The sequence below is a fragment of the Agromyces capsici genome, assembly GCF_058349965.1.
This window is the reverse complement of the sequence record NZ_JBYRET010000001.1, coordinates 775237-830824: the sequence shown is the minus strand read 5'-3', so window position 1 is coordinate 830824 and position 55588 is coordinate 775237. Positions and strand designations below refer to the sequence as shown.

The 55588-nt window shown below is 72.2% G+C and carries 56 protein-coding genes (1 of these 56 cut by a window edge); 31 read left to right on the top strand and 25 right to left on the bottom strand.

What is annotated here, in order from left to right:
- Positions 1-827, top strand: the 3' end of a protein-coding gene (locus AC3RKB_RS04110) for an elongation factor G (RefSeq protein WP_491434706.1). It extends 1243 nt beyond the left edge of the window; 827 of the gene's 2070 nt are visible here — the last part of the coding sequence; its start codon lies off the left edge, out of view; the stop codon is at positions 825-827.
- Positions 828-872: 45 nt separating this feature from the next.
- Here AC3RKB_RS04110 and AC3RKB_RS04105 read toward each other — a convergent pair whose 3' ends face one another.
- The 3 genes from AC3RKB_RS04105 to AC3RKB_RS04095 form a co-directional block, all read right to left on the bottom strand.
- Entirely contained in the window at positions 873-1451 is a 579-nt protein-coding gene (locus AC3RKB_RS04105) for a dihydrofolate reductase family protein (protein ID WP_491434705.1), read from the bottom strand.
- A 139-nt stretch (positions 1452-1590) separates the two neighbouring features.
- Positions 1591-2982, bottom strand: a complete 1392-nt coding sequence (locus tag AC3RKB_RS04100) for an HNH endonuclease signature motif containing protein (protein WP_491434704.1) — start codon at positions 2980-2982, stop codon at positions 1591-1593.
- A gap of 121 nt (positions 2983-3103) precedes the next feature.
- Positions 3104-4501 (bottom strand): aminotransferase class I/II-fold pyridoxal phosphate-dependent enzyme, encoded by a 1398-nt coding sequence (locus AC3RKB_RS04095; protein ID WP_491434703.1) that lies wholly within the window; start codon positions 4499-4501, stop codon positions 3104-3106.
- 270 nt (positions 4502-4771) lie between these two features.
- On the opposite strand from AC3RKB_RS04095, the gene AC3RKB_RS04090 reads away from it, so the two are divergent.
- From AC3RKB_RS04090 to AC3RKB_RS04050, 9 genes are all read left to right on the top strand, one after another.
- Positions 4772-5620, top strand: coding sequence for a nitrilase-related carbon-nitrogen hydrolase (locus AC3RKB_RS04090; RefSeq protein WP_491434702.1), 849 nt, complete (start codon positions 4772-4774; stop codon positions 5618-5620).
- Between the two features lie 100 nt (positions 5621-5720).
- A complete protein-coding gene (hydA, locus tag AC3RKB_RS04085; protein WP_491434701.1) occupies positions 5721-7157 on the top strand; it encodes a dihydropyrimidinase in 1437 nt (478 codons plus the stop codon).
- Between the two features lie 121 nt (positions 7158-7278).
- On the top strand, positions 7279-8295 hold the full coding sequence (locus AC3RKB_RS04080; RefSeq protein ID WP_491434700.1) for a TIGR03842 family LLM class F420-dependent oxidoreductase: 1017 nt from the start codon (positions 7279-7281) through the stop codon (positions 8293-8295).
- A complete protein-coding gene (locus tag AC3RKB_RS04075) occupies positions 8292-9263 on the top strand; it encodes an ABC transporter permease (RefSeq protein WP_491434699.1) in 972 nt (323 codons plus the stop codon). Before AC3RKB_RS04080 ends, AC3RKB_RS04075 begins: the two co-directional genes overlap by 4 nt.
- Positions 9260-10123, top strand: a complete 864-nt coding sequence (locus AC3RKB_RS04070) for an ABC transporter ATP-binding protein (protein ID WP_491434698.1) — start codon at positions 9260-9262, stop codon at positions 10121-10123. Before AC3RKB_RS04075 ends, AC3RKB_RS04070 begins: the two co-directional genes overlap by 4 nt.
- Positions 10120-10992 carry an ABC transporter permease gene (locus AC3RKB_RS04065; protein WP_491434697.1) on the top strand — a complete coding sequence of 291 codons (873 nt, stop codon included), beginning with the start codon at positions 10120-10122 and terminating at the stop codon, positions 10990-10992. The genes AC3RKB_RS04070 and AC3RKB_RS04065 overlap by 4 nt, the downstream gene beginning before the upstream one ends.
- A gap of 44 nt (positions 10993-11036) precedes the next feature.
- A complete protein-coding gene (locus AC3RKB_RS04060) occupies positions 11037-12182 on the top strand; it encodes an ABC transporter substrate-binding protein (RefSeq protein WP_491434696.1) in 1146 nt (381 codons plus the stop codon).
- Between the two features lie 83 nt (positions 12183-12265).
- Positions 12266-13585, top strand: coding sequence for an aspartate aminotransferase family protein (locus AC3RKB_RS04055; protein WP_491434695.1), 1320 nt, complete (start codon positions 12266-12268; stop codon positions 13583-13585).
- Between the two features lie 73 nt (positions 13586-13658).
- Positions 13659-15197: a CoA-acylating methylmalonate-semialdehyde dehydrogenase gene (locus tag AC3RKB_RS04050; protein ID WP_491434694.1), complete on the top strand. Its 1539-nt coding sequence runs from the start codon at positions 13659-13661 to the stop codon at positions 15195-15197.
- A 28-nt stretch (positions 15198-15225) separates the two neighbouring features.
- On the opposite strand, the gene AC3RKB_RS04045 is transcribed toward AC3RKB_RS04050, so the two are convergent.
- Complete coding sequence (locus tag AC3RKB_RS04045) at positions 15226-15993, bottom strand: IclR family transcriptional regulator (RefSeq protein WP_491434693.1); 768 nt, start codon at positions 15991-15993, stop codon at positions 15226-15228.
- 180 nt (positions 15994-16173) lie between these two features.
- On the opposite strand from AC3RKB_RS04045, the gene AC3RKB_RS04040 reads away from it, so the two are divergent.
- The 4 genes from AC3RKB_RS04040 to AC3RKB_RS04025 are packed head-to-tail and all read left to right on the top strand — an operon-like array spanning position 16174 to position 19315.
- On the top strand, positions 16174-16929 hold the full coding sequence (locus AC3RKB_RS04040) for an MIP/aquaporin family protein (RefSeq protein ID WP_491434692.1): 756 nt from the start codon (positions 16174-16176) through the stop codon (positions 16927-16929).
- A complete protein-coding gene (gene dhaK / locus AC3RKB_RS04035; RefSeq protein WP_491434691.1) occupies positions 16926-17918 on the top strand; it encodes a dihydroxyacetone kinase subunit DhaK in 993 nt (330 codons plus the stop codon). Before AC3RKB_RS04040 ends, dhaK begins: the two co-directional genes overlap by 4 nt.
- A 3-nt stretch (positions 17919-17921) precedes the next feature.
- Positions 17922-18581 (top strand): dihydroxyacetone kinase subunit DhaL, encoded by a 660-nt coding sequence (dhaL, locus tag AC3RKB_RS04030; RefSeq protein ID WP_491434690.1) that lies wholly within the window; start codon positions 17922-17924, stop codon positions 18579-18581.
- Positions 18578-19315 (top strand): HPr family phosphocarrier protein, encoded by a 738-nt coding sequence (locus AC3RKB_RS04025; RefSeq protein ID WP_491434689.1) that lies wholly within the window; start codon positions 18578-18580, stop codon positions 19313-19315. The genes dhaL and AC3RKB_RS04025 overlap by 4 nt, the downstream gene beginning before the upstream one ends.
- 16 nt (positions 19316-19331) lie before the next feature.
- On the opposite strand, the gene AC3RKB_RS04020 is transcribed toward AC3RKB_RS04025, so the two are convergent.
- The 3 genes from AC3RKB_RS04020 to AC3RKB_RS04010 form a co-directional block, all read right to left on the bottom strand.
- Complete coding sequence (locus AC3RKB_RS04020) at positions 19332-19799, bottom strand: CinA family protein (protein ID WP_491434688.1); 468 nt, start codon at positions 19797-19799, stop codon at positions 19332-19334.
- Positions 19800-19884: 85 nt separating this feature from the next.
- Positions 19885-20682: an enoyl-CoA hydratase/isomerase family protein gene (locus AC3RKB_RS04015; RefSeq protein WP_491434687.1), complete on the bottom strand. Its 798-nt coding sequence runs from the start codon at positions 20680-20682 to the stop codon at positions 19885-19887.
- Between the two features lie 9 nt (positions 20683-20691).
- On the bottom strand, positions 20692-21675 hold the full coding sequence (locus tag AC3RKB_RS04010; protein WP_491434686.1) for a LysR family transcriptional regulator: 984 nt from the start codon (positions 21673-21675) through the stop codon (positions 20692-20694).
- 439 nt (positions 21676-22114) lie between these two features.
- Between AC3RKB_RS04010 and AC3RKB_RS04005 the strand changes: the two genes are divergently transcribed.
- The 8 genes from AC3RKB_RS04005 to AC3RKB_RS03970 all read left to right on the top strand — a co-directional run bounded on the left by AC3RKB_RS04005 (position 22115) and on the right by AC3RKB_RS03970 (position 30529).
- Positions 22115-22861, top strand: coding sequence for a Type 1 glutamine amidotransferase-like domain-containing protein (locus AC3RKB_RS04005; RefSeq protein WP_491434685.1), 747 nt, complete (start codon positions 22115-22117; stop codon positions 22859-22861).
- 32 nt (positions 22862-22893) lie between these two features.
- The gene (locus AC3RKB_RS04000; RefSeq protein ID WP_491434684.1) at positions 22894-24282 is read left to right on the top strand and encodes a threonine/serine exporter family protein; all 1389 of its coding nucleotides are present in this window, start codon (positions 22894-22896) and stop codon (positions 24280-24282) included.
- A gap of 66 nt (positions 24283-24348) precedes the next feature.
- Complete coding sequence (gene pyrE / locus AC3RKB_RS03995; protein ID WP_491434683.1) at positions 24349-24918, top strand: orotate phosphoribosyltransferase; 570 nt, start codon at positions 24349-24351, stop codon at positions 24916-24918.
- Positions 24915-27653: a septum formation family protein gene (locus tag AC3RKB_RS03990; protein WP_491434682.1), complete on the top strand. Its 2739-nt coding sequence runs from the start codon at positions 24915-24917 to the stop codon at positions 27651-27653. Before pyrE ends, AC3RKB_RS03990 begins: the two co-directional genes overlap by 4 nt.
- Before the next feature lie 4 nt (positions 27654-27657).
- On the top strand, positions 27658-28605 hold the full coding sequence (locus AC3RKB_RS03985) for a ribokinase (protein WP_491434681.1): 948 nt from the start codon (positions 27658-27660) through the stop codon (positions 28603-28605).
- Positions 28602-29558, top strand: a complete 957-nt coding sequence (locus AC3RKB_RS03980; protein ID WP_491434680.1) for a nucleoside hydrolase — start codon at positions 28602-28604, stop codon at positions 29556-29558. Before AC3RKB_RS03985 ends, AC3RKB_RS03980 begins: the two co-directional genes overlap by 4 nt.
- Before the next feature lie 15 nt (positions 29559-29573).
- A complete protein-coding gene (locus AC3RKB_RS03975) occupies positions 29574-29783 on the top strand; it encodes a hypothetical protein (RefSeq protein WP_491434679.1) in 210 nt (69 codons plus the stop codon).
- 35 nt (positions 29784-29818) lie between these two features.
- On the top strand, positions 29819-30529 hold the full coding sequence (locus AC3RKB_RS03970; RefSeq protein WP_491434678.1) for an NUDIX hydrolase: 711 nt from the start codon (positions 29819-29821) through the stop codon (positions 30527-30529).
- 57 nt (positions 30530-30586) lie between these two features.
- Here the strand turns inward: AC3RKB_RS03970 and AC3RKB_RS03965 are convergent, their stop codons facing one another.
- From AC3RKB_RS03965 to AC3RKB_RS03945, 5 genes are all read right to left on the bottom strand, one after another.
- On the bottom strand, positions 30587-31189 hold the full coding sequence (locus AC3RKB_RS03965; protein ID WP_491434677.1) for a gamma carbonic anhydrase family protein: 603 nt from the start codon (positions 31187-31189) through the stop codon (positions 30587-30589).
- A gap of 38 nt (positions 31190-31227) precedes the next feature.
- Positions 31228-32025, bottom strand: a complete 798-nt coding sequence (locus AC3RKB_RS03960; protein ID WP_491434676.1) for an HAD-IIA family hydrolase — start codon at positions 32023-32025, stop codon at positions 31228-31230.
- Positions 32026-32086: 61 nt separating this feature from the next.
- Positions 32087-32434 (bottom strand): UBP-type zinc finger domain-containing protein, encoded by a 348-nt coding sequence (locus tag AC3RKB_RS03955; protein WP_491434675.1) that lies wholly within the window; start codon positions 32432-32434, stop codon positions 32087-32089.
- Complete coding sequence (locus AC3RKB_RS03950) at positions 32431-34077, bottom strand: FAD-dependent oxidoreductase (protein WP_491434674.1); 1647 nt, start codon at positions 34075-34077, stop codon at positions 32431-32433. The genes AC3RKB_RS03955 and AC3RKB_RS03950 overlap by 4 nt, the downstream gene beginning before the upstream one ends.
- Positions 34078-34141: 64 nt before the next feature.
- Positions 34142-34801, bottom strand: a complete 660-nt coding sequence (locus AC3RKB_RS03945; protein ID WP_491434673.1) for a metal-dependent transcriptional regulator — start codon at positions 34799-34801, stop codon at positions 34142-34144.
- 125 nt (positions 34802-34926) lie between these two features.
- On the opposite strand from AC3RKB_RS03945, the gene AC3RKB_RS03940 reads away from it, so the two are divergent.
- Positions 34927-37473, top strand: coding sequence for a rhamnogalacturonan lyase (locus AC3RKB_RS03940; protein WP_491434672.1), 2547 nt, complete (start codon positions 34927-34929; stop codon positions 37471-37473).
- A 111-nt stretch (positions 37474-37584) separates the two neighbouring features.
- On the opposite strand, the gene AC3RKB_RS03935 is transcribed toward AC3RKB_RS03940, so the two are convergent.
- From AC3RKB_RS03935 to AC3RKB_RS03925, 3 genes are read right to left on the bottom strand one after another with little or no spacing between them, the layout of a single operon-like run.
- Complete coding sequence (locus AC3RKB_RS03935) at positions 37585-38475, bottom strand: metal ABC transporter permease (protein ID WP_491434671.1); 891 nt, start codon at positions 38473-38475, stop codon at positions 37585-37587.
- A 1-nt stretch (position 38476) separates the two neighbouring features.
- Positions 38477-39271 (bottom strand): metal ABC transporter ATP-binding protein, encoded by a 795-nt coding sequence (locus AC3RKB_RS03930; RefSeq protein ID WP_491434670.1) that lies wholly within the window; start codon positions 39269-39271, stop codon positions 38477-38479.
- Positions 39268-40185 carry a metal ABC transporter substrate-binding protein gene (locus AC3RKB_RS03925; protein WP_491434669.1) on the bottom strand — a complete coding sequence of 306 codons (918 nt, stop codon included), beginning with the start codon at positions 40183-40185 and terminating at the stop codon, positions 39268-39270. Before AC3RKB_RS03925 ends, AC3RKB_RS03930 begins: the two co-directional genes overlap by 4 nt.
- Before the next feature lie 158 nt (positions 40186-40343).
- Between AC3RKB_RS03925 and AC3RKB_RS03920 the strand changes: the two genes are divergently transcribed.
- The 4 genes from AC3RKB_RS03920 (at position 40344) to AC3RKB_RS03905 (ending at position 43086) form a co-directional block, all read left to right on the top strand.
- A complete protein-coding gene (locus tag AC3RKB_RS03920; protein WP_491436747.1) occupies positions 40344-40940 on the top strand; it encodes a TrmH family RNA methyltransferase in 597 nt (198 codons plus the stop codon).
- A gap of 38 nt (positions 40941-40978) precedes the next feature.
- Complete coding sequence (locus AC3RKB_RS03915; protein ID WP_491434668.1) at positions 40979-41611, top strand: TetR/AcrR family transcriptional regulator; 633 nt, start codon at positions 40979-40981, stop codon at positions 41609-41611.
- A 22-nt stretch (positions 41612-41633) separates the two neighbouring features.
- Complete coding sequence (locus AC3RKB_RS03910; RefSeq protein WP_491434667.1) at positions 41634-42650, top strand: magnesium and cobalt transport protein CorA; 1017 nt, start codon at positions 41634-41636, stop codon at positions 42648-42650.
- Positions 42651-42717: 67 nt separating this feature from the next.
- The gene (locus AC3RKB_RS03905; RefSeq protein WP_491434666.1) at positions 42718-43086 is read left to right on the top strand and encodes a DUF4440 domain-containing protein; all 369 of its coding nucleotides are present in this window, start codon (positions 42718-42720) and stop codon (positions 43084-43086) included.
- A 43-nt stretch (positions 43087-43129) separates the two neighbouring features.
- On the opposite strand, the gene cls is transcribed toward AC3RKB_RS03905, so the two are convergent.
- From cls to AC3RKB_RS03885, 4 genes are all read right to left on the bottom strand, one after another.
- Positions 43130-44605 (bottom strand): cardiolipin synthase, encoded by a 1476-nt coding sequence (gene cls / locus AC3RKB_RS03900; protein ID WP_491434665.1) that lies wholly within the window; start codon positions 44603-44605, stop codon positions 43130-43132.
- Positions 44606-44757: 152 nt separating this feature from the next.
- Complete coding sequence (gene argG / locus AC3RKB_RS03895; protein ID WP_491434664.1) at positions 44758-46185, bottom strand: argininosuccinate synthase; 1428 nt, start codon at positions 46183-46185, stop codon at positions 44758-44760.
- A gap of 10 nt (positions 46186-46195) precedes the next feature.
- Positions 46196-46441 carry a helix-turn-helix domain-containing protein gene (locus AC3RKB_RS03890; protein ID WP_491434663.1) on the bottom strand — a complete coding sequence of 82 codons (246 nt, stop codon included), beginning with the start codon at positions 46439-46441 and terminating at the stop codon, positions 46196-46198.
- Complete coding sequence (locus tag AC3RKB_RS03885; RefSeq protein WP_491434662.1) at positions 46441-46938, bottom strand: DUF2975 domain-containing protein; 498 nt, start codon at positions 46936-46938, stop codon at positions 46441-46443. Before AC3RKB_RS03885 ends, AC3RKB_RS03890 begins: the two co-directional genes overlap by 1 nt.
- 97 nt (positions 46939-47035) lie before the next feature.
- Between AC3RKB_RS03885 and AC3RKB_RS03880 the strand changes: the two genes are divergently transcribed.
- Genes AC3RKB_RS03880 through AC3RKB_RS03870 form a run of 3 tightly spaced genes read left to right on the top strand, consistent with a single transcriptional unit; the run spans position 47036 to position 49652 of the window.
- Positions 47036-47782, top strand: a complete 747-nt coding sequence (locus AC3RKB_RS03880; protein WP_491434661.1) for an NAD(P)H-hydrate epimerase — start codon at positions 47036-47038, stop codon at positions 47780-47782.
- Positions 47783-47824: 42 nt separating this feature from the next.
- Positions 47825-48364, top strand: a complete 540-nt coding sequence (locus AC3RKB_RS03875) for a DUF3151 family protein (protein ID WP_491434660.1) — start codon at positions 47825-47827, stop codon at positions 48362-48364.
- 1 nt (position 48365) lies between these two features.
- On the top strand, positions 48366-49652 hold the full coding sequence (locus tag AC3RKB_RS03870; RefSeq protein ID WP_491434659.1) for an adenylosuccinate synthase: 1287 nt from the start codon (positions 48366-48368) through the stop codon (positions 49650-49652).
- Between the two features lie 103 nt (positions 49653-49755).
- On the opposite strand, the gene AC3RKB_RS03865 is transcribed toward AC3RKB_RS03870, so the two are convergent.
- A complete protein-coding gene (locus AC3RKB_RS03865; RefSeq protein ID WP_491434658.1) occupies positions 49756-50346 on the bottom strand; it encodes a dihydrofolate reductase family protein in 591 nt (196 codons plus the stop codon).
- Between the two features lie 134 nt (positions 50347-50480).
- On the bottom strand, positions 50481-50702 hold the full coding sequence (locus AC3RKB_RS03860) for a hypothetical protein (protein WP_491434657.1): 222 nt from the start codon (positions 50700-50702) through the stop codon (positions 50481-50483).
- Between the two features lie 121 nt (positions 50703-50823).
- Here AC3RKB_RS03860 and AC3RKB_RS03855 point away from each other — a divergent pair, with 121 nt between their 5' ends.
- A complete protein-coding gene (locus tag AC3RKB_RS03855) occupies positions 50824-51477 on the top strand; it encodes a GNAT family N-acetyltransferase (protein WP_491434656.1) in 654 nt (217 codons plus the stop codon).
- A gap of 17 nt (positions 51478-51494) precedes the next feature.
- Here AC3RKB_RS03855 and AC3RKB_RS03850 read toward each other — a convergent pair whose 3' ends face one another.
- From AC3RKB_RS03850 to AC3RKB_RS03835, 4 genes are all read right to left on the bottom strand, one after another.
- Positions 51495-52961, bottom strand: a complete 1467-nt coding sequence (locus AC3RKB_RS03850) for a sodium/solute symporter (protein ID WP_491434655.1) — start codon at positions 52959-52961, stop codon at positions 51495-51497.
- Positions 52958-53329, bottom strand: coding sequence for a hypothetical protein (locus AC3RKB_RS03845; protein WP_491434654.1), 372 nt, complete (start codon positions 53327-53329; stop codon positions 52958-52960). The genes AC3RKB_RS03850 and AC3RKB_RS03845 overlap by 4 nt, the downstream gene beginning before the upstream one ends.
- A gap of 119 nt (positions 53330-53448) precedes the next feature.
- Positions 53449-54192, bottom strand: a complete 744-nt coding sequence (locus AC3RKB_RS03840) for a LytR/AlgR family response regulator transcription factor (protein ID WP_491434653.1) — start codon at positions 54190-54192, stop codon at positions 53449-53451.
- Complete coding sequence (locus AC3RKB_RS03835; RefSeq protein ID WP_491434652.1) at positions 54189-55400, bottom strand: sensor histidine kinase; 1212 nt, start codon at positions 55398-55400, stop codon at positions 54189-54191. The genes AC3RKB_RS03840 and AC3RKB_RS03835 overlap by 4 nt, the downstream gene beginning before the upstream one ends.
- Between the last annotated feature and the right edge of the window lie 188 nt (positions 55401-55588).

Below are 55588 nucleotides of genomic sequence, written 5' to 3'. Positions count from 1 at the left end.
CGGTGACGCTCGAGCCGGCCTCGCAGTCCGACGACGAGAAGCTCTCGCTCTCGCTCGCCCGCCTCGTCGCCGAGGATCCGACGCTCGTCGTCGACCGCGCAGGCGACAAGACGATCCTGCGGGGGCTCGGCGACACCCACGTCGCGGTGGCGGTCGAACGACTGGCGCGCGTGTTCGGCGTGCACGTCACGACGGGCCCCGCACCGGTCGCGTACCGCGAGACGATCGCGGGGTCGGCGCAGGTCGAGGGCAAGCTCAAGAAGCAGTCGGGCGGCCACGGCCAGTTCGCGGTCGTGCAGCTGCGGCTCTCGCCGCTGGCGTCGGGCGAGGGGTTCGAGTTCGTCGACTCGGTGACGGGCGGTGCGGTGCCGAGGCAGTACATCGCCGCCGTCGAGCGCGGAGCGCGGGATGCGCTCACGGCCGGGGGGCCGCAGGGGCATCCGGTCGTCGACGTGCGCGTCGAGCTCCTCGACGGCAAGGCGCACTCGGTCGACTCGTCGGAGATGGCGTTCCGCACGGCCGCGTCGATCGGCGTGAAGGCGGCGCTCGCCGAGGCGGGCACCGTCGTGCTCGAGCCGATCTCGTCGGTGACGGTGACCGTGCCGAACGACCTGCAGGGTGCGGTGCTGACCGACCTCTCGGGTCGTCGCGGTCGCGTGCACGCGACGGAGTCGGCCGAGGACGGTCGGGCCCGCGTGGTCGCCCACGTCCCGGAGGCCGAGCTCACCCGGTACGTGCTGGACCTGCGCTCGATCACCGCCGGGCAGGCCGAGCTCACCGTCACGCCAGACCACTACGCGAAGGCGCCCAACGGCGCGAAGGGGTGAGGGTCGCCGACTCTCCGGCCGGATCGCCGGCGCGGCCCGCGCGCGTCACCCCTGCGGCGCGTGCCCGGGTGGGGCGTCGAGCACCGTCGGCACGTACTCGAGCAGTTGCAGGCCTCCCTGGAACGTCCGGCTCCCGGCCATCTCGAGCCGGACGTCGGGATAGCCGTCGAAGATGCGGTCCGTTCCACTCTCGCCGGTGATGACGGGGAACACGACCACGCGGTAGAGGTCGACGAGCCCCGCCCGCAGCAGCGAGCGGCACAGCGACACGCTCCCGAGCGTCCGCAGCGGACGGTCGGAGTCCTGCTTCATCGCACGCACGGCGGTCACAGCATCCGTCGTGACGAGCGTGCTGTTCGCCCACGCGAGCGGCTCGGTCAGGGTGGAGGAGAACACGACCTTCGGCACCCCGTCCAGCATGTCGGTGCCTGGCTCGCCCGACTCGGCGAGGGTCGACATCAGGCGGTAGGTCGTCGAGCCCATCAGGATCGGGTTGTCCTTCTCGGGTGACTGCTCGAGCCACTCCAGGTACTCCGGGCTCTCCATGCCCCACCAGCCCGGCCAACCCTTGGCTGCACCGTAGCCGTCCAGCGAGATGATGAAGTCCACGGTCAGTCGCTGCATCGCTCGTCCCTTCGCTGCTGGCGCGCGGATCGCACGGATCGCACGGGTGGCGCGGATCGCACCGTCGCCGCGGGCGCCGGTCGGTCCCGAGGGTAGACCGACGGGCGCGCGGCGGCCACCCCGCAATCCGTGCCGCGCGTCACGCCGCCACCTCCGACGTCGCGATCTCGAAGCGTGCTCGGCCGCCGAGCCTGGGTGTCTGGTCGGGGTCGATGTGCGGGGGTGGGATGAACCAGATCGAGTTGGCGGTCGCGCGGATGATCCAGCCGTCGCGGTGGATCATGCGGTGGCAGTAGCTGCACAGGTGCACCCCGTTGGCGAGGTCGGTGGGGCCGGTGTCGCGTTCCCACCAGTCGATGTGGTGGGCTTCGACGTAGCCGATGTTCTGTCCGCAGCAGGCGCAGCCGCCGTCCCGTTCGCCGAGCGCGAGCCGCTGCGCCTTCGTGAACAGGCGGGCGGCGCGGCCGAGGTCGAGGGGGAGGCTCTCGCCGCCGAGCACGGCGGGGATGAGTTCGGCGTCGGCGGCCATGCGGCGGGCGGTGCCGGCGGAGATGGGCTGGTCGAGGCCGTCGATGCTCGCGTGCCCGAGCCCGGTGACGAGGGTGTCGAGGTCGAGGCGGACGATGACGGTGGTCTTGGCCAGCGGGGTGGGCGCGTCGGTGCAGCCGAGGGCGTGCCGGGCGAGGTCGGCGAGCGCGTCGGCCTGGATCTGCGGGATGCTGCGCCGGTCGTCGAGGACCGGACCGGGGCCACCCGCGACGGGTTCGCGCCTGCGCAACACGTCGGCCACGAGCGCTTCGATCGCCGCCTTCACCGGCGCGGCGCTCTCGGGATCGAGGCGAGCGTGCAGGTGCACCATGCCGGTGCGATCTTCACGGATGGTCAGCGAGCGCTCCATGCGGAGCGCGTCTTCACGGGGTTCGACTCCGTCGGCGTCGAGCCGGGCCTCGGCCTCGCGCACCCCGCGCTGCAGGATCTCGAGCGGTACTTGGCCGGCCAGGCGCACCAGCGCGGCCTCGGCGGTGTCGGCCAGGGCCGGGTCGGCGCGCATCGCGACCCGGTCGAGCATGCCCGTGATCGCAGCGGCCGCGTCGAGGCTGATCGCAGCCGAGCCCAGCGCGGCGGCGACGTGCGGGTGCCGGGCCGGCGCCCGACCGCCGGTGAACGTGGCACGTCCGGCGGTCGCGGCGCCCACCGCGACCAGCCGGGCCGCGTCAGCGCGCGATCCGCCGGTGGCCGCGGCGATCAGTCGCACCGGGTTGTGGAACCCGTGGGCCTTCGCTAGCCCGGTGTCGCCGAACTCGGGCCCGGACCGGCGGGCGATCTCGGCCGCGACCCGGACCAGCACCCCGTCGACCTCACGCCGCAGCCGCGCCAGCGAGTCGGTCACCCGCACCAGCCCGGCATCGCTCATCTGCTCGACCTCGGTCTGCGCGTCGCCGGGCATTGCGCCGAACGCGGGCATCGCGTCGACCCACGCCGCGCGCAGCGCCGCGACCTCTCGCTCGAGCGACGCCACCGGTGATCCCATGCCTCGATCCTGCACCCACCCACCGACATTCGTGCAGCGCAGAATTCCACCCCAGATCAGGCATTTCACTGTCGAGAACGCACGCCGATCAGGGCTCTGCGGAGGGCGAGTCGAACACGGCTCAGTACCCGCCCGCGGCCACGTGGCGCGCCGCGCTCGCGAGCGCGTCGGCGACGGATGCCGCGTCGTCGCGCACCACGCCCACGGTGACCCGCACGAACTCACCCTCCGGCCCGCGCCGAGCTCCCGCCACGGGCGACCCGTTCGCCGCGGCCAGGAACGGGGTCCCGCCCGCGACGCGGATCCCCGCCGCGGCGAGTTGCACGAGCGTCGAGCGCTCCGAGAGCACCGGCATCCACAGGTTGATCCCGTCGGCGTGCGCGACGGGCACGCCGCGCGCACGCAGCGCATCGCCGAGCGCGCGCTGGCGCGTGTAGTACGCGCGCCGGGCCTCGGCGACGGCGTCGATGGCCGCGCCATCCGTCAGCAAGTCGAGCAGGATCGACTGCAGGAGGCGCGACGTCCACCCCGGGCCGAGCATGCGGCGGGCCATGATGCGGTCGATGAGCTCGCGCGGCCCGCCCATCGCGGCGATGCGCAGGTCGGGCCCGTGCGACTTCGCGAAGCTGCGCACGTGCACCACGCGCTCGGGCAGGTGCGCGCCGAGCGTGACGTCGCCCTCGGTCGAGATGAGCCCCGAGTGGTCGTCTTCGATGACGACGACGTCGAGCGCGTGGTCGTCCACGGCCGAGCGGATGACGCGGGCGAGCGCCTGCACTCGCGCGGCCGTCATCGACGCGCCCGTCGGGTTCTGCGCGCGCGGCTGGAGCAGCACGGCCGACGGTCGACGCCGCAGTGCCGTGGCGAGCCCCTCGGGCGACATCCCGTGCTCGTCGACCGCGACGGGGATCGCCTCGGCGCCGAGCAGGTCGAGCAGGTCGAGGAACGGCGGGAAGCCCGGGTGCTCGACGACGACATGGTCGCCGAAGCGCACGACCTGGTCGAGCGTGCGCGAGATCGCATCGAGCGCGCCGTCGACGACCGCGATCGACTCGGCATCGCTCGGCCACGAGTCGCGCAGCACCGCGGCGAGGCCGGGCAGGACGGGCTCGTCCTGGTAGCTGCCGACGTCGGCGCGTGCGGAGATTCGCGAGATCGCCGGGCCGAGCGGGGGCAGCAGCAGTGGGTCGGGCGTTCCGCGCGAGAGGTCGAGTCGTACGGGGTCGTTCGGTGCGGCCATGCCGCGCATGCGCATCGCGGGGCCGTCGGCCGCATCGCGTCGCACGTAGCTGCCCGCGCGCCCGCGCGACTCGATGAGCCCGGCGCGGGCGAGCGCCTGCCACGCCTGGCTGATCGTGGCGGGGCTGACGCCCAGCGTCGAGGCCAGGTCGCGCACGGTCGGGAGCCGCACGCCCGCGGCCAGTTCCCCGCTGTTCACGAGGCGCGCGAGGTCGCCCGCGATGCCGCGCGGGGTCGTGTCGTCGAAGGAAGCGAGCGTCGTGAGCTCCGAAACATCCACCCGACCACCTGAATGCACCATTGCCTCCTCACGCAGCAAGGGACAGGATGTTTAACCACCACGTCACAGAGTGAAACAAAAGGGAAATGTTCACGCCGAAGAATAACAGAACGGGTCGCAAGCCCCGCTCCTCCGTCGCCGGTCCCCAGCCGACGCCGGTCCTCGGCACCATCTCTCGGCGTCCCGGCACGCACGGAAGGCACTAGCGCAGCACGCGCTCCACGCCTGTCCGGGCGGGCGGCAACGACGCCGACCGACTCAGGAGGCACCATGACGATCGTTCGAGCAGCCATCACCCAGACGACCTGGACGGGCGACAAGGAGTCGATGCTCGACAAGCACGAGCAGTTCGCCCGGCAGGCCAAGGAGCAGGGCGCGCAGGTGATCTGCTTCCAGGAGCTGTTCTACGGTCCGTACTTCGGCATCACCGAAGACGTGAAGTACTACGACTACGCCGAGCCCGCCGACGGCCCGATCGTGCAGCGCTTCGCGGCGCTCGCCAAGGAGCTCGGCATGGTCATGATCCTTCCCATCTACGAGGAGGACCAGCCCGGCGTCTACTACAACACCGCGGTCGTCGTCGACTCCGACGGCACCATCCTCGGCAAGTACCGCAAGCACCACATCCCGCACCTCGACCGGTTCTGGGAGAAGTTCTACTTCCGCCCCGGCAACCTCGGGTACCCCGTCTTCCAGACCGCAGTCGGTCCGATCGGCGTCTACATCTGCTACGACCGGCACTTTCCCGAGGGATGGCGCGAGCTGGGCCTGAACGGCGCGCAGATCGTCTTCAACCCCAACGCGACCAAGCCCGGCCTTTCGGCGCGCCTCTGGGAGATCGAGCAGCCCGCCGCGGCCGCCGCCAACGGCTACTTCATCGGCGCGCCGAACCGAGTGGGCCTCGAGGACAACGAGTACGGCGAGCTCGCCGTGAACTTCTACGGCTCGAGCCAGTTCGTCGACCCGCAGGGCAACATCGTCGGCGAATACGGCTCGGATTCGCACGAGGAGGTCGTGGTCCGCGACCTCGACATGGACATGATCCGCCAGGTGCGCAACGCCTGGCAGTTCTACCGCGACCGCCGGCCCGACTCCTACACGTCCATCCCGAAGCCGTAACGAAGTGGTGGTCGAGTAGCGCGGAGCGCGTATCGAGACCCGGCGACGTGATCTCGATACGGGCCTTCGGTCCTACTCGATCCGCAGAACAGGAGAAGCAATGACGACCACCCTCATCTCCGGCGGCACCGTGGTGAGCGCGACCGGGCGCGTCGAGGCCGACGTGCTCGTCGACGGCGAGCGCATCGTCGCCGTGCTGCAGCCCGGCAGCGAGCTCATGGGCACGGATGTCGCGGCATCCGTCGATCGCGTCATCGACGCCGCCGGCAAGTACGTGATCCCCGGCGGCATCGACGCGCACACCCACATGCAGCTGCCCTTCGGCGGCACCGAGGCGAGCGACACGTTCGAGTCGGGCACGCGTGCCGCGGCGCACGGCGGCACGACCTCGATCATCGACTTCGCGGTGCAGACGTACGGCCAGCGGCTCGAAGACGGGTTGGCGGCCTGGCACGAGAAGGCCGGCGGCAACTGCGCGATCGATTACGGGTTCCACCAGATCGTCGGCGACGTCAACGAGGCATCCCTCGAGGCGATGAAGAAGCTCCCCGACGAGGGCGTCACGAGCTTCAAGATGTTCATGGCCTACCCCGGCGTCTTCTACTCGGATGACGCGCAGATCCTGAAGGCCATGCAGGTGTCGCGCGACACCGGCATGCTCACGATGATGCACGCCGAGAACGGGCCGGCGATCGACGTGCTCGCGCAGCAGCTCGTCGACCAGGGCAAGACCGACCCGTACTACCACGGCATCGCCCGCGCCTGGGAGATGGAGGAGGAGGCGACGCACCGCGCGATCATGCTCGCGAAGCTCACGGGCGCGCCGCTCTACGTGGTGCACGTGTCGGCCAAGCAGGCCGTCGAGCAGCTCGCGTGGGCGCGCGACAAGGGCCAGAACGTCTACGGCGAGACCTGCCCGCAGTACCTCTACCTCTCGCTCGAGGACCAGCTCGGCGCGAAGTCCGACGAGTGGGGCGCGTTCGAGGGCGCGAAGTGGGTGTGCTCCACGCCGCTCCGCAGCCGCGCCGAGGGGCATCAGGACTCGATGTGGCAGGCCCTCCGCACGAACGACCTGCAGATGGTCTCGACCGACCACTGCCCGTTCTGCATGAAGGACCAGAAGGAGCTCGGCCTCGGCGACTTCCGGAAGATCCCGAACGGCATCGGCTCGATTGAGCACCGCATGGACCTCATGTACCAGGGCGTCGTCACGGGCGAGATCACGCTCGAGCGCTGGGTCGAGCTCACGAGCACCACGCCGGCCCGGATGTTCGGACTCTACGGGCGCAAGGGGGTCATCCAGCCCGGGGCCGACGCCGACATCGTCGTCTACGACCCGAAGGGCCACACGTCGATCGGCCTCGAGAAGACCCACCACATGAACATGGACTACTCCGCGTGGGAGGGCTACGAGATCGACGGCAAGGTCGACACCGTCATGAGCCGCGGCCGGGTGGTCGTGGAGAACGACGCGTTCACGGGTGCGGCCGGCCACGGGCAGTACCTCAAGCGCGGCCTCAGCCAGTACCTCATCTGAACATCGTCTGCGGGTTGAGGAGGCGCGCCAGCGCCGTCTCGAAACCGCAGGGCCCGAGCAAACCGGGTCTCGAGACGGCCGCGAGCGGCCTCCTCGACCCGCACAACGAAAGGAGCATCGGATGGAATTCGGAGCGGTCCTCCAGACCAACCCCCCGGCATCGCGGACCATCCAGCTCGCGAAGCTCGCCGAGGTGCACGGCTTCAGCCACGTGTGGACGTTCGACTCGCACATCCTGTGGCAGGAGCCCTACGTCATCTACAGCCAGATCCTCGCGCAGACGCAGCGCATCAAGGTGGGCCCGTTCGTGACGAATCCGGCGACGCGCGACTGGACGGTCACGGCGTCCGTCTTCGCGACCCTCAACGAGATGTTCGGCAACCGCACCGTGTGCGGCATCGGCCGCGGCGACTCGGCGGTGCGCGTCACGAACGGCAAGCCGACGACGATGACCGAGCTGCGCGAGTCGATCCACGTGATCCGTGAGCTCGGCAACTCGCGGGCCGTCGACTACCACGGCTCGAACATCCGGTTCCCCTGGAGCAAGGGGTCCGAGCTCGAGGTGTGGGTCGCCGCGTACGGCCCCATGGCGCTGCGCGTCGCGGGCGAGGTCGGCGACGGGTTCATCCTGCAGCTCGCCGACCTCGACATCGCCGAGTGGATGATCAAGACGGTCCGGGATGCCGCGGAGAAGGTCGGCCGCGACCCGATGTCGGTCAAGTTCTGCGTGGCGGCGCCCATGTACATCGGCGAGGACTGGTCGCACATGCGCGACCAGTGCCGCTGGTTCGGCGGGATGGTCGGCAACCACGTCGCCGACATCGTCGCGAAGTACGGCATGCACGGCACCGTGCCCGACGCGCTCACCGACTACATCCGCGGTCGCGAGGGCTACGACTACAACACGCACGGCAAGGCCGACAACGACCATGTCGACTTCGTGCCCGACGAGATCGTCGAGCGGTTCTGCGTGCTCGGCTCCGCCGACCAGCACATCCAGAAGCTGAAGGCCCTCGCCGAGCTCGGCGTCGACCAGTTCGCCGGGTACCTCCAGCACGACAACAAGGAGGAGACGCTGCGGGTGTACGGCGAGACCGTGATCCCGGCGCTCTCCGAGCACGTCGTGGCGAAGGCATGACGGATGTGACGGCGGGTCTCGAGACGCGTCCGGCTCCGCCGGGCGCTCCTCGACCGGCACGCGCGGGCGCGCGCACGCGCCGCTGGCGCGCGGTGCTGTGGGGTGCCCTCGGGGTCGTCGCGCTCGCCGCGCTGTGGGAGCTGTACAAGCTCGTCGGTCCCGCCGACGGATGGCTGATCGGCGCGCAGGAGGGCGTGACGGGCAGCGGCATCCGGCTCCTGCCGCGCACGAGCGACCAGGCGATGCCGCACACGTGGGAGATGTTCGCCCGCATCGTCGAGCCCGTGACCCGCGCGCCGGGCGCCCTGCCGCTCGGCGTCGTCGTGCTGCTTGCGGCGCTCACGAGCCTGGGAGTCGCGGCCCTCGGGTGGCTCGTGGGCGTCGTCGTCGGGTTCGCGCTCGCGCTGCTCATGCTCGGGTTCCGCATCGCCGAGCGCGCCGTGCTCCCGTTCGTCATCCTGAGCCAGACCGTGCCGCTCATCGCGCTCGCGCCGCTCATCCGCAACTGGGGCTCGCGCCTGGAGTTCGGCGCGTTCTCGTGGGAGAGCTGGATGTCGGTCGTGATCATCGCCAGCTACCTGGCCTTCTTCCCGGTCGCCGTCGGCGCCCTGCGCGGCCTGCAGTCACCGGATGCCGCGCACCTCGACCTCATGCGCAGCTACGCGGCCGGCTGGTGGACCACGCTGTTCCGCCTGCGCCTTCCCGCGAGCGTGCCGTTCCTGATCCCCGCACTGCGGCTCGCCGCTGCGAACGCGGTCGTCGGCACGGTGGTGGCCGAGATCTCGGTGGGCTTCACGGGCGGCATCGGCCGGCTCATTCTCGAGACCGCGGTCGCCGCGTCGAGCGACCCGGCCAAGCCCTGGGCGCCCATCCTCGGGGCGGTCCTGCTCGGCCTCGTTGCGGCCGGCTTCGTCGCCCTCCTCGCCGCCTTCCTCAGCCCGTTCCGCCGACAGGAGACCGTCGCATGAGCTCGACCGCCCCCGCCCCTGCCGCGACCCCCGCCGCCGACGCCTCCGAGGCCGTCGTGGTCCGAGGCGTCGAGCGCGTGTTCACCGGCGCGAAGGGCGCCACGGTCACCGCCCTCACCGGCATCGACCTCACGGTGCACGCCGGCGAGTTCGTCTCGCTGATCGGCCCGTCTGGCTGCGGCAAGTCCACGCTGCTGCGCCTCATCGCCGACCTCGACGAACCCACGGCGGGCGACATCCGGGTGTTCGGCAAGACCGCGAAGCAGGCCCGCATCGACCAGTCGTACGGCATCGCGTTCCAGCAGGCAGGCCTGCTGCCGTGGCGCTCGGTCGCGGCGAACATCGAGCTGCCCCTGCAGCTGCACGGCGTCGCCGCCGCCGAGCGCCGCTCGCGCGTGGCCGAGCTGCTCGACCTCGTCGGACTCGCCGACTTCGCGAAGCACTACCCCGACCAGCTCTCGGGCGGCATGCAGCAGCGCGTCGCGATCGCCCGCTCGCTCGCCGAGCAGCCGCGGCTGCTGCTCATGGACGAGCCGTTCGGCGCGCTCGACGAGATGACCCGCGAACGCATGCAGACCGAGCTGCTGCGCATCCGCACCGAGACCGGCGCCGCCGTCGTGTTCGTGACCCACTCGATCCCCGAGGCCGTCTACCTCTCCGACCGGGTCGTCGTCATGTCGCCGCGCCCCGGGCGCATCACCGACGAGATCGACGTGCGCCTCGGCGACGCGGCCGAGCGCGGCGAGGACCTGCGCGAGGACGCCGCGTTCTTCGCCGGCGTCACGGCCGTCCGCGAGGCGCTGCACGGACCCCAGGCCGCGCCCGCAGCCGGCAGCGCGCGGGGGGTGGACGTGCGATGACGAATGCACCGCCTGTGCGGGTCGAGGAGGCGCCCCCGGCGCCGTCTCGAGACCCCGAGGTCGCCGTCACGGGCCTCGAGACGCGCGCTTCGCGTGCTCCTCGACCCACAGGATGGCTCCGCCGCTTCGTCGCCCTCGTCGTGCCGCCGATCCTGCTGTTCGTCGTGCTGGTGCTGCTCGTCGAGCTCGTAGTGGTCGCGGCCGGCATCCCGCCGTTCGTGCTCGCGAGCCCGTCGGCCATCTGGGCGCAGCTCGTGCAGTACGCGCCGCAGGTGCTCGCCGCGACGCTCGCGACCGGCCTGAACGCGCTCATCGGCCTCGTGATCGGGGCGGTGCTCGGCGTGGTACTCGCGATCGCGGCGTCGACCATCCGCGCGATCGACGGCATGCTCGCCCCGATCGTCGCCGCCGTGGCGGTCGTGCCGATCGTCGCGCTCGCGCCGGTGCTCTACACGATGTTCGGCTCGACCTCCGAGGTCGCGCGCATCCTGATCGCCTCGCTCGCCGCGTTCGTGCCCGTGTTCCTCAACACGCTCCGGGGCCTTCGCCAGGTGCGTCCCGTGCACCGCGACCTCATGCGCTCGTACGCCGCGACCGGATGGCAGCAGACGCGCGCCGTCACCATCCCCTCGGCCCTGCCGCACTTCTTCACGGGCCTGCGCATCGCCTCATCGCTCGCCGTGATCTCCGCGCTCGTGGCCGAGTACTTCGGCGGCCCGCGTGAGGGGCTCGGTTCCGCGATCACGACGGCCGCGGCATCCAGCGCCTACGCCCGCGCATGGGCGTTCGTGATCGGTGCGATCCTCCTCGGCCTCGTCTTCTTCGCCCTCACCAGCCTGATCGAGAGGGTCGCCTCCCGCCACCGCTGACCAGACCCGAACACCAGCGCACCACCACCAAGAGAGGAACGCACATGAAGCGCAACAGGATCCTCGCGGGCGCCGCAGCAGCAGCGGCGACCGCCCTCGTGCTCGCCGGCTGCTCCAGCGGCGGCGGCGACACGGGCGACGGCGACGGCGACAGCGCCGACGGCGAGCTCACGCCCGTCACCCTGCAGTTGCAGTGGCTCACGCAGGCGCAGTTCGGCGGCTACTACCTCGCCGAGGCGAACGGGTACTGGGAGGACCTCGGCCTCGACGTCGAGATCGTCCCGGGCGCGGTCGACATCGTCCCCCAGGACGTGCTCGCCGCGGGCGACGTCGACTTCGCGATCGCGTGGGTGCCCAAGGCGCTGGCGTCGATCGAGGCCGGCGCCGGCATCACGAACATCGCGCAGATCTTCGAGCGGTCGGCGACCCTGCAGGTCGCCTGGGCCGACAGCGGCATCGCGGGACCGGAAGACCTGTCGGGCAAGCAGATCGGCAGCTGGGGCTTCGGCAACGAGTGGGAGCTCTTCGCGGGCCTCACCGAAGCCGGCGCGTCCGACTACACGATCGTGCAGCAGAACTTCGACATGAACGCGCTGCTGAACAAGGAGATCGACGCCGCCCAGGCCATGACCTACAACGAGTACGCGCAGCTGCTCGAGGCCGTGAACCCCGAGACGGGCGAGCTCTACCAGCCCGAGGACTTCTCGGTGATCGACTGGAACGAGGTCGGCACGGCCATGCTCCAGGACGCGATCTGGGCGAACACCGAGCGGCTCGAGTCCGACGAGGAGTACCGCGAGACCGCGGTCAAGCTCATCCAGGGCGCCATCCTCGGCTGGATCGACCAGCGCGACGACCCGCAGGCCGCCGCCGATGCGGTGACCGCCGCCGGGTCGACCCTCGGCACGAGCCACCAGCTCTGGATGGCCAACGAGATCAACAAGCTGATCTGGCCGTCGACGAGCGGCATCGGCCACATCAACGAGGACCAGTGGGACGCCACGGTCGAGATGGCCCTCGCCACGAACAACCAGGACGGCGCGCAGGTCATCACGACCGACCCGCCCGACACCGCGTACACCAACGAGTACGTCGACGAGGCCATCGCGAACCTCGAGGCCGACGGCGTCGACCTGCTCGGCGAATCGTACGAACCCATCGAGGTCACCCTCAACGAGGGCGGCAACTAGGTACGCCTGCGGGTCGGGGAACGACCGGGTGCCGCTCCCCGACCCGCACAGGCGCATCATTGAACTGAAAGGCGACGACGCTGATGACCGAGAACCTGACCGCCGACCTCGACGCGCTCGCGCGTGAGCTCGATGCGAAGCACGTCTTCCACTCGTGGTCGGCGCAAGGCAGCCCGCCGCAGCTCGTGATCGCGAGCGGCCGCGGCGCCCGAGTGTGGGATCACGCCGGCAACGAGTACCTCGACTTCTCGAGCCAGCTCGTGAACGTGAACATCGGGCACCAGCACCCGGCGGTCGTCTCAGCGATCACCGAGCAGGCGAAGCTGCTCGCCACGATCGGGCCGGCGACCGTGAACCTCGCGCGCGGCGAGGCCGCCAAGCGCATCGTGGCGCGCGCCCCCGAGGGGCATGACAAGGTGTTCTTCACGAACGGCGGCGCCGACGCCAACGAGAACGCGATCCGGATGGCGCGCCTGCACACCGGCCGCGACACCGTGCTCTCGACCTACCGCTCGTACCACGGCAACACGGGCGCCGCGATCGTCGCGACCGGCGACTGGCGGCGCATCCCGAACCGGTATGCGCGCGGACACGTGCACTTCTTCGGTCCGTTCCCGTACCGCAGCGAGTTCTGGTCGGAGACGCCCGAGCAGGAGACCGAGCGCGCGTTGCAGCACCTGCGGCGGGTCATCGAGGCCGAGGGGCCGACGACGATCGCGGCGATCCTGCTCGAGACCGTGCCGGGCACCGCCGGCGTCATCATTCCGCCGCCCGGCTACCTCGCGGGCGTGCGCGAGCTGTGCGACCGGCACGGCATCGTGCTGATCCTCGACGAGGTCATGGCCGGCTTCGGCCGCACCGGACGCTGGTTCGCGTTCGACGGCTACGACGTGACGCCCGACCTCATCACGTTCGCGAAGGGCGTGAACTCCGGCTACGTGCCTGTCGGCGGCGTGATCATCAGCGACGAGATCGCGGCCGACTTCGACGAGCGCGTCTTCCCCGGCGGGCTCACCTACTCGGGTCATCCGCTCGCCATGGCGTCGATCGTCGCGGCGATCGACGCGATGGAGTCGGAGGGCATCGTCGACCACGCGCGCGACGTCGGCGCCGAGGCCATCGCCCCCGCGCTCACCGAGCTCGCCGAGAAGCACCGCGTCATCGGCGAGGTGCGCGGCGAGGGCGTGTTCTGGGCGCTCGACCTGGTCACCGACCCGGAGACGCGCGAGCCGCTTCCGGCCGCCGAGATGGGCCGCCTCAAGGGCGCCCTCCTCGAGCGGGGCCTGCTGCCGTTCGTGGCCGACAACCGGATCCACGTGGTGCCGCCCTGCGTGGTCACCGCCGACGAGGTCGCCCAGGCGGCCGAGATCTACGACGAGGTGCTCGGCACCGTCGCCGTGTGAGACGGATGCCGCGGCATCCGTCGACCTCCCCACCCTACGAAGACCCGGACACTCGACCGAGAGGAACGAGACCATGACCGACACGACCACCGACCGGGCGACGCGCAGCGACGCGCCCGCCGCCGAGGTGCTCGACCACTGGATCGACGGCGCCCCCGCCGCCGGCGCATCCGAGCGGACCGGACCCGTCTACGACCCGGCGCGGGGCGTCGTGCAGCGCGAGGTGCGCTACGCGAGCGCCGACGACGTGGATGCCGCGGTGCAGGCCGCCGCGCGCGCATTCCCCGCGTGGCGCGACACGTCCATCGCCAAGCGCCAGCAGGTGATGTTCAAGTTCCGCGAGCTGCTGGCGGGGCGCGCGACCGAGCTCGCCGCGATCCTCACGAGCGAGCACGGCAAGGTGACCTCCGACGCGCTCGGCGAGATCGCGCGCGGCCTCGAGGTCGTCGAGCTCGCGTGCGCGATGCCCGAGTACACCAAGGGCGAGTACTCCGAGAACGCCTCGTCGGGCATCGACGTGTACACGGTGCGCCAGCCGCTCGGCGTCGTGGGCATCATCAGCCCGTTCAACTTCCCGGCGATGGTGCCGCTGTGGTTCTTCCCGCTCGCGATCGCGACCGGCAACACGGTCGTGCTGAAGCCGTCGGAGAAGGACCCGTCGGCGTCCGTGTGGCTGGCCCGCCTGCTGCAGGAGGCCGGACTGCCCGACGGCGTGCTCAACGTCGTGCACGGCGACAAGGTCGCGGTCGACGCGCTGCTCGAGCACCCGACCGTGCGGGCGATCTCGTTCGTCGGCTCGACGCCGATCGCCAAGTACATCTACCAGCACGGCACGGCCGCCGGCAAGCGCGTGCAGGCGCTCGGCGGCGCGAAGAACCACATGCTCGTGCTGCCCGACGCCGACCTCGACCTCGCGGCAGATGCCGCCGTGAACGCGGGCTTCGGCTCGTCGGGCGAGCGCTGCATGGCGATCTCGGTCGTGCTCGCGGTCGACACGGTCGCCGACGCCTTCGTCGACAAGGTGCGCGAGCGGATGGCGCGCCTCACGGTCGGCGACGGCACGCGCGGCACCGACATGGGTCCGCTCATCACGCGCGAGCATCGCGACAAGGTCGCCGGGTACGTCGACACGGCGAGGTCCGACGGGGCCGACGTGGTCGTCGACGGGCGCGAGCACGCGATCGACGGCGCCGACGAGGGCTTCTGGATGGGGCCGACGCTGTTCGACAAGGTGCCCGTGTCGTCGGCGGTGTACCGCGACGAGATCTTCGGGCCCGTGCTCTCGGTGGTCCGCGTCGAGGGCTACGAGGACGGCGTGCGGATCATCAACGACAGCCGCTACGGCAACGGCACGGCGATCTTCACCAACGACGGCGGCGCCGCCCGGCGCTTCCAGCGCGAGGTGACGGTCGGCATGGTCGGCATCAACGTGCCGATCCCGGTGCCGGTGGGCTACCACTCGTTCGGCGGGTGGAAGGACTCGCTGTTCGGCCACGCGAAGGCGTACGGACCGCGCGGCTTCGACTTCTACACGCAGGAGAAGGCGATCACGTCGCGCTGGCTCGACCCGAGCCACGGCGGGATCAACCTGGGCTTCCCGCAGCACGACTGAAACGCGCGCGCCTCCGCCCGCCCCGATCTCAGTCCGTCGGGGCGGGCGAGCGCGGCGGCCATGTCGGTGCCCCGAGTTCCCGGGAGACGTTGCGGGCGGCCTCCCTCAGTTCCTTCAGGACCCGTTCGGAAGGGGGCCACTCGCTCGTCGGCATGACCACGGCCATCGCGGCGATCACCTCGCCCTCGTCGGAGCAGACCGGCGCGGCGACGGAGGACTCGCCGATCACGGCCTCCTCGTTCTCGAACCCGAGCCCCTCGCGACGGATCTGAGCGAACCCCGCGCGGACGAGGTCGGGGTCGGTGATGGTCTCGGCGGTCAGTGCGACGAGCGGGCGCGAGAGCGCGTCGGCCGCGTGCGCCGGATCGTAGGCGAGCAGGACCTTGCCGAGCGCCGAGGCGTGGCTCGGGATCGTCACGCCCGTCTCGGGCATCTGCTCGCTGCCGTCGGGGCGGCGGTCGTGGTGGATCACGATCACCTCGCCGAAGAGTTCGACGCCCAGGCGGGTCGCGAGGCCGGTCCGGCTGGACAGCTCGTGCATCCAGCGCATCGATCGGGCGCGCACGTCGAGCGTGTCGAGGTAGACGCTCGACAGCTTGAGGAGGGCCGGACCGAGCACGTAGCGGTTGCCGCTCGGCTGCTGCGCGACGAGCCCGTGCGCCTGCAGCGACTTGACGATGCCGTGCACGGTCGAGGGCGGCAGCTCGAGTGCGGCCGCGAGTTCGGTGATGCCCATGCGCCGCGAGCCCTGCAACAGGGCGAGGATCTTCGCTGCGCGGTCGATCGACTGGATCACAGCGTTCCCCCTCCCGGTCCGTCGCGGCGCCATTGCGCATCCCATTCTGTCTGGTTCTTGACATCGGGATGCCCGAGGTCCAGTATTCGGTATTACCGAACGGAATTCGACAATGTCGAATGACTTTCGGATCCCGGGCCCGTGTCGGGTCTCACCCCGGTTCAAAGGAGAACGCAGATCATGGATGACAACAGGACTTGGCAGCGGCTCGCGGCCGAGTTCCTCGGCACCGCCTTCCTCGTGTTCGTCGGCGTCGGCTCGGTGCCGGCGTTCGCACTGGTGAGGGGCGACCAGCCCTTCGCCCCCGCCGACCTCGGCTTCATCTCGCTGGCCTTCGGCACCATCGTCGTCGCGACCGTGTACGTGTTCGGGTACATCTCGGGCAACCACATCAACCCGGCCGTGACGCTCGCCCTCGCCGTGACGGGCAAGTTCGCCTGGCGCGACGTGCCCGGCTACGTCATCGCGCAACTGCTGGGTGCGACCGTCGGCGCCTTCGCGATCGTCGGGGCGCTCGGTCCGCAGGCGAGCGAGCTCGGCCTGGGCGTGGCCTCGTACGGCGACATCCCGGTCTGGCAGGCCTTCACGGCCGAGTTCCTCGGCACGTTCCTGCTGGTGTTCACGGTCTTCGGCGTGATCCACCGCAAGGCCGCCCCCGGCTTCGCCGGCCTGGTGATCGGCCTCGTCGTCTTCGCCGCGATCATCCCGGTGGCGCCCGCGACCGGCGCCTCGATCAACCCCGCCCGCACCACCGGCCCGATGCTCGTGCAGCAGGTGCTCGGCGGAACGGTGCAGTGGGAGCAGTGGCCCGTGTACGTCATCGCCGAACTGGCCGGCGGCGTCCTCGCGGCCCTCGCGTTCGGGCTGGTCTCGCGCACGCAGGCCGACCGCACCACCCTGACCGAAGCGCTCGTCGAAGAGGAGGCACGCGCATGAAGAAGCTCATCGATGCACCGTCGTCGGTGCTGGCCGATGCCCTCACGGGCGTCGCGGCGGCCCACCCCGAGCTCGCCGTCGACTTCGAGAACCGCGTGGTCTCGCGCGCGACGGCGAAGCAGGGCAAGGTCGCCCTCATCTCCGGCGGCGGCTCGGGGCACGAACCGCTGCACAGCGGCTTCGTCGGCCTCGGGATGCTCGACGCCGCCTGCGCCGGCGAGGTCTTCACATCGCCGACGCCCGACCAGATGCTCGCCGCCACGCACACGGTGAGCGCCGGTGCCGGAGTGCTCTACATCGTCAAGAACTACACGGGCGACGTGCTCAACTTCGAGATGGCCTCCGAGCTCGCCGAGGTCGAGGGCATCCCGGTGAAGACCGTGCTGGTCGCCGACGACGTCGCCGTCGAGGACTCGACGTGGACCGCCGGGCGGCGCGGCGTGGGCACCACGGTGCTCGTCGAGAAGATCGCCGGGGCCGCCGCCGAGGAGGGCGCCGACCTCGACGCCGTCCACGCGATCGCCACACGCGTCTCGGAGAACGGCCGCTCGATGGGCGTCGCGCTCACGAGTGCGACCCTGCCCTCGGTCGGCAAGCCGAGCTTCGACCTTCCGGAGGACGAGATCGAGATGGGCGTCGGCATCCACGGGGAGCCCGGCCGCACGCGGGCGCCGCTGCGTCCGGCCGCCGAGATCGCCGAGGTGCTCGTGTCGGCGATCCTGGCCGACCACGACTTCACCGGGGCGCCCGTGATCGCCATGCTCAGCGGTCTCGGCGGCACGCCGCTCATCGAGCTCTACCTCATGTACGGCGCCGTCGCGTCACTCCTGGAGGAGCGCGGCGTCACCGTGGCGCGCACGCTCGTGGGCGACTACATCACGAGCCTCGACATGGCCGGGTGTTCGCTCACGTTGCTGCGCGCCGACGACGAGCTTCTGCGGCTCTGGGACGCCCCGGTGAGCACGCCGGCTCTCCGCTGGGGAGCCTGAGGAATGCCGGCTCTCGAGGGCGGCCGCCTCACGGTCGACGACCTGGTCGCCTGGATGCTGCGGTTCGACGAACAGGTCGTCGCGCAGGCCGAGCACCTGACCGAGCTCGACTCCGCGATCGGCGACGCCGACCACGGCACCAACATGGCGCGAGGCACCGCCGCCGTCCGCCTCCGGCTCACGGAGACGCGCTCGGAGGACGCCGGCGCCGTGCTCAAGTCCACTGGAATGGCGCTCGTGTCGACGGTGGGCGGGGCGAGTGGATCGCTCTACGGCACGCTGTTCCTCGAGATGGGCAAGCGCGTCGGCCCGGCCTCCGAGCTCGACACGACGGTCGTCGCCGAGGCGTTCCGCGCCGGCGTCGCCGGCGTCGTCGCACGGGGCCGGGCCGAGCCGGGAGACAAGACCATGGTCGATGCGCTCCAGCCGGCGGTCGACGCCCTGAGCGCCGCGGCGGCGGACGGTCGCCCACTCGCGGCCTCGCTCCGGGCCGCGGCCGCCGCTGCGGTCGTGGGCAGGGACGCCACCGTGCCGCTCGTCGCCCGCAAGGGCCGCGCGAGCTACCTGGGCGATCGCAGCGCCGAGCACCTGGATCCCGGCGCGGCCTCGGCCGCGATCCTGGTGCAGGCCCTCGCGGACTCGCATGCGGAGCGCATCGGATGATCGGCCTGGTCATCGTGTCGCACAGTCCGCGCCTCGCCGAGGCCGCGGTCGAGCTCGGGATGCAGATGGTGCATGACGGTCCGCCCCCGATCCGCATCGCGGCCGGCGTCGACGGGGGATTCGGCACGGATGCCGCGGCGGTCGCTGCGGCGATCGACGAGGTCGGCGCGACGGGCGACGTCGACGGCGTGCTTGTCATCCCCGATCTCGGGTCGGCAGTGCTGAGCGCCGAGCTCGCCCTCGACCTCCGGGAATCGCGCACGGCGGTCGTGGTCAGCTCGGGCCCGTTCGCGGAGGGCATCACCGCGGGCCTCGTGCTCGCGACGACCGACGCTCCGCTCGAGGAGGTCGCTCGCGAGGTCGCCGGAGCGCTCGCCTCGAAGCGCGATCAGCTCGAGTCGTCGCCCGGTCCGGCACCCGGATCGCCATCGGCGTCAGCCGATCCGCTCTCGGCGGACGAGGTGCTCATCAACCCCGAGGGCCTGCATGCCCGGCCGGCCGCCATGCTCGTCCAGGCGATCGGCGGGTACGACGCCCTCGTCGACGTGACGAACGTGACGACGGGTTCCGGTCCGGTCGCCGCCAGGAGCATGATCGGCCTGCTGTCGCTCGGCGCCAAGCAGGGCCACCGCATCAGGCTCGACGGCAGCGGGCCCGATGCCGCGAGCGCCGTCTCCGCGCTTCGCCTGCTCCTGGTGGACGGGTTCGGCGAGGTCCCTGCCGGGTCTCGTTGATGCCTGGTGCGCCGCGTCAGTCGAGGGCGCGGCGCACCAGGCCGAGCGCGGCGAGCACGGTCTGCTCGACGACCGCCGAGGGGTCGCCGTCGAACCGCCACGTGGCCTCCGTCACGTTGTCGCGGACGGCGACGGCGGCGTAGACCGTGCCGGGCGGCAGGCCCTCCTCGGGGTCGGGGCCGCCGACGCCCGTGACGGCGACCGCGAGGTCGGCGTCGAGCAGGCGCGCGACGCCCGTCGCGAGCTCCCGCGCGCACTGCGCGGTCAGCACGGACGTCGCCGTCACGCCGAGCACCTCGCGCTTCACGCGCTCGGCGTAGGCGACCACCCCGCCCGCGAACCATTCGGACGCCGCCTCGCCGCGTCCGAACGCGCTCGCGATCGCGCCCGAGGTGAGCGACTCCGCCGCGGCGATGCTCACGGCCCGATCGCGTGCGATGCGGCCGATCTCGTCGGAGAGGCTCTGCAGGTCATCGGTTGCCATGGCCCCATCCTGCCGAGCGGATGGCGCGACGTCACCCGGTTGCGTCGGTGCGCGGCGTCCCGAGGCCCCGCCCGCGGCCCACCCCTCAGCGCCGCGACGCGGCTGCAGCGGCGAAGCGGGCGACCGCGGCCTGCGCGTACGGCGTCTCGAACGCGGCGCCGATGGTGCGGGCCTCGTCGTCGAGCGCGTCCTGGAAGGGCCGCCCGAGTCCGGAGTGCACGAGCCGCTTGGTCTGCCCGAACGCGGCGCTCGCCGCAGAGAGCCATCCCGCCGCGATCTCGCGGGCCCGCGCGTCGAGCGCGTCGGGCGCGACGACCTCGGCGACGAGCCCCCAGTCGAGCGCCTCGGCGGCGGTGAGCGTGCGCGAGGTCAGCGTCAGCTCGAGTGCGCGGCGCACGCCGATCGCCTCCGGCAGGAGCGTGCTCACGCCGCAGTCGGGGGTGAGCCCGATGTCGGAGTACCGGCTCGCGAAGGTGGCGCGTTCGGATGCGACGATCACGTCGGCGACGAGCATGTAGCCGAGGCCGCCGCCGGCGACCGGGCCCTGCACCGCGGCGACGATCGGCTTCGTGCTCTCGCGGAGCGTGCGGTGGCCGTCGTGGATGCGGTCGGCGAGCCGGCGCACCACCTCGCCGGGGCGATCGCCGTCGCCCTCGGCCGCCGCGAGCCCGGACATCGCGACGACGTCGCCGCCGGCGCAGAACGCGCGCCCGGCGGCATCGAACAGCACCGCGCGGATGTCGTCGCGCTCGGCGATCTCGTGCGCGAGCTCCTGCCACCGCGCGATCGCCTCCGGATCGACGGCGTTGAGCCGCGCGGGGCGGTTCAGGGTCAGATGCGCGAGGCCGTCGCGCACGTCGAACAGGATCACGTCGTCGGGCATCCTCGGATGCTACTCCGCGCCGCCGCTGTCGCCGCTCCCACCGGTGCCGGCGCGGCCGGCGCCGCCTCCGCCGCGCGACGGATGCCCGTACGCCTGCTCGAGCCGCGCGGCCCGATCGACGAGCACCTCGAGCACGGTCCGCACGGCGAGGCGCTCCGAGACATCCGGCCGCACCAGCGCGAAGATCTGGCGAACGGATGCCACGCCCCGCAGCGGCTTCAGCACGAGGTCGTCGGGCACCGCGCCCGAGGTGTACCGCGGCACGAGCGCGATGCCGTGCCCGGCCCGGATGAACGCCTCGACGATGCGCATGTCGCTGAACCGCTGGCTCACCTCGATGCGACCGCCGGCCGCCTGCTCGATCGCGTGCAGGATGCGCTCGAACGGGTACCCGGACGGCACGCCGAGCCACGTCTCGTCGACGAGGTCGGCGGGTGTCACGTGCGCCCGGCCGGCGAGCCGATGGTCGGCGGGCATGCCGATGTCGAGCGGCTCGGTGAGCAGGGGGAGGGCCCGGAGGCCGCGGCCGCCCCACGGCAGTTCGCCGGGCATGGTGTGGGCGAGCACGATGTCGTACTCGTTGGTGAGCTCGGGGAACTCGGCGAGTTCGGGGTCGAGGTCGGTCGCACGCACGACGAGGCCGGCCACCGCGCGGAGGTCGGTGAGCACCGCGGGCAGCAGTGCCGCGCCGACGGTCGGGAAGGTCAGCAGCGTGACCTCGCCGCTGGGGTGGTTGCGGAACTCGTCCCACAGCGCGGTCGCACGCTCGAGGGCGATCGCGACCTCGGTCGCGCTGCGCGCGAGCGCGTGCCCGGCGCTGGTCAGCACGAGGCCGCGGCCGACGCGCTCGGTGAGCGGCATGCCCGCCTCGCGCTCGAGCACCTTGAGCTGCTGTGAGACCGCTGAAGGGGTGCGGCCCGTGGCCTCGGCGACGGCGGTCACGCTGCCACGTTCTGCGAGCTCGCGAAGCAGGTCGAGACGGTGCACATCCATGTAGTCAGACTACATCCTCAGTGTAGTTTCGTGCGCTTGTGCTGAATTGTTTCCCGCGCAACAATAGGAACGTCGGACATGTGCAAGGGCGCACCGGATCGCCCGACATCCTCGCGTTCACACCGAAAGGAACACCGCCATGTCCTTCTACATCCTCCTCGCCGTCGTCTCGACCGTCGGCCTCGTCGGCTCGGTCGTCGTCGCCGCCCGCGACGGATACCGTCGCCAGCCGCGCGAGACGTTCGCGCGCACCGTCTGAGTCGCGCGAACGTGGAACGCCTCGGCGTTCCACGGCAGGGCCGCCGCGCGGGGGAGGGACACCCCGCGGGGCGGCCCTTCCGCATCCGGCGCGGGCTCCCGGCATCCGCCGCCGCTGCGGTTAGCGTGACCGCGTGGGGCGACGAGCCCACGGCGCACGCAGCTGACGCGAGGAGGGCGGATGGCGCACGTGGTCGCGAGCGGGGCCGGCATGGCGCTGATGGAACGCCGCGACGACCCCCTGCACGACTACGTGCTCGCCCTCACGGGGAAGGAACGACCCCGGGTGCTCTTCGTCGGCACGGCCGCCGGCGACGACCCCTCGTACGCGCTCGCCTTCTACGCCACGTTCCACTCCGACCGCTGCGTGCCGCGGCACCTGCCGCTGTTCGCGCGCGACGTCGACGACCTCGCCGCGTTCGTGCGCGGCTTCGACGTCATCCACGTCGGCGGGGGCAACACCGCCAACCTGCTCGACGTCTGGCGCCGGCACGGCCTCGACGACCTCCTCGCCGAGCTCTGGAGCGATCCCGCGTCCGACGTCGTGCTCACGGGTGGCAGCGCCGGGGCCATGTGCTGGTTCGAGGGCGGCGTCACCGACAGCTACGGGCCGACCCTGCGCGCCCTGCCCGAGGGCCTCGGCTTCGTCCCCGGCTCGTTCTGCGCGCACGCCGACGCGGATCCGGCCCGCCTGCCCGCACTCCGTCGGGCGATCCGGTCGGGCGAGCTGGGCGAGGTCGGCTATGCGGTCGGCGAGTCCCGGGCGCTGCACTTCCGCGGCCATCGCGGTCGGGCGGAGCTCGTCGGCGCCATCGGCTCCGGCGAAGACGGGTTCGCCCTCCGCGTGGAGCGCGACGGCGACCGGCTGGTCGAGACCGCGCTGCCGCGCGGACCGCAAGCGCTGGCGAGGGGCGTGCGCGAGCGCTAGCGTGACCGGCACGCGACCAGGGAGCGAGCCCGATGCCGATCACCCCCACACCCCCGCAACCCCCCGACACCGAACGCACCGTCGAGGACCCCGCGCTGCTGCGCACCTTCCTCCTCGGCCTCGCGGAGGGCATGACCGCCTCGGCCGAGTCGACCGATCGCATCCGCGCCGACATCGTGCAGATCGCGCGGGCGTACGGCTGGGAGGACGTCGACGTGGTCGTGCTGCCGACGATCGCGATCGTTCAGACCGGCCGGGGGGACACCGCGCGCGTCGCCCTCCAGTCGGTGCAGGCGTCGTTCCGCTTCGACCAGATCGCCGAGATGGGCCGCCTGCTCCGGCAGGCCCGGGGCGCCGAGATCTCGCCCGCCGACGGCATCCGGCGCCTGAACGAGATCGGGGCGATGCCGCCGTCGCGGCACTGGTTCATGCGGACGCTCGGCCACGCCATCCTCACCGCGGGGTTGGCCCTGCTGCTCGCACCGAGCTGGCAGGCCGCGCTCGTGGGGTTCGGGCTGGGGGCGATCATCGGCGTCGCGAAGCTCGTGCGCTCGCAGACGCTCACGATCGTGCTGCCGATCATGGCGTCGTTCGTATGCGCGCTCATCGTCTTCCTGCTCGCGCCATATGTCGCGGTCGGCGATCCGCTGCGCGTGCTGATCGCGCCGTTGGCCACGTTCCTGCCCGGCGCGCTGCTCACCACGGGCGTCCGCGAGCTCGCCGCGGGACAGATGGTCGCGGGATCCTCGCGGCTCGGTGCAGGCCTGGTCCAGCTCGCGCTCCTCGCGTTCGGCATCCTCTCCGCCGGCACCATCGTGGGCGTGGGCGAGGACGACTACACCCCGGCCGAGGTGACGACGACGCTGCCGTGGTGGGTCGCCGGCATCGGCCTCGCACTGTACGGGCTCGGCGTCTACCTCCACTTCGCGGCGCCCGGCCGCACGTACGGCTGGGTGCTCCTCGCACTCGTCGTCGCGTACGGCGCGCAGCAACTTGGCGCGTTCCTGCTCGGCCCCTCGGTGAGCGGGTTCTTCGGTGCACTCGTCGTCGCGCCGCTCGTTCTCTGGATCGAGGACCTCCGACGCGGCGGGGTGCCGTCGCAGATGATCTTCCTGCCGGCGTTCTGGGTGCTCGTCCCGGGCGCGTCGGGGCTCATCGGCGTCACCGAGGGGGCGATCGCGACCTCCGCGGGCGTCGCCGACTTCTCGGCCGCCTTCGTCACGGTCATGTCGATCGCGCTCGGCGTGCTCATCGGGTCGGCGCTCTACCGCTTCGTCCGCCGCAGCGCCGAGGAGCTCGCCGAGTTCCACATCGACCTGCCCGCGGTGCTCGCGCCCTCCGACGAGCCCGTGCTCACCCGGATCGCGGACGCGACGACCACCCGATCCTCGCGGCGCCGGAGTCGCCGATCCGACGGCTGACGAGGCGGAGCGGCCCCTCCGGAAACCGGCCTCGGACGCTCAGGAAGCACGACGTAGAGTATTCGGGTGACCTCCGGAGCCCCTCTCGCCACCGACGCGCGCCGCCGACTCATCGATCACATCTCCGACGAGGCGGTGTTCCACGGCGACTTCACGCTGACCAGCGGCAAGAAGGCGACCTACTACGTCGACCTCCGGAAGGTCAGCCTCGACCACCGCGTCGCTCCGCTCATCGGCCAGGTGATGCTCGACCTCATCGCCGCGGTTCCCGATGTCTCCGCCGTCGGCGGCATGACCATGGGCGCCGACCCGATCGCGACCGCGGTGCTCCACCAGGGCGCGGCGCGCGGGCTCGCCTACGACGCGTTCGTCGTGCGCAAGGAGCCGAAGGACCACGGCCGCGGCAAGCAGGTCGAGGGGCCGGATGTCGCGGGCAAGCGCGTCATCGTCCTCGAGGACACCTCGACCACCGGGGGCTCGCCGCTGAAGGCCATCGAGGCGCTGCGCGCCGTCGGGGCCGAGGTCGCGGCCGTCGCGGTCGTCGTCGACCGCGACACCGGCGCGCGCGAGGTCATCGAGGCCGCGGGGGTGCCCTACCTCGCGGCGATCGGATTGAAGGATCTGGGACTGGAATGAACGGACGCGACGGACGCTACGATTCGGGCGATTTCGACGACGCCGACTGGCTGCTGAGCCAGCTCGGCAGCGGTCGACGACCCGACCTCGAGGGTCGCACGACCCCGCCGCAGCCTCCCGTCGCTCCCGAGCCGTTCGCTCCGCCCTCGGCCGAGCCGACGTCCCCGCCGCACGCCGACCGTGCGCGTCGCCGCAGCGAGGAGTCGCTCGACTGGTTCTCGCTGGCCGAGCCCGCCGGTGAGACCGACGCCGTGACGCGGGCCCTGCCCGTCGTCGGCGAGCCCATCGAGCGTCATGAGCCCGAGCCGCAGCAGGCGCCGCCCGTCTGGAACCAGCCCGCCTGGAACCAGCCGGCCTGGAACCGGCCCGCCTGGGAGGAACCCGCCCACCCGGCGCCGCCGCGCGTGCCCGGGCCCCCCGGGGCGTCCGAGCGGCTCACCTCGGTCGAGCCGCCGGTCGGCTCGCCGGTGCCGCCTGCGTTCGGTGGCCCACCTGCGCCGCCCGAGGTGCCGCCGCCCGGGCCGGTCACGCCGCCCGCGAGCTTCGCGCTCACGTGGGGCGACCAGGAGGGCATCGGCTCCGAGGACGGGCTGCGCGCCGCGTTCCGCCGCCTCTCGGAGCCCGCCTCCGAGGCGCGGCGCGACGATCAGGGACGCGACGAGCCTCCGCACTGGGAGCCGGAGCCCCTGCGTGAGCCCGAGCCCGCCTGGGACGACCGGAGCGACGACGCGTACGCCGCCGATGCGCGCGATCGGGGCGCCGTCGACGACGGCGGACCCGACGATCGCGGAGCGGCACCCGAGTCGTCCGATGACAGCGCCTCGCCCTTCGCCGGCTTCACGCCGCCGCCCGTGGCGCGGCAGTCGTTCACGCCCGTCCCCCCGTCGGCTCCGGGCGCGTACCCGCCCGCGGGCGCCGAGTACGACGACGAGCTCTGGTCGGCGCTCACCGAGGACGAGACGCCACGCGACGAGCAGCGTGCGCACGATGGTTCCGGCGGCGACGCCGGCGCCGACTGGCGAGACCGCGTGGCGGGCTCCGCCGGACGGGACGACGGTTACGGCGACGGCTATGACGACCGCGGCGACGACGACCGCAGCTGGGACGCCGGCGGCTGGGCGCCCGGCGGCGATTTGGGGCGATCGGCCGACGGTGGCGGATTCGAACCCGATGTCTACGCCGCCGCCGACGGGGCGCACGCAGGCGGGTACGACGACCGCGGCGGGTACGACCCGCAGGGCTACGACGACCGAGACGATGGCGACGGGGGCGCTCCGTGGCCGCCGGAATGGCAGGATGCGGGCCGCGACGCGAACGAGGACGTGCGCTGGTACGCCGACGAGGTCGCCGAGCGCGAGCGCCGCCGGCAGGCCGAGGCCGGCACCGCGGACGGGTTCGCCCACGAGTGGACGCCCGAGCCGGCCGACGAACCTCGCGAGCCGGCGCCCTGGGAGCGCGAGGAGAGCTCGCCCATGGCGCGCGAGCTCGCGCAGACCGGCTACTTCTGGAACCTCACGCCCGACCCGACCGGACGGGACCCGAAGGCGGAGCCCGACGACGAGACCTCCGGGCCGCGCCGCCGTTCGGGCTCCGACGCCGCTCCGGCCCGCGACGAGCAGCCGTTCGGCGTCGACACGTACGCGTCGGTCGAGCGCTATGGCGACGAGACGCCCGCCGACGACGGATACGACGACCCGTTCGCCCGGTTCGCCCGTGACGAGGCCGACGCGCACGCCGACGACCGCCGCGACGACGCGTATGCGGATGACGCCGTGTACGACGACCCGTTCGCCGCTCGCGACGAGCCGTTCGACGACCGCCGCGACGAGCGCCGCCCGACCGAGCCGGGGACCGAGACCGGCGACGGGCTCGCGGCGCTGTTCGGCGGATCCGGGTTCGGCGTGACGGGGCCGATGGGCGTGGTCCCCGAGGCGCCGCCCGCCCGCACCGCACCGGGCACCGACGCGCGGCCCGACCGGTTCGATCCGAGCGACGATCCCTTCGCGCGCGACCCCTTCGGGCGCGACGACCGGTACGACGACCCGTTCGCCCGCGACGACGCCTACGGTCGCGACGACGCCTACGGCCGCGACGACGCCTACGGCCGCGACGAGGCCGCTCGTCCCGTCGGCGGCGGGTCCGGCACCGGCCGGCCCGCCCAGCAGGTCGACGGCGGCGGACGCTCGCCCGTGAAGGTGCTCGCGTGGGTCGCGGGTGCGCTCGCCGCGGTGCTGCTCGTGGTCGGCGGGTTCGCGCTCGTCACGCGCGTGATCGGCGGCGGCGGGGCCGAGCAGACGGCCTCCGACGCCCAGGACACGGTGGAGCTCCCGGACCCGACCGCGATGCAGGCACCCGGCGTCTACCCGTGGAACCAGCTGTTCGGCGGCGAGTGCCTCGAGCCGTTCCAGGACGCGTGGGCCGAGGAGTTCACGGTCGTCGATTGCGCGGCGCCGCACGCGGCGCAGCTCGTGCTGCGCGGCGAGGTGTCGACCGACCCGGCGGCGGCCTTCCCGGGTGAGGCCGAGGTCGCGGCGCAGGTCGCACAGGTGTGCGCCGCCGAAGGCGTGATCGACACGGCCGCGGTCGGCGACGTGACCGACCTGCAGATGCAGGCGTCGTACCCGGTGACGGAGGAGCAGTGGACCTCCGGCGAGCGGACGTTCTACTGCTTCGTGAACCGGTCGGGCGGCGAGGCCCTCGCGGTGAGCGTGCAGGGTCCCGGCCCGCAGGCCTGACGTCGTGGCGCCACGCGGCACCGTCGTCGTGTTCGGCTCGGTGAACGTCGACGCGACGAGCTACGTGCACGAGTTCCCCGGCCCGGGCGAGACCGTGCACTCGCTCGATTTCCGGGTCGCGCTGGGCGGCAAGGGCGCGAACCAGGCGGTCGCGGCGCACCTGTCGGGTGCGTCGGTCGAGCTGGTCGCGAGGATCGGCGACGACCCGAACGCCGAGGTCCCGATGCGGACGTTCGCCGGGTTCGGCCTGGCGACGGATGGCGTGGCCGTCGTCGTCGGCGAGCCGACGGGCGTCGCGCAGATCACCGTGTCGGGCACGGGCGAGAACACCATCGTCGTGACGGCGGGCGCGAACGCGCGGTTCGGCGCCGAGGTCGTCGCCGCCGAGGCCGGACGCATCGCCGCCGCTGCCGTCGTGCTCACCCAGGGCGAGCTCCCGGTGCCCACCGTCGAGGCGATCGCCGCCGCGTGCGCGGCGGCCGGCGTGCGGTTCGTGCTCAACCTCGCGCCGCCCGTCGCGGTCGCGGCCGAGGCGCTGGCGGTCGCCGACCCGCTCGTCCTCAACGTGCACGAGGCGCGCACGCTCGGGCTCGGCGCCGGCGTGCCCGATGACGCGCCGGCCGAGGCATGGCGGGATGCCGCGGCATCCGTCGTCGGCGACCTGGCCCGTTCGCTCGTCGTCACGCTGGGCGCGCGGGGCGCCGTCGCCGCCGATGCGGGCGGGTCGTGGGCCCTCGCCGCACCCGCGGTCGAGGCCATCGACACGACCGGCGCCGGCGACGCCGCGACCGGCACCCTCGCCGCCATGCTCGCTGAGGGCCGCCCGTTGCCCGACGCGGTGCGGGCGGCCGTCGCCGCAGGCGCGCTCGCCGTGCAGCGCCGCGGCACCGTGGACTCCTACGCCGCGCGCGACGCGGTCCTCGAACTCGCCGACCTGATGGAGGCCCCGTGACCGTGCCCGTGATCGTCGACTGCGACCCCGGCCACGACGACGTGATGGCGCTGTGGCTCGCCGCGGGGCATCCCGAGCTCGAGCTGCTCGCGGTCACGACCGTGGGGGGCAACGTGCCCCTCGAGCACACGAGCCGCAACGCGCGCGTGGCGCTGGCGGTCGCGGGCGTCGCCGGCGTGCCCGTGGCGGCCGGTGCGCCCGGCCCGCTCGCGCGCGAGCTGTCGACGGCGGAGTGGATCCACGGCGAGAACGGCCTCGGCGGGCCCGAGCTGCCCGACCCGGAGGATCCCGGCGCGGTGGCCGCGACGGTGCGCCTCGACGCGCGCAGCGCCACCGAGCTCATCGCCGACACGCTCGCCGCGGCATCCGAGCCCGTGGCGATCATCGCGACCGGCCCGATCACGAACGTCGCGGTGTTCCTGCGCGACCGCCCCGAGCTCGTCGATCGCGTGCGCGAGATCGTGTGGATGGGCGGTTCGACCGAGCGCGGCAACGTCACGCCGTACGCGGAGTTCAACGCGTGGGTCGACCCGGAGGCGCTCGACCTCGTGCTGCGCAGCGGCATCCGGTTCACCATGGTGGGCCTCAACGTCACGCACCGGGCGCTCGTCACGTCGCGCGTGCGCGATCGGCTCGCGGCGGTCGGCAACCGCACGGCGGCGTTCGGCGACGAACTGCTCGAGTTCTTCTGCCGCACCAACGACGAGGTGTTCGGGATGCCCGACGGCCCGCTGCACGACCCCGTCGCGGTCGCCGTGCTCGCCGACCCCGACGCGGTCGAGGTCGTGCACACGCGCCTCGACGTCGAGCTCGTCGGGTCGGAGACCGTCGGCGCGACGAGCGTCGATCTCGACGACATGCTCGCACGCGAGCCGAACGCGCACGTCGCGATCGGCCTCGACGTCGAGCGCTTCTGGGCGGGCGTCGAGCTGGCCTACGGCCGGCTGGCCTGAGGCGGGCGATCGGGCATGGACTGGACGTTCTGGGTCGGCGGCATCGTCATCCTCGCGCTGTTCGTCGTGACGCGGGTGTTCCTGCACGAGAGCCGCTGGTCGCAGCGCCCGCGGCCGGAGGACGAGGAGGACACGGAGGACACGGAAACGGTCGCCCGCGAGGAGCCGAACCATCGCGATGGGTCGTCGGAGCCGCCGACGCCGCAGGACCCGGACACGCCGTAGCCCACCTCGACGGCCGCCGGGGTTACCCTCGACGGGTGACTCCTCGCGACGACGCGCCTCCGACCGCCCGCGCGCAGCTCGCCGCGCTCATCGGCGACCGGTGGCTCGCCGACACGTGGGCGGCGGTGCGCGAGCCGATCGACGACGACGCCCGCGCCGCCGCCGTGCTGATCCTCTTCGGCGTGCTCGACGGGATGCCCAGCGACCACGCCGCGCAGGCGGCGGCCGTGTCGCGCGACCTCGACGTCCTGCTGCTCGCGCGCGCGACCACGCTCCGCTCGCACGCGGGCCAGATCGCGTTCCCGGGGGGTCGGGTCGAGGACGGCGACGAAGGCCCGGTCGATGCCGCGCTGCGCGAGGCGAGGGAGGAGACCGGCCTCGATCCCGGGGGCGTCGACGTGCTCGGCACGCTCGACGCCATCCCGCTCGCCTACTCCCGGCACCTCGTGACGCCCGTGCTGGGCTGGTGGAGCCGTCCGACGGCCGTGGGTCCGGTCGACGTCGGCGAGTCGTCCGCGGTGTTCCGCACGCCCGTCGCCGACCTGCTCGATCCGGAGAACCGAGGCACGACCGTCCTGCGTCGTGATGGCGACGAGTGGCGCGGCCCCGCGTTCACGGTGAACGGAGGCGGCGAGGAACGGCTCGTGTGGGGCTTCACCGCGCTCGTGCTCGACACGATGTTCGACCGGCTCGGCTGGACCGAGCCGTGGGATGCCGGTCGCGAGATCGACCTGCCCTGGGACTGAGCCGGTCGAACGGCGCGCGTGCGGCGCGAGGCCGCGGCATCCGCTTCACCCCCCGCTTCAGTCGGGCAGGAACCCATCCGACGCGTGCGAGGCGAGGCGCCTGCCGTAGCGCTCGGTCAACTGCACCATGAGGTCGGGGGTGTCGCGGTCGAGTCCGAAGACGTACTCGGGGAAGTCGAGCTCGCGCTGCACCGCCCAGATCTCGTCGTGACGGTCGGGCGAGAAGAGCTGCGCCGGGTTGCCCACGGCGACCCAGCCGATCGGGACGACCGTGCCGGGCTCGAGTTCGGTGCGCAGGTGGACCACGGCGTTGATGCGCACCTCGCTGCCACGACCGATGCGGGCGCCGTTGAAGATGCGCGATCCGGTCGCGATGAACGTCTCGGGCTCGATGCGCGCGCCCGAGACCGACGCGCCCGGGCCGATGAGGCAGTGGTCGCCCACGATGGCGGGGTCGCCCTTCACCCCGCGTACGACCGCGTTCTCCATGACGATCGAGCTCGCCCCCACGACGACGCGTCCACCCTCGGCGGTGATGACCGCGCCGTGCAGCACCTGCACGTCGGCCTCGATGGTCACGTCGCCGCTGATCACCGCACTCGAGGCGATCACGGCCGTCGGATCGATCGTCGGGCTCGCCCCGTCGTGTTCGTAGCGCATGCCCCACTGTATTCCGCGGCGAGGCGTGCCCGGGAGGCCTACAGCTCGGTCTCGACCGGCTCGATCTCGACGAGTTCGGAGACGCCCGAGAGGATCTCCTCGGGCCGGAACGGGTACTTCTCGATCTCGGCCTGGTCGCTGATTCCCGTCATCACGAGGATGGTGTGCAGGCCCGCTTCGATGCCGGCGACGATGTCGGTGTCCATGCGGTCGCCGATCATCGCCGTGTTCTCGGAGTGCGCGCCGATCTTGTTCAGCGCGGAGCGGAACATCATGGGATTCGGCTTGCCCACGACGTACGGTTCCCTGCCGGTCGCCTTCGTGATGAGCGCCGCGATGGCGCCGGTCGCCGGCAGCGGACCCTCGGCGCTCGGTCCGGTCGCATCCGGATTGGTCACGATGAACCGCGCGCCGTTCCCGATCAGGCGGATCGCCTTCGTGATCGCCTCGAACGAGTAGTTGCGGGTCTCACCCACGACGACGAAGTCGGGATTCGTCTCGGTCATCACGAACCCGGCGTCGTGCAGGGCGGTGAGGATGCCGGCCTCGCCGATGACGAACGCGGTGCCGCCCGGCAGCTGCTGCTTGAGGAAGTCGGCCGTGGCGAGCGCCGACGTCCAGATCCGCTCCTCGGGCACGTTGAGCCCCGACGCACGCAGCCGCGCCGAGAGGTCGCGCGCGGTGAAGATCGAGTTGTTCGTGAGCACGAGGTAGGGCGTGCCGGCATCCTCCCACTGCTGCAACAGCTCGGCCGCGCCGGGCAGCGCGTGGTTCTCGTGCACGAGCACGCCGTCCATGTCGGTGAGCCAGCACTCGACGTCATCACGCTTCGCCATGCGCCAAGCCTAGGCCGCGCAGGTCACAGGCCGATGAACAGCGGATGCCGCGCAGCGCCCATCAATCAGAGAGCACGAGGTCCCGCCAGTTCGGCGGTACCTTGCCCTCCGGGCCCGGTGACGGCTGGTCCTCGGGCCGGGAGAGCGGCGGGGGCAGCGGGTACCTCTCGGCGGAGGTGTCGGCCAGGTAGTCCCAGAACCAGTACTCGCCGGGTTCGAACGAGGCGACCACGGCGTGCCCCGTCTCGTGCGCGTGCCGGCTGGCGTGCTGCTCGGGCGACGAGTCGCAACAGCCGATGTGGCCGCACTCGACGCAGCGCCGCAGGTGCCACCACCAGCCGCCGGCCTCGAGGCACTCCACGCATCCCGTTCCCGACGGTGCGGGGGGCTGCTTCTTCTCATCCGTCATGCGAACACCTCCATCATTGCCAATGCCTGGTGGACCGAGGCGACGGCGCTCGACCCCTCGCCGACCGCCGCCGCGACGCGTTTCATCGAGCCGCGGCGCACGTCGCCCGCCGCGAACACGCGCGGCACCGAGGTCTCGAACGGCAGCGGCATGCGGCCGAGGTCGCGCCACGCGTCGCCGAGTCCGATCACCTCGGCACCAGTGTGCACGAAGCCGTCCCCGTCGCGTTCGAGGTCGACGAGCCAGTCGGTGGCGGGCACGGCGCCGATGAAGCAGAAGAGGCCCGCGCAGTCCACGGTCTCGTCGCCCGTTCCGCGGAGGGTGACCCTGCCGAGCCGGCCGTCGCCGTGGAGGGCGACGACCTCGGTGCCGGTCCGCACGTCGATCCGCGGGTCCTCGCGGATCCGGTCGACGAGGTAGCTCGACATCCGCTCGGACAGGTCGCCCGAGCGCACGACCAGGTGCACGCGGCAGGCGTTCGCGGCGAGGGCGAGCGCCGCCTGGCCGGCGGAGTTCGCCCCGCCGATCACGACGACCTCGGATCCGGCGACCTGCCGGAGCTCGAGCGCGGAGGCGGCGTGGTGGATCCCGGCGCCCTCGAAGTCGTCCCATCGCTCGAGCGGGAGCCCGCGGTAGGCGACGCCGGTCGTCACGACCACGGCCCGTGCGCGGACGATCTTCCCGTCGGCGAGGAGCAGGCGGTGCAGGCCCGACCCGGCGTCGAGCTTCACGACCGGGCAGGGCGCCGCGATGCGCACGCCGAACTTGAAGGCCTGGAGCGACGCCTGAGAGGTCAGCGCGTCGCCGGTCACCCCGAACGGGAATCCGAGGTAGTTCTCGATGCGCGACGTCGTGGCCGACTGGCCCCCGGGGGCGACCGCGTCGAGCAGCACCGTGCGCAGCCCCTCGGACGCACCGTAGATCGCCGCGGCGAGCCCCGCGGGCCCGGCTCCGACGACCGCGAGGTCGAAGTCGGCATCGTCCTCGGACTCGTAGGCGAGCCCCAGCATCTCGGCGACCTGGCCGGGCGTGGCCTTGCGTATGATCTCGCCCTGCACGATCGCGACCGGGAGGTCGTCGCGCGTGTAGCCGTGCGACCAGATGTCGTGGCCCAGCTCGGGGTCGTCGACGTCGACCCACTTGTAGACGAGCTCGAGCCGCTCGGCGTACCGGCGCAGCGCCGCCGATTCCGCCTCGCGCTCGGATCCGACGATCTTGAGGGTCCATGCCGCCGGCCCGTGCCGCAGCATCTCGCGCCGTTCCCAGAGCGTGCGCAGCATGAGGTCGCACAGCTCGTCGTCCTCCGCCATCATGCGCTGCAGCGCGTCGTGGTCGATGCGGAGGATGCGCCCCGGCTCGATCACGCGCGCGGTGAGGAAGGCGCGCTGCCCGTTCAGCAACCCCAGTTCACCGACGAAGGTGCGGGGCCCGAGGGTCGCCAGCCGCGCCTCCTCGGTCCACCAGAGCGCCTCGCGGACCACCTCGACCTCGCCCGTCTCGACGAGGATCAGGTCGTAGCCGCGATCGCCCGCCCGGAACAGCACGTCGCCCGCCGCGGTCTGTTGCGGCGTGCCGTACCGCCGCAATCGCTCCCACTGCGCGTCCGTGAGTTCGGGAGTGATCTTCTCGCCCGGGTGGCCCATCTCCTCATCCTCGCCGACGGAGCGCGCGAGCGGGAGGGTTTTCGGGCGATCGTTCGCTGACGGCTCAGGCCGAGATCCAGATGCCGGAGGCCGCATCGTGGCCGATGGCGCGAGTGCTGCCGTCGACGACGATGGTGACGGATGCCGCGTCCGCGCCATCCGTCACCCGCAGTTCGCTGCCAGGGCCGACGCCGGCCCCGTCGAGTTCGCGGAGCACGGCCGGGTCGCGGTCGCTGATGCGGATGACGCGACCGACGTGCCCGGCGGCCGCTTCGTCGAGCCGCACCGCGGGCTCGCTCACCAGGGTGCCGTCGGCAGCGGGGATGGCGTCGCCGTGCGGATCGCGGACCGGGCGGCCGAGTCGCTCGTCGATGGCCTCGAGCAGGCGGTCGGAGAGCGCGTGCTCGAGCACCTCGGCCTCGTCGTGCACCTGGTCCCACGCGTAGCCCATCTCGCGCACGAGCCAGGTCTCGATGAGGCGGTGCCGTCGCACGACCGCGAGCGCACGGGTGCGGCCGGACTCGGTCAGGCGGATGGCGCCGTACGGCACGTGCTGCACGAGACCCTGTGCGGCCATCTTCTTGACCATCTCGGTGACCGACGACGGGGCGACGCCGAGCGCGGCGGCCAGGCCCGAGGGCGTGATGGGGTCGGGCTGCCACTCGGTGTGGGCGTACACCGTCTTGAGGTAGTCCTCGATCGCGGGGCTCGGGGTCGTCGGCATCGGCCCCAGACTACTCGGGGGTTGACCCGGCCCCCGGACGGGGGTAGCCTCGGCCGGGCACGGAAAGCGCTATCCCGATCAAGCCATCCACGACGGGCCCCTGTCGCCCAGAGAAGGATTCGACGATGAATCTCGGACACCATCCGTTCCGCGCTGCGCTGGCGGTCGCCGCCGCCGGCTGCCTGATCGCCGGGGTCGCGCAGCCCGCGACCGCGGCCCCGCCCGACGCCGGCCCGCCCGCGGGCACGCCCCAGCTCGAGACGCTCGACCGCGGCCTCGTCGCGGTCGCCACCGGCGAGGGCGTCTTCCTCAGCTGGCGCCTGCTCGCCTCGGAGGCGACCGGCGCGACCGACACGGGCCTCGCCGGTCCTGACTTCGCCATCTACCGCGACGGCGAGCGCGTCGCCACCGTGACCGACAGCACGAACTTCGCCGATCCCGACGGCACGGCCGCGGCCGAGTACGCCGTGGCGCCGATCGTCAACGGCGTGGAGCTCGAGGCGAGCGCGGCGACATCCGCGTGGCAGCAGGGCTACTACGACCTACCGTTGCAGAAGCCCGCCGACGGCGTGACGCCGCCCGGCGTGATCTGGGGCGAGGCGGGCGAGCCGTACACGTACTCCGCGAACGACGCGTCGGTCGGTGACGTCGACGGCGACGGCGACTACGAGTTCGTGGTCAAGTGGGACCCGTCCAACTCGAAGGACGTCTCGCAGGTCGGCTATACCGGCCCGGTCTACCTCGACACCTACGAGCTCGACGGAACCCTGCTGAACCGCATCGACCTCGGCGTGAACATCCGGGCGGGCGCGCACTACACGCAGTTCCTCGTGTACGACTTCGACGGCGACGGCCGCTCGGAGACCATGCTGAAGACCGCGCCGGGCACGAAGTCGATCACGTACGCCGCCGACGGCACGGTCGCCGGCGAGCGTCACGTGACGATGCCCGAGGCGGATGTCGCGGCCGGCTACTCGCACGACGACGACTACCGCATGAGCGCAGCCGACTACGAAGCGCACCTCGTGGAGATGTTCCAGGGCTGGACCGAGCATCCCGAGGTGGTCGCGGGGAACTGGCCCGCGACGCTCGAGGAGGCCTTCGGCATGCCCGTGAGCCACGAGTACCCGCTCTCGAAGCAGAGCGCGGAGGAGCTCGTCGGCCACTTCATCGACGTCTACGCGCCCTCGCGCAGCACCCGCAACGTGCTGCGGAACTTCGAGGGCTTCATCGTCGACGGGCCGGAGTACCTGACCGTCTTCGACAGCGCGACGGGCGAGGAGCTGCAGACGATCCCGTATGCGCCCGGCCGCGACGACGACGGACTGCTGTGGGGCGACTACGCCATGGCGCGCATCGAGCCGGGCAACCGCGTCGACCGGTTCCTCTCGGGCGTCGGCTACTTCGACGGCGAGCACCCGTCGGCGCTGTTCGCCCGCGGCTACTACACGCGCACGACCATGGTCGCGTACGACTGGGACGGCGAGGCGCTCACCGAGCGCTGGTCGGTCGACAGCGGACACGTGCCCATGTCGAACCCGTTCAACGACTCGCCCCACGGGCGTGACGGCACCGACCCCGAGTTCGCGACGATCACCACGCAGGGCGACCACTCGCTGAGCGCGGCCGACGTCGACGGCGACGGGAAGCACGAGGTGGTGTACGGCTCAGCCACGATCGACGACGACGGCAGCCTGCTCTACAGCTCGTTCGACGTGCTGCCCGCCGGCAGCGCCGCGCCGGGCGAGAACGTGCGCCTCGGCCACGGCGACGCGATGCACGTCACCGACATCGACCCCGCGCGCGAGGGCATCGAGGTGTGGACCGCGCACGAGGGCGGCACGTTCGCGCCGTACGGGTCGGTCATGCGCGATGCCGCGACCGGCGAGTCGCTCTTCGGCGCATACTCGGGCCGCGACACGGGCCGCGCGATGATCGGCGACGTCCGCAGCGACGTCCCCGGCATCGAGGTCTGGGCGAGCATGCCCGGCGGCACCGAGGCGAGCGGCCTGCTGAGCGCGACCGGCGACATCATGTCGTCGTCGATCCCCGGCACCAACATGTCGATCCGCTGGTCGCCGGACCTCACGACGCAGATCGTCAACGGCAGCGGCAACGCGACCCCGACGATCGACGATTGGGAGCGCGGCCGCGTGCTCACGGCCGAGGGCACCCGCACCAACAACGGCACGAAGGGCAACCCGTCGCTCGTCGCCGACGTGTTCGGCGACTGGCGCGAGGAGCTCCTGGTGCGGACCGCGGACTCGACCGCGCTGCGCATCTACACGCCCACCGAGGTCACGACGCACAAGCTGACGACGCTCATGCACGACGTGCAGTACCGCGCCGAGACGGCCCGCCAGCAGACGACGTACAACCAGCCGGCGTACACGTCGTTCTACCTCGCGAGCGACATGGACTTCGCCGACGTGCCGGTGCTGACCGCGCCCGCGACCCCCGTCGGCCCGACGTTCAAGGACCGTCCGGGCACCGACCACGACGAGGTGCAGATCCCGCACGACCCGGCGTTCGCGTACGCCGTGGACGGCGAGCTCGTCGAGAAGGGCAAGTTCGACGCCGACGGCGAGGTCACCGTGGTGGCCGTGCCGAAGGCCTGGGTGTCGATCGCCGAGGGCGCCGACACCGAGTGGACGGTCGCGTTCGACGACTGATGACCGAGCAGCGGTGACGGATGCCGCGTGCCGCGCGCCGCGGCATCCGTCACCGCCCCACGACCCCGCCCCGGGTGCCGATCCGTGCCGTGCACCCGGGGCGGACCCCTGTCAGACCGGCTGCTCCTCCCGCACCGGCGCGACGGATCGCCGGCGGCGGGCCGCGGCCGTGCGCCGGCCGATCACACCGTGGCTCGGAGCGAACAGGTACGCGAGCGCGAAGGCGACGCCCATGGTGAGCACGACCATGCCGCCCGAAGCCGCGTCGAGGTAGTAGCTCGCGTAGATGCCGACGACGGCGCTCACCGCGGCGATGGACGGGGCGATCACGAGCATGCGGGCGAAGCGGTCGGTGAGCAGGTACGCGGTCGCGCCGGGGATGATCACCATCGCGACGACGAGCACGACGCCCACGGCCTGCAGCGCGACGACGACCGTGAGGGCGAGCAGGCCGAGCAGGAGCGCGCCGAGCGCCTTCGGGTTGAGCCCGATCGCATGCGCGTGCGTGGGGTCGAACGCGTAGAGCGTGAGGTCGCGGCGCTTGAGCACGAGGATCGCGAGCGTGACCGCGCCGAGCACGAGCACCTGCACGAGGTCGGCGACGCTGACGCCGAGCAGGTTGCCGAACAGGATGTGGCCGAGGTCGGTCTGACTGGGCACCACCGAGATGAGCACGAGGCCGAGCGCGAACAGGGTCGTGAAGACCACGCCGATCGCGGCGTCCTCCTTCACCCGGCTCGTCGAGCGGACGAGGAAGATCAGGGCGACGGCCCCGAGGCCGAAGATCAGCGCTCCCAGGGCGAACGGCGTGCCGAGCAGGTACGCGAGCACCACGCCGGGGAGCACCGCGTGCGAGACCGCGTCGCCCATGAGCGACCAGCCGATGAGCACCAGCCAGCAGCTGAGCACCCCGCACACGATCGCCGCCGTGATCGTGACGAGGAACGCGCGCTGCATGAAGTCGTAGCCCAGCGGTTCGAGCAGGAAGTCGAGCACCGGCATGTCAGTCGCCTCCGTCGTCGCTCGTGCGCCCGGTGAGATCGAGCCCGAAGGCGCGCGCGAGCTGCTCGGGCTGCAGCGCCACGTCGGGGTCGCCGTGGTACAGCACGCGCCGCAGCAGCAGGATCGCCTCGTCGGCCAGTCGCGGCAGGGCCTCGAGGTCGTGCGAGGAGACGAGCACGGTGGCGCCGCCGGCGGCGAGGTCGCGCAGCAGCTCGGTGATGGTCGCCTCGCTGCGGCGGTCGACGCCCGCGAACGGCTCGTCGAGCAGCAGCACGTCGGCGCCCTGGGCGAGCCCGCGGGCGACGAACGCGCGCTTGCGCTGCCCGCCCGAAAGCGCGCCGATCCGGCGGTCGGCGAGGCCTGTGAGCTCGACCCGGTCGAGCGCCTCGGCGACGGCGGCGCGGTCGGCGGGCCGCGGCCGGCGCGTGAAGCCCTGGAACCCGTACCGGCCCATCATGACGACGTCGTGCACGCTGAGCGGGAAGGACCAGTCCACGTCCTCGCTCTGGGGCACGTAGCCGACGATCCCGGCACGGCGTGCCTGCTTCGGCGACAGCCCGGCGATCGCGACGGAGCCGCGGTCGGGCTTCACCGTGCCCATGATCGACTTGAACAGGGTCGACTTGCCCGAGCCGTTCATGCCGATGAGGCCGCACACCGTGCCCCGGCGCAGGGTGAGGCTGACGTCGTCGAGGGCGAGCACGTCGCCGTAGTGCACGGTGAGCGCGTGCACGTCGAGTGCAGGCGCGTCGGCCGGGTCGCCGGCGGCGCGCGCGGATGCCGCGGGGCCGCTCATCGCGCGCCCCCGGTCAGCGCCTCGGTGATGACGTCGACGTCGTGGCGGAGCAGGTCGAGGTAGGTGGGAACCGGGCCGTCGGCCTCGGAGAGGGAGTCGACGTAGAGGGTGCCCCCGAACGCGGCATCCGTCGCCTCGACCACCTGCTGCATGGCGTCGTCGGAGACGGTCGACTCGCAGAACACCGCCGGGACGCGCTGCTCGTCGACGAACTCGATCGTGCGCGCGATCGACTGCGGGGTGGCCTGCTGCTCGGCATTGACGGCCCAGAGGTACTGCTCGGTGAGCCCCGCGTCGCGCGCGAGGTACGAGAAGGCGCCCTCGCACGTGACGAGCGCGCGTTCGTTCTCGGGCAGCGCCGAGAGTGCGGCGACGAGTTCGTCGTGCACGGCCTGGAGCTCGGCGCGGTACGCCTCGCCGTTCGCGGCGAACTCGTCGGCGTGCTCGGGGTCGAGCTCGGCGAACGCGGCGACCATGTTGTCGACGTAGACCTGCGTGTTGAGCGCCGACATCCACGCGTGCGGATTGGGCAGCCCCTCGGCCGCTCCGTCGGCGATCGACATGACCTCCACGCCCTCGCTCACGACGACGTGCGGTACGTCGAGCCCCTCGACGAACTGCGCGAACCACGCCTCGAGGTTCAGCCCGTTGTCGAGGATCAGGTCGGCGCCCGCGGCTCGGCGCAGGTCGCCGGGCGTGGGCTCGTAGCCGTGGATCTCGGCGCCGACCTTGGTGATCGACTCGACCCTGAGGTGGTCGCCGGCCACGTGCTCGGCGATGTCGGCGAGCACGGTGAAGGTGGTGAGCACCACGGGGCGTTCGTCGGTGCCGCCGTTGGCGGGCGCGCCGCTGCAGCCGCTCAAGGCGAGGGCGGCTGCGGTGAGGAGCGTGACGACGGCGGCACGTTTCGGCATACCGAAATCGTAGCGGGTTTTCGGTAAGCCGAAAGCGTCGTGCCGGCGCGAGGTGCGGCTAGCGTTGCCTCGTGGTCGATGAGCGAGCGGATGGCGCGGGCGCGCCCGGATCCGGCGACGACGCCCCGCACGACGAGCCGCAGCTTCCCCAGCACGGTGTGGGCCCGTGGCCCGGCGGTCGCGACGCATGGCCCGACGACGCCCGCTACGACCCCGAGCTGCTCGAGCACGGCGACCGCCGCAACGTCGTCGACCGGTACCGGTTCTGGCGGCTCGAGGCGATCGTCGCCGACCTCGACGAACGGCGACATCCGTTCCACGTCGCGATTGAGAACTGGCAGCACGACCTCAACATCGGCTCGATCGTGCGCACCGCGAACGCGTTCGCGGCCGCGACGGTGCACATCATCGGGCGGCGGCGCTGGAACCGGCGTGGGGCGATGGTCACCGACCGCTACCAGCACCTGATGCACCATCCGGATGTCGCCGACTTCGTCGCCTGGGCCCGCACCGAGGACCTTCCGATCGTCGCGGTCGACAACGTCGAGGGCTCGCGCCCGGTCGACCTCGTCGAGCTCCCGGAGCGCTGCGTGCTGCTGTTCGGGCAGGAGGGGCCCGGCCTCAGTGAGGAGGCGCTCGCCGCGGCCGACTCGGTGGTCGAGATCACGCAGTACGGATCGACCAGGTCGATCAACGCGAGCGCGGCCGCGGCCATCGTGATGCACGAGTGGGCGCGCCGTCACGCACGGCCCTGAGCCGGTTGGCCACGCGGCCAAGAGCGTACGATGAGCGGATGGCGACCCGACTCGATCCCGCGCAGCGGCGCGAGCAGATCATCGCGGCGACCCTGCGGCTCGTCGCGCGCGACGGCTTCGCGGGCGTGACCCTGCGCGACGTCGCCGCCGAGGTCGGCGTCGTCCACGGCCTCATCCGCCACTACTTCGCGACCCGCGAGCAGCTCGTCGCCGCGGCCTTCGACGCGGCGGTGCAGGCCGAGTCCGTCGAGGACGAGGCGCTCGCCGAAGGACTCGAGCCCGTCGCCGCGCTCGCCGACTGGCTCAGCACGACGCCCCGCGAGCACTACCTGGTCTGGATCGACGCCTGGAGCGAGGCGCCGCGCAACCCCGAGCTGCACGCCGCACTGACCCGGCACCACCGCGACTCCGACCGCCGGTTCGCGCGCATCATCGAGCGCAACGTCGCCGCCGGGCTCGCCGCGAGCGCCGACGCCGAGGCCGACGCGCGGATGCTCACCGCCCTCGTCGACGGCGTCGCCGTGCAGCACCACGCGATCGGGCTCATCGACGAGAACGAGGCCGATCGCATCGTCTTCGCCGCCGCGGAGGCCCGACTCGGCATGCGGCCCGGCGCGCTCGCGCGCACGCGCCCGACGCCGACGCGCGGCCGATGGGCGGCCACGCACTGACGTTCGAGAGGACACTGGTCTGATGCCGGTCATCGACAACGCCGTCTACCGGGACGGTCGCCGCGTCGCGAGTCCCGCGACCCTCGAGGAGTCGTTCGAGGAGCACCAGCGGCACGGTGGCTTCTCCTGGATCGGGCTGTACCGGCCGACCGACGAGGAGCTCGCGGCGGTCGCCGCCGAGTTCTCGCTGCACCACCTCGCCGTCGAGGACGCCCGCAAGGGCCACCAGCGCGCGAAGCTCGAGCGCTACGGCGACACCCTCTTCGTGGTGCTGCGCCCCGCCCGCTACCTCGACGAGACCGAGGAGGTCGAGTTCGGCGAGGTGCACCTGTTCGTCGGACGCGACTTCGCGATCACGATCCGCCGCGCCGAGTCGCCGAACCTCGCGCGGGTGCGACGCCGGCTGGAGGGCAGCCCGGAACTGCTCGCACGGGGCCCCGAGGCGGTGCTCTACGCGGTGCTCGACGAGGTCGTCGACGAGTACGCACCCGTGCTCGCCGGACTCGAGAACGACATCGACGAGATCGAGGAGGAGCTCTTCGACGGCGACCCGCAGGTGACCCGCCGCATCTACGACCTCGCGGCCGAGGTCATGGAGTTCCAGCGCGCGACCCGGCCGCTCGTCGACATGGTGCAGTCGATCGAGCGCGGATTCGAGAAGTACCAGGTCGACATCGAGCTGCAGCGATACCTGCGCGACGTGCTCGACCACGTCATCCGGGTCGTGGAGCGCGGCGAGTCGTTCCGCCAGCTCCTCCAGAACGCACTCGCCGTTCACTCGACGCTCGTGACGCAGCGCCAGAACGACGAGATGCAGCGGCTGACCGAGACGAGCCTCCGGCAGAGCGAGGAGGTGAAGAAGATCTCGAGCTGGGCGGCGATCATCTTTGCCCCGACCCTCATCGGCACCATCTACGGCATGAACTTCAGCAACATGCCCGAGCTGGACCATCCGCTCGGCTATCCGGCCGCCCTCATCGCGATGGTCGGCTTCGGCGTCGCGCTCTACCTGATCTTCAAGCGGCGCAACTGGCTCTGACCGCCTGCGGGTCGAGGAGCGGCGCAGCCGCGTCTCGAGACCCGCGCGTTGGGGGTAGCGTTGCCGCATGACCGAGATCACCGACGATCTGCCCGCCCGACTGCTGCACGAGGAGCACGCCGGATGGCGCGCCATCCTGGCCGGCCGCGGGGGGCCGCACTACGCGCGCGCGATGACCCGCGATGGGCTCATGATCGTCGAGGGGGCCGCGTTCGGCCGCGACGAGGTCATGGGCGCGTTCGCGAGCGCCCCCGCGTGGGACTCCTACGAGATCCACGAGCCCGCGATCGTGCGCCTCGGCGACCACGCCGGCATCCTCGCCTACCGCGCCGTCGCGCGCCGCGGCGACGAGGTCGCGAACCTCCGGATGTCGACGACCTACCTCTACGACGACGGCGCGTGGCACGTCGCCGCGCACCAGCAGACGCCCGCGTAGCGACCCCTGCGGGTCGAGGAGGGCGCAGCCCGTCTCGAGACCCTCACTGCAGCGCCGAGGTCAGGCGGGCGATCCCGTCGAGGAAGGTCGCCGACGCCGGCTCCCGCTCCCACTCCTCGAGCGTGAGCTCGCGGCCGAGCTCGCGGTACTTCGCCTCCACCTCGCGCATGTCGGCCACGAACGACGCCCCGCGCACGAGCAACGTCACCTCGAAGTTCAGGGCGAACGAGCGGATGTCCATGTTGCTCGACCCGATGACCGCGACGTCGTCGTCGATCGAGAGGTGCTTCGCGTGCAGGATGTACGGGCCCGGGTACAGCCAGATCCGCACGCCGGCCGTGAGCAGCGCACGGTAGTACGAGCGCTGGGCGTGCCAGACGCCGCCCTGGTCGCCGATCTCCGACACGAACAGCTGCACGTCGAGCCCGCGCAGCTTGGCCGAGGTGATCGCGTACATCATCGCCTCGTCGGGCACGAAGTACGGGCTCGTGATGATCACCCGCTCCTGCGCCGAGTTCACGAGCGTGAGGAACTGCCTGAGGTTGTTCTCGATCTCGAACGCCGGACCGCTCGGAACCACCTGGCAGTCGAGCGCCCCGGGCCCGGTGTCGACCGGGATCTCGGTCGCGGGCGTGTTCCACTCCTCGCCGAGCACCTCGCCCGTCTCGGCGTACCAGTCCGAGCGGAACACGGCGTTCAGCTCGGCGACCGCGGGGCCGGTGACGCGGGCGACGAGCTCTTGCCACATCAACCCGCGCTTGAGGTTCTTCGGCGAGTCGTAGTCGCGGGCGATGAGGTTCTGCGATCCCATGTGGCCGATCACGCCGTCGACCACCACGATCTTGCGATGGTTGCGCAGGTCGGGCCGCTGCCACTCGCCCTTCAACGGGCGCACGGGCAGCAGGTAGTGCCACTCCACCCCGATCCGGTCGAGCTCGGCGACCGTGGCCTTGTGCAGTGGGACCTTCCCTGACGCGATGTGGTCCATGAGGAGCCGCACCCGCACCCCGCGCTGCACGGCGGCCTCCATCGCAGCGAAGAAGCCGCGCGTCGTGTCGTCGAACGCGACGATGAAGAACTCGACGTGGACGAAGCGCGTCGCCGCCGCGACATCCGCCGCCATCGCATCGATCGAGCCCTGGTAGTCGTCGATCAGGGTCGCGCGGTTGCCGGACGTGGCGGGCAAGCCCGTGAGACGGGTGTTCTGCGCGACGGCCGAGGCGAACCAGGCCGGCCAGGCGTCGTGGTCGGCGACCAGGTCGAGGCCGTCGGCGCGCTCGGCGATCATTCGGTCGGCCTCCTCCTGGCGTGCCGTCCGCTTCTTCGGCAGCCGGATGTTGCCGATGAGCAGGTAGAGCACGATCCCGACGAACGGGATGAGGAAGATGGCCAGCAGCCACGCCATCGCCGCCGTGGGCTTGCGTTCGCGCGGGATGATCACCAGCGCGACGATGCGGATGATCCAGTCGGCGAGGATCGCGATGCCGCCGATGACCGCGGTCCACTCGCCGCCGCTCACGCGCGGGCTCCCGCCGGCGCCGAAAGGTCCACGGTCATCGCGCCCTCCCCGAAGGTCTGCGTTCCGCAGCCCGGGGTCGGTGCGTGCGGCCGATGCCCGAGTATGGCACCGGCCGTACCGCCCTGTCAGGACCTTCGGCTCAGATCGCGCTGCTAGTCGGTGCCGAGGTCGAACGCGGCCGCCTCGTTCGCGGCATCGGTCGCGGCGTCGAGGTCGGTCTCGGTCTCGCCCGCGGCGATCTGCGAGGCCTGCCCCGAGGCGATCTCGCCGACGAGCTGCGCGGTCGCGCCGCCGACGATGCCGAGCTCGGCGTACTGCTCGAGTCGCGCGCGCGAGTCGGCGATGTCGAGGTTGCGCATGGTGAGCTGGCCGATCCGGTCCTCGGGGCCGAACGCCTGGTCGCCGACGCGCTCCATCGAGAGCTTGTCGGGGTGGTAGCTGAGCGCCGGACCGGTCGTGTTCAGAATCGTGTAGTCGTCGCCGCGGCGCAGGCGCAGCGTGACCTCGCCGGTCACCGCCGAGCCCACCCAGCGCTGGATCGACTCGCGGAGCATGAGCGACTGCGGGTCGAGCCAGCGGCCCTCGTACATGAGGCGCCCGAGGCGACGGCCCTCCTGGTGGTAGTTCGCGATGGTGTCCTCGTTGTGGATCGCGTTGAGGAGTCGCTCGTACGTGACGTGCAGCAGCGCCATGCCCGGCGCCTCGTAGATGCCGCGCGACTTCGCCTCGATGATGCGGTTCTCGATCTGGTCGCTCATGCCGAGGCCGTGGCGACCGCCGATGCGGTTCGCCTCGAGCACGAGCTCGACCGGGTCATCGAACTCGACGCCGTTGAGCGCGACCGGGCGGCCCTGCTCGTAGCGGACCGAGACGTCCTCGGCCTCGACCGCGACCGACTCGTCCCAGAAGCGCACTCCCATGATGGGTTCGACGGTCGTGATGCCGGCGTCGAGGTCCTCGAGCTTCTTCGCCTCGTGCGTGGCGCCCCAGATGTTCGCGTCGGTCGAGTAGGCCTTCTCGACGGAGGCGCGGTAGGGCAGGTCACGGGCCTGCATCCACTCGCTCATCTCCGTGCGCCCACCGAGCTCGGTGACGAAGGCGCTGTCGAGCCAGGGCTTGTAGATGCGCAGGCGCGGGTTGGCGAGGAGCCCGTAGCGGTAGAACCGCTCGATGTCGTTGCCCTTGTAGGTCGAGCCGTCGCCCCAGATGTCGACGCCGTCCTCCATCATCGCGCGCACGAGCAGCGTGCCGGTGACCGCGCGACCGAGCGGGGTCGTGTTGAAGTAGGCCTTGCCGCCCGAGCGGATGTGGAACGCGCCGCACTGCAGGGCGACCAGGCCCTCCTCGACGAGCGCGGTCTTCACGTCGACCAGCCGGCTCAGCTCGGCGCCGTATTCGAGGGCGCGGCCGGGCACGGCCTCGACGTCGGGCTCGTCGGGCTGGCCGAGATCGGCGGTGTAGGTGCAGGGGATGGCACCCTTCTCGCGCATCCACGCGACGGCCACGGAGGTGTCGAGACCTCCCGAGAATGCGATGCCGACGCGTTCGCCGGCGGGCAGGGAGGTGAGGACCTTCGACATGGCCTCCAGCCTACGGGAGCCGCGGAATGCTCGCGTTCTCGTGACCGTCGCCCTCGGGCACCCACTCGAGCAGGTCCCCGGGCTGGCAGCCGAGCACGCGGCACATCGCGTCGAGCGTGCTGAAGCGCACCGCCTTCGCGCGGCCGTTCTTCAGCACGGCCACGTTGGCCGGCGTGAGGCCGACCCGTTCGGCGAACTCGCCGACGCTCATCTTGCGCCTGGCGAGCTCGACGTCGATGCGCACGACGATCGGCATCAGATCACCTCTTCGAGGTCGGTGCGCATCACGGCCGCCTGGCGTAGCAGCGCGCGCAGCACCACGATGACCAGCACGACCACCCCGCCGATGAGCACCATGCCGGCGAGCACGACGCCGTTGCCGGGGTCACGGAGCGCGGGCGTGGTGAGGAACACCGTCATGAGGAAGGCCGAGACCGCGAACAGCATGAGCCATGCCGCCGCGATCGCCCAGACCATGACGTCGACCCAGACGAAGGCCTTCTCGCTGAAGATGCGGTCGGCACGGATGAGGGTGAGCAGGCGCCAGATGCAGACGAGCACGACCTGCACGCACACGACCTCGAGGATGGCGAACACGAGGAGGATCCACGGCACCGGGCCGAGCTCGGGCGCCTCGCGGGCCTGCTGCATGAACTCGCCCGGCAGGCTCATGACCTGCGCGACGACGAGGCCCGCGAACACGAGCACGATGAGGACCCGAAGCGGCACGATCACGCGATTGAGTGAGGTCATATCTCGAATATCGCGCAGTACCTATCGATTGTCAATCGTCACTGCACGCCATTCGTTGGCTCTGGCTGCGCCGGATGGCGCGGCGTAGGGTCGGAGCGTGAGCGCCGACGCACGACGACCCACCTCCCCGTCGCCCCGCGAGGGCTACACGGCCGAGCAGGTGCGCGCCGCCGAGGGGCCGCTGCTCGCCGCGGGGGAGCCGCTCATGCAGCGCGCAGCGCTCGCGCTCGCCGACGAGATCCCGCGGCTGCTGACGGATGGCGCGCCACGCCCGCTCGTCGTCGTGCTTGCCGGGTCGGGCGACAACGGGGGCGACGCGCTGTTCGCCGGCGCGCACCTCGCCGAGCGTGGCGCCGACGTGCGGATCGTCGCCGTCGGGACGCGGATGCACGAGGAGGGGGCGGCGGCCGCGCATCGCGCGGGCGCGACCGACCTCGACCCCGACGCCGACCCTGCAGGGTTCGATGCCGCGATCGTCCGCGCCGACGTCCTCGTCGACGGGATCCTCGGCATCGGCGCCGCGGCGAGCCCCGGCCTGCGGGGTCGCGCGCGCGAGGTCGTGGGGCGCGTCCGCGCGGTGCTCGGAGCCGAGTGGGTCGCGCGTGCGGGGCGCGCGGCGCGCCATCCGCTGGTCGTCGCGGTCGACCTGCCGAGCGGCATCTCACCCGACGACGGGAGCGTGCCGGACCCCACGGTGCTGCCCGCCGACGTGACCGTGACGATGGGCGCCGTGAAGGCCGGTCTGCTGATGCCGCCGGCGGTCGAGCTCGTCGGGCGCGTGGTGCTCGTCGACCTCGGGCTCGGGCCGGCGCTCGCCGGGGTGCAACCCGCCGTCACCATCTGAGCCGCGCCCGGCCCGCGGATACCCCATGCGATACCGTTGAGTGTGACTCAGGACCAGACGCCGCAGGGCGACGAGGCGGTGCTCGCCGACGAACCCGAGGTCCGGCAGGCGCTGACCGACGCCGACCGGGGTCACGTCGCCGGAGTGGTCGTCGAGCATCCGTCGTCGCCGCTCGCGTGGGCCGAGCTGGCCGACCTCGCCGATTCCGAGGGTCGCGCGCTCGACGCGTTCGCCTACGCGGTCGTCGCCGTCGACCTCGCGCGCGAGCAGCTCGCGGCATCCGGGTGGACGGCCGGTGCTCCGGTGCCCTGGTCGGAGGAGCCCAACCGCGCCTACCTGCGCGCGCTCGACGCCGAGCGTCGCGCCGCCGGCCGGCTCGGACTGGGCGATCGCGCCGAGCGCGCCGCCGCCGATCTCGCGGCGGCCGACCCCGAGGCGCCCGCGCGCATCGCGTCGGAGTTCACGCCCACCCAGCTCATCCCCGTCATCACGGTCCCCCTGCCGTCGGCCGAGTCGCCCGGGGCGACCGCCGACGACCCGTCCGACCAATCCGCCGCGCCGGGTGCGGCACGAGAGGACTGACATGCCCGCGGTCGTGCTGATCGGAGCACAGTGGGGCGATGAGGGCAAGGGCAAGGCGACCGACCTGCTCTCCTCGCGCCTCGACTACGTCGTCAAGTTCAACGGCGGCAACAACGCCGGGCACACCGTCGTCGTCGGCGAGGAGAAGTACGCCCTCCACCTGCTGCCCTCGGGCATCCTCACGCCGGGCGTCACGCCGGTCATCGCGAACGGCGTCGTGGTCGACATCGAGGTGCTCTTCGAGGAGATCGAGGGCCTCGAGGCACGCGGCGTCGACACGTCGAAGCTGCGCATCTCGGCGAACGCGCATGTCATCACCCAGTACCACCGCACGCTCGACAAGGTCACCGAGCGCTTCCTCGGCAAGCGGCAGATCGGCACGACCGGTCGCGGCATCGGCCCGACGTACGCCGACAAGATCAACCGCGTCGGCATCCGCATGCAGGACCTCTTCGACGAGAACATCCTGCGCCAGAAGGTCGAGGGCGCCCTCGACCAGAAGAACCACCTGCTCGTCAAGGTCTACAACCGTCGCGCGATCGGCGTCGACGAGGTCGTCGACGAACTGCTCGCGTACACCGACCGGCTGCGCCCGATGGTGACCGACACGTCCCTGCTCCTGCACCGCGCGCTCGAGGCCGGCGAGATCGTGCTCTTCGAGGGCGGCCAGGCCACCATGCTCGACGTCGACCACGGCACGTACCCGTTCGTCACGTCGTCGAACGCGACGAGCGGCGGCGCCGTGACGGGCTCGGGCATCGCGCCGAACCGCATCGACCGCGTCATCGGCATCGTGAAGGCCTACACGACCCGCGTCGGCTCCGGGCCGTTCCCGACCGAGCTCTTCGACCAGTGGGGCGAGTTCCTCGCCGAGCAGGGCCACGAGTACGGCACGACCACGGGCCGCCGCCGCCGCACCGGATGGTACGACGCGCCCATCGCGCGCTACACCGCGCGCATCAACGGCGTGACCGACTTCGTGCTCACCAAGCTCGACGTGCTCACGGGCATCGACCGCATCCCCGTCGCGGTCGCGTACGACGTCGACGGCGTCATCATGGAGGAGGTCCCGGTCTCGCAGTCCGACTTCCACCACGCCAAGCCCGTCTACGAGGAGTTCCCCGGCTGGACCGAGGACATCTCGGGGGCGCGCGAGTTCTCCGACCTGCCGGCGAACGCGCAGAGCTACGTGCGCGAGCTCGAGGCGATGTCGGGCGCCCGCTTCTCGGCGATCGGCGTCGGCCCGGGCCGCGACGAGATCGTGCAGCTGCACGACCTGCTCGACTGACCCGCTCCACGCGAGTCCCGGGTTCCTGCGAGTGCACCCGCACGAATCCGGGAACGGGCCCGGGGTGGATCGCCGTGCGCGGCGGACTGCTCCGCGTCCGCGCTCAGGCCGGTGACCGGAGCACCCGATAGCGCAGGTGGAGCACCCGATCTCCCTGGATCACCACGTCGGGATCCTCCAACAGGTGCTGCGCGCGGACCGGCCCGAAGTATCGCCTGCCGGACCCGAACACGACGGGCGCGACATCCATGCGCACCTCGTCGACGAGGCCGGCGGCAAGCACCTGGCCGCCGACGTCGCCCGCGGCGACCTCGATGTCGCGATCGCCCGCGAGCTGCTGCGCCGTGGCCATGGCTGCCTCGACGCCGTCGACGAAGTGGAAGGGGGACTCGGGGTCCCAGCCGTCGGGCTGCGGCCGGTGCGTCACGACGACCACATGGTCGACCCCGCTCGGAGGCGTCCCGTCCCAGCCGTCGGTCAGGTCGAACACGTGGCGGCCGACGATCGTCACCCCGATCCGGTCCCAGTACGGCCGGACGTAGTCGTAGGACGCCTGCGACACCTTCAACACGCCGCTCTCGTCCAACGGGACGTCGCCGCTGGTCAACCAGTCGAACAGCGGTCCGGGCTGGTCGTCCTCGTCGGCGATGTAGCCGTCCACCGATACCGACGCATACAGGATCACCTTGCCCACGGCGCACTCCTCTGCTTGAGGCTGTCTTCACGCTAGCGCGTCGTGAGCGCTCGTGTCGGCTGGAGATCCGCGACGACCGAGGGGTGGATGCCCCACGGCATCCACCCCTCACTTCGTGATCGTCGCGGCCGGGCCTACGGCTCGGTGCCGATCGACTGGTCGAGGTGCGCGCGGACGTCGTCGACCTTCGCGTCGTGCTCGTCGGGCGTGACCTTCTTCGCGGCGTCGGACACCGCGTCGAGGACCTTGTCGCTGATGTCCTCGGCCTGCTCGCTGTTGAGCGCCTCGTTGATCTTGTCCTTGTTCTGCTCGACGAAGTCCTGCGCGTTCTTCGCCAGGTCGTCCAGTGCTCCCATACCCCCGGATCCCTTCTCTGCGACGGGTGTCGATCCGGGCTCATCGTACGGCGGGCGGATGGCGCGCGGCACGAATCCACAGGTGACGCTCGGGTGCCGCTCGCGTGCGAGACTCGGGCACATGCCTGCACGCCGTCCCGCGCCCGCGACCCTCGTCGGTCGATTCGTCACGCTCGCGCCGATGAGCGTGGCCGACGTGCCGGCGCTCGAGCGTGCCATCCGTCGCACCGAGGTGTTCGCGGGCGGGTTCGGGGGCGGACCGTCGGGCCTGCCGGGTGACGCCGCGGCGTTCGCCGCGTTCGCCGCCGCCTCGTACACGCCCGCCGAGGACGCGCTGCCCTTCGCGGTGCGCCTTCGTGGCGGACCCGACGACGGCACGGTCGTCGGAGCGACCAAGCTCGGCGACCTCGACCTCTCGAACGAGTCCGCGCACCTCGGCTGGACCGCATACCACTCGCTCGTGTGGGGCACCGCGGTGAACCCCGAGACGAAGCTGCTGGTGCTCGGGCTCGCGTTCGACCACGGCTTCGGCCGCGTCAAGCTCCAGGCCGACGCGGTCAACGCGCGCTCGCGCGCCGCGATCGAGCGGCTCGGCGCGCGCTTCGAGGGCGTGCTCCGCAGGGCGCAGCGACGGCCCGACGGCTCGTGGCGCGACACCGCGGTGTACTCGATCCTCGCCGACGAGTGGCCGGGCGTGCGGGTCGGCCTCGAGCGGCGGCTGGCGGCTCGGGGCGACCGCCCGGTGCGACTCGCGGATCGCACGCCCGTCGAGTAGCGCCACCCGCCCGTCGCTCAGGCCCCGTCGCGCTCGGGCAGGTGCAGGCGCGCGAGGAACGCGTCGGTGCCGCGCGGCACGCGGCGCCGGTCGGCGCGCGACGCGAGCACGGTCACGAGCACCGCGATCGGCACCGTCCACGCGGCGGGCTGCTCGATGAGGGGCCGGATGGCGGGCGCCGACGCCGCGACGAGCGCCCCGCCGAGGATCGCCGCCCCCGAGAGCGACGCGCCCGTCGCCATGCCGGCGATCGCGCCGCGCGCAGTGAGGCCGCGCCACCAGATGCCGAGGATGAGCACCGGGCACAGCGTCGACGCCGTGAAGGCGAACACCAGGCCGACGCTGCCCGCGAGCCCCGCCGGCTCGGTCGCGAGCGCGACCACGAGCGGCACGGCCGTCGACGCGAACGCCGCGATACGGAAACCGCGCACGCTGCCGCCGAGGAGGTCCTGCGAGATGACGCCCGCGACCGAGACCACGAGGCCCGACGACGTCGAGAGGAACGCCGCGAACGCGCCGCCGATCACGAGCGCCGTGAGCAGGTCGCCCGCCACACCGGGCACCAGCCGGTCGGGCAGCACGAGCACGAGCGCGTCGGCGTCGCCGGCGGTCGCGAGGTCGGGCGCGAACGAACGGCCGAGCAGGCCGAACACCGTGGGGAAGAGGTAGAACGCCGAGAGCAGCACGAGCACGATGAGGGTCGTGCGGCGCGCGGCCGGGCCATCCGGGTTCGTGTAGAACCGCACGAGCACGTGGGGGAGTCCGAGCGTGCCGAGCAGCAGCGCGATCATGAGCGAGACGGTCCGGTAGACCTCGAGCGAGCCCGGGCCGGCCTCTGCGGGGAACGCCGCGCTCGGCGCGAGTTCGGGCTCGATCGCGCCGGTCACGAGGAGCAGCGCCACGACCGGGATCGCGAGCGCCACGAGCTTCAGCCAGAACTGGAACGCCTGCACGAACGTGATCGAGCGCATGCCGCCGGCCGCGACCACGACGGCGACGAGCAGCGCGACCGCGACCGAACCCGCCCAGCTCGGCAGGCCCGTCGTGATGCGCACCGTGAGTGCGGCGCCCTGCAGCTGCGGCACGATGTAGAGCCATCCGATCACCACGACGAGCACGCTCGTGACGCGGCGCACGGCGGGCGACTCGAGCCGCGCCTCGGTGAAGTCGGGGATCGTGTACGCGCCCGAGCGCCGCAGCGGCGCGGCGACGAACAGCAGCAGCATGAGGTAGCCCGCCGTGTAGCCGATCGGGAACCACAGCGCCGACGCGCCCGTCAGCAGGATCAGCCCGGCGATGCCGAGGAACGACGCCGCCGAGAGGTACTCGCCGCCGATCGCCGACGCGTTCCACCACGGCCGCACCGTGCGGCTCGCGACGTAGAAGTCGCTCGTCGTGCGCGAGATCCGCAGGCCGTAGACCCCGATGAGCACGGATGCCACGGCGACCGTCGCGATCGCGGCGTACCCGATCGCGGGGTTCACGGCTCCTCCGCGAGCGAGCGGTAGCGCGCCTCGTTGCGCGTCGCGGTGCGCACGTAGAGCGCGGCGACCGTGATCGCGAGCGGGTACACGCCCAGGCCGAGCAGCAGCCACGACACCGGCACGCCCGCCACGAACGTCTCGTCGAGCGCGGGCAGCAGCGCGACGGCGATCGCGTAGACGGCGGTCGCGACGACGAACGCGACCGCGCACACGATCGCGAGTCGCAGCTGCGAGCGGATCAGCGAGCGCACGTACACCGCCTCGACGTCGGTCGTGGGCCCGGGGCCGCCGGTGCCGGCCCGCCCGCGGGCCGTCGAGCGACGAGCGGATGCCGCGACCGCGCCGGTGCGCGGTGCGGTGACGCGCACGCGCTGCGGTGCCTCTGCGGGTCGAGGAGCCGGCGAAGCCGGCGTCTCGAGACCCGGCGCGGCGTCAGGGGGTCTCGAGACGGGCGCTTCGCGCCCTCCTCGACCGGCACTCGCCTCGCTCACGGACGTGCCCGCGGGGTCGCGGCCTCGAGCCGCTCGCGGAGGCCGGGCAGGAGCCGCCGACTGACGGGCAGCTCGGCCTGGCCGACGACGACGGTCGGCCGCTCGCCGCCGAGCCGGACGCGTGTGACGTGGGGGAGCGCGACGAGGTACGAGCGGTGCACGCGGACGAAGCCGGCGTCGGCCCACTGCCGTTCGAGGTCGGACATGGGCACGCGCACGAGATAACTCGCCTCGTCGGTGTGCAGCCGTGCGTAGTCGCCTTGGGCCTGCACGTAGCGCACATCGTCGCGCCGGATCATGCGGGTCGTGCCGCCGAGGGTCACGGCGATCATCTCGGGGCGTGCGGATGCGGCATCCATCGCCCCCGGCTGGGCCTGCCGCATCGCCTCGACGATGCGCGTGATCGACCGCTGCAGCCGCTCGGTGCGCACCGGCTTCAGGAGGTAGTCGACGGCGGCGAGGTCGAACGCCTCGAGCGCGCCCTCCTCATCGGCCGTCACGAACACGAAGGCCGGCCGGTGCTCGAAGCGCTGCAGCGCGCGGGCGAGGTCGAAGCCCGACAGGCCCGGCATGTGGATGTCGAGGAACGCCGCGTCGACGGGTTCGCGCGTGAGGATGCGGATCGCCTCGGACCCGGAGGTCGCGCGGTGGATGGTGCCGATCCGCGGGTCCTGGCCGAGCAGGAATGCCAGCTCGTCCACGGCGGGCTGCTCGTCGTCGGCGATGAGGACCGAGATCACGGCACCAGTCTCCCATCGGCGTCGTCGACGGATGCCACGGAGCGGCCGGGTTGCGACTTCGGCACGCGCATCCGCACGAGCGTGCCCGCGCCCACGTTCGTCTCGACGACGAGTCCGTGCTCGTCGCCGTACACCTGGCGCAGTCGCGCGTCGACGTTGCGGAGGCCGACGTGCTCGCCCGGGCGACCGCCGGCGAGCACGTCGGCGAGCCGCTCGGGGTCGATGCCGACGCCGTCGTCCTCGACGGTGATCTCGGCGAACGCGCCGCGGTCCTCGGCGGTGATCGTGATGCGACCGCCGCCCTCCTTCGCCTCGAGGCCGTGCCGGACCGCGTTCTCGACGAGCGGCTGCATCGACAGGAACGGGATCACCGTCGAGAGCACCTCGGGCGCGACCTGCAGCGTGACCGTCAGCCGATCGCCGAACCGGGCGCGCTCGAGCTTCAGGTACGAGTCGATCGAGCGCAACTCCTCGGCGACGGTCGTGAAGTCGCCGTGGCGGCGGAAGGAGTACCGCGTGAAGTCGGCGAACTCGAGCACCAGCTCGCGCGCCTTCGCCGGGTCGGTGTTGATGAACGACGCGATCGCATTGAGCGAGTTGTAGATGAAGTGCGGGCTGATCTGCGCCCGCAGCGCGCGCACCTCGAGCTCGGCCAGTGCCGCCCGCGAGGCGTCGAGCTCGCCGAGCTCGACCTGCGCGGCGACCCACTCGGCGACCTCGCCCGTGGCGCGCACGAGGCCCGCTCGGACGCGCGGCGAGAACGCCACGACCGCCCCGACGACCTCGTCGCCCGCGCGGATCGGCGCGGCTGCGGCGTCCGTCTCGCCCGAGGGCGCCGGCACCCGGCGCTCGACCTGCGGCCGGCCGGATGCGACGGCCTCGTCGGCGAGCCGTTCGGCCGCCGCGGTGAGGGTCTCGTCGCCGTCGACGGCGACCGGTCCGCCCGCGATCACGAGCGCGAGGGTGTCGGCGCCGAGTAACGCCCGGAGCTGCTTCGCGGCGCGCGCGGCATCGGTGCCCGTCATGTCGCCGCGCAGGTGCTTCGCCGCCCGCGAGGCGAGATGCAGGGTCTGATAGGTCGCCTGCTCGGCGTCGGTGCCGAGCTCGCGGGACTGCACCACGAGCCGCCGCAGCAGCACCACGACCCCGACCGCCAGCGCGCCCGCGACGACGCCGGCAGCGGCGGCGAGCAGCATCGACTCGGGCATGCACGTCACTCTAGAGGCCGCGCGGGCAGGCGGCGCCGTCGTTCGTCGTCGCGCTCCGCCGTTCGGCGCACCGCTCGCGCCGTTCGGCGACGACGAACGGTCGGGGCCCCCGGCGCGACATCCGACTCGCCAGCATTGACGAATCGCGACCGCAGCGACGCGGGCCCAGGCCCCGCCGCATTCCCTCG

Excerpts from the sequence above, each read along its gene's own strand:
- AC3RKB_RS04105 (WP_491434705.1), bottom strand. The coding sequence starts at position 1,451 with ATGCAGCGACTGACCGTGGACTTCATCATCTCGCTGGACGGCTACGGT.
- AC3RKB_RS04100 (WP_491434704.1), bottom strand. The coding sequence starts at position 2,982 with ATGGGATCACCGGTGGCGTCGCTCGAGCGAGAGGTCGCGGCGCTGCGC.
- AC3RKB_RS04090 (WP_491434702.1), top strand. The coding sequence starts at position 4,772 with ATGACGATCGTTCGAGCAGCCATCACCCAGACGACCTGGACGGGCGAC.
- hydA (WP_491434701.1), top strand. The coding sequence starts at position 5,721 with ATGACGACCACCCTCATCTCCGGCGGCACCGTGGTGAGCGCGACCGGG.
- AC3RKB_RS04080 (WP_491434700.1), top strand. The coding sequence starts at position 7,279 with ATGGAATTCGGAGCGGTCCTCCAGACCAACCCCCCGGCATCGCGGACC.
- AC3RKB_RS04075 (WP_491434699.1), top strand. The coding sequence starts at position 8,292 with ATGACGGATGTGACGGCGGGTCTCGAGACGCGTCCGGCTCCGCCGGGC.
- AC3RKB_RS04070 (WP_491434698.1), top strand. The coding sequence starts at position 9,260 with ATGAGCTCGACCGCCCCCGCCCCTGCCGCGACCCCCGCCGCCGACGCC.
- AC3RKB_RS04065 (WP_491434697.1), top strand. The coding sequence starts at position 10,120 with ATGACGAATGCACCGCCTGTGCGGGTCGAGGAGGCGCCCCCGGCGCCG.
- AC3RKB_RS04060 (WP_491434696.1), top strand. The coding sequence starts at position 11,037 with ATGAAGCGCAACAGGATCCTCGCGGGCGCCGCAGCAGCAGCGGCGACC.
- AC3RKB_RS04055 (WP_491434695.1), top strand. The coding sequence starts at position 12,266 with ATGACCGAGAACCTGACCGCCGACCTCGACGCGCTCGCGCGTGAGCTC.
- AC3RKB_RS04050 (WP_491434694.1), top strand. The coding sequence starts at position 13,659 with ATGACCGACACGACCACCGACCGGGCGACGCGCAGCGACGCGCCCGCC.
- AC3RKB_RS04040 (WP_491434692.1), top strand. The coding sequence starts at position 16,174 with ATGGATGACAACAGGACTTGGCAGCGGCTCGCGGCCGAGTTCCTCGGC.
- dhaK (WP_491434691.1), top strand. The coding sequence starts at position 16,926 with ATGAAGAAGCTCATCGATGCACCGTCGTCGGTGCTGGCCGATGCCCTC.
- dhaL (WP_491434690.1), top strand. The coding sequence starts at position 17,922 with ATGCCGGCTCTCGAGGGCGGCCGCCTCACGGTCGACGACCTGGTCGCC.
- AC3RKB_RS04025 (WP_491434689.1), top strand. The coding sequence starts at position 18,578 with ATGATCGGCCTGGTCATCGTGTCGCACAGTCCGCGCCTCGCCGAGGCC.
- AC3RKB_RS04020 (WP_491434688.1), bottom strand. The coding sequence starts at position 19,799 with ATGGCAACCGATGACCTGCAGAGCCTCTCCGACGAGATCGGCCGCATC.
- AC3RKB_RS04015 (WP_491434687.1), bottom strand. The coding sequence starts at position 20,682 with ATGCCCGACGACGTGATCCTGTTCGACGTGCGCGACGGCCTCGCGCAT.
- AC3RKB_RS04010 (WP_491434686.1), bottom strand. The coding sequence starts at position 21,675 with ATGGATGTGCACCGTCTCGACCTGCTTCGCGAGCTCGCAGAACGTGGC.
- AC3RKB_RS04005 (WP_491434685.1), top strand. The coding sequence starts at position 22,115 with ATGGCGCACGTGGTCGCGAGCGGGGCCGGCATGGCGCTGATGGAACGC.
- AC3RKB_RS04000 (WP_491434684.1), top strand. The coding sequence starts at position 22,894 with ATGCCGATCACCCCCACACCCCCGCAACCCCCCGACACCGAACGCACC.
- AC3RKB_RS03990 (WP_491434682.1), top strand. The coding sequence starts at position 24,915 with ATGAACGGACGCGACGGACGCTACGATTCGGGCGATTTCGACGACGCC.
- AC3RKB_RS03975 (WP_491434679.1), top strand. The coding sequence starts at position 29,574 with ATGGACTGGACGTTCTGGGTCGGCGGCATCGTCATCCTCGCGCTGTTC.
- AC3RKB_RS03965 (WP_491434677.1), bottom strand. The coding sequence starts at position 31,189 with ATGCGCTACGAACACGACGGGGCGAGCCCGACGATCGATCCGACGGCC.
- AC3RKB_RS03960 (WP_491434676.1), bottom strand. The coding sequence starts at position 32,025 with ATGGCGAAGCGTGATGACGTCGAGTGCTGGCTCACCGACATGGACGGC.
- AC3RKB_RS03955 (WP_491434675.1), bottom strand. The coding sequence starts at position 32,434 with ATGACGGATGAGAAGAAGCAGCCCCCCGCACCGTCGGGAACGGGATGC.
- AC3RKB_RS03950 (WP_491434674.1), bottom strand. The coding sequence starts at position 34,077 with ATGGGCCACCCGGGCGAGAAGATCACTCCCGAACTCACGGACGCGCAG.
- AC3RKB_RS03945 (WP_491434673.1), bottom strand. The coding sequence starts at position 34,801 with ATGCCGACGACCCCGAGCCCCGCGATCGAGGACTACCTCAAGACGGTG.
- AC3RKB_RS03940 (WP_491434672.1), top strand. The coding sequence starts at position 34,927 with ATGAATCTCGGACACCATCCGTTCCGCGCTGCGCTGGCGGTCGCCGCC.
- AC3RKB_RS03935 (WP_491434671.1), bottom strand. The coding sequence starts at position 38,475 with ATGCCGGTGCTCGACTTCCTGCTCGAACCGCTGGGCTACGACTTCATG.
- AC3RKB_RS03930 (WP_491434670.1), bottom strand. The coding sequence starts at position 39,271 with ATGAGCGGCCCCGCGGCATCCGCGCGCGCCGCCGGCGACCCGGCCGAC.
- AC3RKB_RS03925 (WP_491434669.1), bottom strand. The coding sequence starts at position 40,185 with ATGCCGAAACGTGCCGCCGTCGTCACGCTCCTCACCGCAGCCGCCCTC.
- AC3RKB_RS03915 (WP_491434668.1), top strand. The coding sequence starts at position 40,979 with ATGGCGACCCGACTCGATCCCGCGCAGCGGCGCGAGCAGATCATCGCG.
- AC3RKB_RS03910 (WP_491434667.1), top strand. The coding sequence starts at position 41,634 with ATGCCGGTCATCGACAACGCCGTCTACCGGGACGGTCGCCGCGTCGCG.
- AC3RKB_RS03905 (WP_491434666.1), top strand. The coding sequence starts at position 42,718 with ATGACCGAGATCACCGACGATCTGCCCGCCCGACTGCTGCACGAGGAG.
- argG (WP_491434664.1), bottom strand. The coding sequence starts at position 46,185 with ATGTCGAAGGTCCTCACCTCCCTGCCCGCCGGCGAACGCGTCGGCATC.
- AC3RKB_RS03890 (WP_491434663.1), bottom strand. The coding sequence starts at position 46,441 with ATGCCGATCGTCGTGCGCATCGACGTCGAGCTCGCCAGGCGCAAGATG.
- AC3RKB_RS03885 (WP_491434662.1), bottom strand. The coding sequence starts at position 46,938 with ATGACCTCACTCAATCGCGTGATCGTGCCGCTTCGGGTCCTCATCGTG.
- AC3RKB_RS03870 (WP_491434659.1), top strand. The coding sequence starts at position 48,366 with ATGCCCGCGGTCGTGCTGATCGGAGCACAGTGGGGCGATGAGGGCAAG.
- AC3RKB_RS03860 (WP_491434657.1), bottom strand. The coding sequence starts at position 50,702 with ATGGGAGCACTGGACGACCTGGCGAAGAACGCGCAGGACTTCGTCGAG.
- AC3RKB_RS03855 (WP_491434656.1), top strand. The coding sequence starts at position 50,824 with ATGCCTGCACGCCGTCCCGCGCCCGCGACCCTCGTCGGTCGATTCGTC.
- AC3RKB_RS03835 (WP_491434652.1), bottom strand. The coding sequence starts at position 55,400 with ATGCCCGAGTCGATGCTGCTCGCCGCCGCTGCCGGCGTCGTCGCGGGC.